Origin of the sequence: Cytobacillus oceanisediminis, assembly GCF_004366035.1 — a bacterium.
Classification (GTDB): Bacteria; Bacillota; Bacilli; order Bacillales; family Cytobacillaceae; genus Cytobacillus; species Cytobacillus oceanisediminis_C.
In genome coordinates, this window is sequence record NZ_SOEE01000014.1 from 1 (window position 1) to 57373 (window position 57373).

Here is a 57373-nt window from a genome sequence, read left to right on the forward strand (position 1 = left end):
TCCCATCTGTCCGCTCGACTTGCATGTATTAGGCACGCCGCCAGCGTTCGTCCTGAGCCAGGATCAAACTCTCCATATAAGAGTTGATTAAGCTCATAAGTTGTCTTTTCAAAAAAGACTAATGATTTAACGTTGACGTTTTTGTTCGTTCAGTTTTCAAAGATCAATCAGTAAGTTTGGAGCGGGTGAAGGGAATCGAACCCTCATCATCAGCTTGGAAGGCTGAGGTTTTACCACTAAACTACACCCGCATATAATTATCGTTTCCCGAATGGTCGGGAAGACAGGATTCGAACCTGCGACCCCTTGGTCCCAAACCAAGTGCTCTACCAAGCTGAGCTACTCCCCGTAATATGGCGCGCCCGAGAGGAGTCGAACCCCTAACCTTTTGATCCGTAGTCAAACGCTCTATCCAATTGAGCTACGGGCGCATCTTTTAAAAGCAACTCTTATATTATATCAACATGAAATTCAAATGTCAACAACTTTTTTGGTGCGGCCGAGAGGACTTGAACCTCCACGGGGTTGCCCCCACTAGGCCCTCAACCTAGCGCGTCTGCCATTCCGCCACGACCGCTTAATGAAGCGACAAGTAACATCATACCAAAACGTAGTACTTATCTCAATGGTAATTAATGGTGCGGGTGAAGGGAGTCGAACCCCCACGCCTTGCGGCGCCAGATCCTAAGTCTGGTGCGTCTGCCAATTCCGCCACACCCGCAATATGAAATTAAAATGGTGAGCCATGAAGGACTCGAACCTTCGACCCTCTGATTAAAAGTCAGATGCTCTACCGACTGAGCTAATGGCTCATCAAAAATGGCTGGGCTAGCAGGATTCGAACCTGCGAGTGACGGAGTCAAAGTCCGGTGCCTTACCGCTTGGCTATAGCCCAATAACAAATGGCGGTCCCGACGGGAATCGAACCCGCGATCTCCTGCGTGACAGGCAGGCATGTTAACCGCTACACCACGGGACCATCCACATAAAACCGTCGGAAACAAAAAAAGTGACCCGTACGGGATTCGAACCCGTGTTACCGCCGTGAAAGGGCGGTGTCTTAACCGCTTGACCAACGGGCCATTGTGAGAATTTTCTGGCGGAGAAGGAGGGATTTGAACCCTCGCGCCGCTTACGCGACCTACACCCTTAGCAGGGGCGCCTCTTCAGCCACTTGAGTACTTCCCCAAATATGGCTCCGCAGGCAGGATTCGAACCTGCGACCGTTCGGTTAACAGCCGAATGCTCTACCACTGAGCTACTGCGGAATAATAATAAACTTTATCGATAAAACACTTAACATCTTATCGACTCTTCATATTATAAGGACGCAGGCTATAAAAGTCAAGCTTGTTTTTAGAAGAATTTATTAGCCGTTTATCCTGTTTTGTCCTGCGACAATTATTAAATATAAAGTGAACTTAATCTAATGTCAATTCTTTTTTTAAAACTAATTTCCCCTTGCATTTACCGCAAACATATTTCTTCGTATCAACTATTCTTTTTCTTTGATAAGTTTGACGGCAATCCTTACACATATAAACAAGAATCTTAGCAGATCTATTTGTTTTTGGACGATCAGGCAAGGCCGAACAAAATCGGGGTGCTCCCACTTTTTTCATTAGCAATCTGAAATCCTGATCGCGATGTTTATATCCTTTTCCTTCTAAATGCAAATGATAATGACATAGCTCATGTTTAATAATTCCTTCTAATTCTTTGGCCCCAAGCTGCTCATAATACTTTTTGTTTATTTCAACATGATGTGATATCAGCATATATCTTCCGCCAGTCGACCTGAGGCGCGAATTAAAATAAGCCTGATGGCGAAAGGGCTTGCCAAAGCTTTCTAAAGATATCTTTTCAACAAGTGTCTGAAGCTCCTGGTCATTCATAAAAATGTTTTTCCTCTCTTATCGTAAACATGACAACCTATTATAGCATACATTATATATACCTTTTATAGCTCTGAACTCGCTTTGCTGCCCAAGGGAGCGATCATCAGATTCCAATCACGGGAGGTAATTCAGATGCCTGTATGGTTTCAAAATCAAATCCAGCGTGCTTTTTATGAAAAGGACCGCTATCAGATCAAACTGCTGAATCAGTGCTGGTTTTTCTATAGGAAGAAACACTGCTCATAAAATATGGCGAGCCTGAGATATACCCGCTTAAATCAGCTACAGCCCTTTATAAACCTTACAAGCATAGGCCAAATCACGCTAGAAATATTAATTTCCGTCGTGATTTGGCTTATGACTCGAAGAACTAGCTTTTTAACCCAGCAAAACAAAGGAATGTAATTTAGTTAGGCCCAAGCATAGTTAAGGCAACTCTTCCCTTGTGCTTATCAACAGAGTCAACCCAGACCGTTACTACATCCCCAACGGACACGACATCCAGCGGGTGTTTGACAAATTGGCGGCTAAGTTTGGATATATGAACAAGGCCATCCTGTTTGACTCCGATATCAACAAATGCACCAAAGTCGACAACATTTCTCACTGTCCCTTGAAGCTCCATCCCTTCCTGCAGATCTTCAAGTTTCAGCACTTCTTTCTTTAGCAGCGGCTTTGGCAGCTCATCACGCGGATCCCTTTCAGGTCTCATTAAGGCATCGATAATATCTCTCAGTGTAAGTTCACCAATTTCAAGCTCCCGGGCTGCCTGGCTGATATTTATGCCTTTTAGAGCTTCCCTTAATGATAGTGTTCCAAGGTCACTGGATTTAAAGCCGAGATTAGCAAGCAATTTATTTACTACTGCATACGTTTCCGGGTGGATTCCAGTCCGGTCCAGAGATTCTTTCCCATCGATAATCCGCAGGAAGCCAATTGCCTGTTCATAGGTTTTGGCCCCAAGGCGCGGAATCTTTTTCAGCTGCTTGCGGTCTGTAAATTTCCCTTCTTCTTCCCGTTTCTTGATTATATTCACAGCAACTGTTTTTGAAAGGCCAGCTACATGCTGCAGCAATGAAGATGACGCTGTATTTACATTGACACCCACTTGGTTTACCGCTGTCTCTACAACAAAAGAGAGTGATTCTGTCAGCTTTTTCTGGGATACGTCATGCTGATATTGACCAACCCCCACGGACTTGGGATCAATCTTAACCAATTCTGCAAGAGGATCCTGGAGGCGGCGGGCGATGGATACGGCACTTCTTTCTTCTACCTGGAAATCAGGAAACTCTTCTCTGGCCAGGTCTGAGGCAGAATATACGCTCGCCCCTGCTTCATTGACAATTAGGTAGAATATCTCCTCTTTCATGTCCTTTAAAATGTCAGCGATGAACTGCTCGGTTTCCCTTGAGGCGGTTCCATTGCCGATGGCAACCATTTCTACTTTGTATGTGTTTAGAATATGAACTACTTTCTCTCGTGCTTGTTTCGTTTTGGAAACAGGCGGATGCGGATATATGACACCGATATCAAGTACTTTTCCTGTTTCATCTACAACAGCCAGCTTGCAGCCAGTTCTGTAGGCAGGGTCTACACCCAGTACCACCTTGCCTTTTAACGGGGGCTGAAGCAGAAGTTTTCTGAGATTTTCAGAAAAAATCATGATTGCCTGTTCTTCTGCTTTTTCAGTTAGTTCATTGCGGATTTCACGTTCAATCGAAGGCATAATCAGACGCTTGTATCCATCTTCAATGGCTTCCTTTACAAGTGCCCCTGCAGGGGAGCGTTCATCCTTTACCCACTTTTTATACAAGTACTTTAAAATAAATTCGGTATTTGGCTTAATGTTAATCCTTAAAACTTCTTCTTTTTCACCGCGGTTTAATGCAAGTGTGCGGTGTGGAACAATCTTGCTCACTGGTTCCTCATACTCGTAGTACATTTCATAAACGCCTTTTTCGTCAATCTCTTTATTCTTCACAGATGACTCAATAGTTCCCTTTTTGGCTGTTTCCATACGGATCCATTTTCTGCTTTCTGCTTCATCTGATGCCCATTCTGCGATAATATCTTTCGCTCCAGCAATTGCCTCTTCCGTTGTGGCTACTTCGTTTTCATCAGATAAGAACTCTTTCGCCTTTTCAGCAGGGGTTTCATTAAGGGGAAAGGTGAGAAGCCATTCAGCAAACGGTTCAAGCCCTTTTTCCTTTGCTGCAGTTGCTTTTGTGCGGCGCTTTTGCTTGTATGGCCGGTATAAGTCCTCTACCTCCTGCAGCTTCACCGCTTTTTCAATGTTGGATTTTAGCTCTTCTGTCAACTTGCCCTGTTCTTCAATTAAGCGGACTACCTCTTCTTTACGCTGATTGAGATTTTGTATGTATTGCCAGCGCTCCATGATATCCCGAATTTGAACTTCATCCAGTGCACCTGTCTGTTCTTTTCTGTATCGGGCAATGAACGGGACTGTGTTCCCTTCTTCCAATAAGCTGATTGTGTTTTTTACTTGTTTAATGGCTATGGATAATTCTTCAGCGATTAGGTTTAGTACTTGATTTTGTCTATCCAATGTTTTTTCCAAGATCATTCCTCCATCATAGAGTCTCACATTTCATTTTATCAAAAAGAAAAACAAAAAGCTTACCCTGTTCTAGAGTAAGCTTCCAAGTATGAAAGTAGCATCATCTGAAGTAGATGGATACTGCTTTTTTATATCTTCCGAGATAAGGTCAATAGGGAGAAATGCTTTCAGCAAAGATTTAACCCCTTGAATATTCAAGCCATCTGAGTATATCAAAAACTTAGATTCCGCTTCATACGTAAACCGCTGGGTATGAAACACCTGCGGCCTTCCTGACAGATATCCAGTTACAGGCAGGGGATAGGTGAGTTTTCCAGTAGACGAATACAGGAAAAACCGAATATTCCCTACACAGCTGTATACAAATTCCCTGGAGGCAAAATGGACTTTAAACAGTGCTACTGCTGCTCCTCTTTTTTGTAAAAGAACATCGTTGCAAAGCTTCATGAGCGTATCTACATCTTTCTCATGATGCTGCTCTACGACAGAAACAACAGCAGAAGAAGCTTCGTACGCGAATTCCCCGCTTCCAAGGCCATCTGCCAGCACACATACAAAGTATTCATCAGTTGCAGTGAAGTAATATCCATCACCGCAAAAAGCTTTGCCATCTTTAGCTGTCTGGTGAGCAATCACTTCGATGTTATCCCCAACCAATTTGGTCATGAAAGGCACTCCGAGTTATTTGTTTCAGAGTGGATCGCTTCCTGAAGCTTTTTGATTGCACGGCGCTGAAGTCTCGAGACATGCATCTGGGAAATCCCCAGTTTATCTCCAGCTTCTTTTTGGCTCATATTCTCAAGATATGTGTATTGTATAATTAATTTCTCTCTCTCAGACAGGACATGCAGGACTTTTTCAAGAACAAGCATTTGATTTACTTTTTCATAGCCCATGTCTTCATTTCCGACGATATCCAGTAATGTGACTGTTCCGCCATCAGAATCAGCCTCGATTGAATGGTCAACAGAAAGCGCCTGATAGCTTTTTCCCATTTCCATTGCTTCGAGCACTTCCTCTTCAGATACACCAAGCACATCGGCTATTTCGTCCACTCTTGGAGACCTATGAAGTTCTGTTGTCAGCTCTTCAACGGTCGCTTTAATTTTTGGGCCTAATTCCTTTATGCGGCGCGGAACATGAACGCTCCAGGTTTTATCCCTTAAAAAGCGCTTAATTTCGCCGATAATCGTAGGAACTGCAAAGGCCTCAAACGTTTTGCCAAAAGACTCATCATATCGGCGGATAGCCCCTAATAAGCCGATAATGCCCACCTGGACAATATCCTCATGATAAGATCTTCCCTTTGAGTACTTCCGGGCAATGGCTTCAACTAAATTCTGATATTGAAGTACCAGGGCGTTTTGAGCTTCTTCATCCTGGTGAAGCTGGTAGGCTTTGATTAAAGCATTTGTTTCTTCTTTGGATTTTTGGTTAGGTTGAGATTGTTTTTGCATCCCTCTCCACCTGCTCTCCCTCTAGGTATTTGGTCATGAAGACCGTAACACCCTCTTTGTGATGAATTCTTACTTCATCCATCAATGTTTCAATCAGGTATAGACCCAAGCCTCCTTCACGCAGGAATTCCACAGAATCAGTCTGGTCGTATGGTCCAATGCCTTGTCTTGCAGATTGGAAGTCAAAACTTTTTCCGCTGTCTGCGACCATTACTTCAAGACGGTCAGTGTATAAACCGAACCCGATGACTACTTCCCCTTGCTCATTCTGCTTGTATGCGTGTTGGACTGCATTGGTGCAAGCTTCACTTGTGGCGATTTTAAGATCCTCAATTTCTTCATATGCAAATCCCATTCTGCTGGCAATCCCTGATAGCGTCAGGCGGATTACTCCAACAAATTCCGGCTTGGCCGGAATTTTCACCTCAATATAATCAAATGGCTCGTTCATTGTACTCCACCTTCAATCCCGCTGTTAATATCGATAATATCGGCTAGGCCTGTAATTTCGAAAAGTCTCTTTAAACGGTCCGATAAGCCAACAATCTGGAATTTGCCGTTATTGGCACGGACATTTTTAAATACACCAACAAATACACCTAAGCCGGTACTATCCATATAAGAGACTTCAGATAGGTTGACCACCATTTCCACGCCTTCTTTTTCTGTTAAAGGAAAAAGTTCTTCACGGAGTTTAGGTGCTGTGTACGCATCAATTTCTCCGCTTACCATTGCCTCAATCATCATATCATTTTCTTTTACATCTATTGTAATATTCATAACTGACCCACCTCTTTACATGTCAACTGCTTTTTACTACTTACCCGTTCTTAAAACCCGTTAAACATTTCTTTTTAAAATAATTAAGGTAAAATCGTCCCGCAATTGAAAATGCTGAAGTTTTTCAAGTTCTTTATATACGCTATTAACAATTTCCTGTGCACTTAAATGAATGTATTTCTTGATTAATTCCAGCAATGATTCCTTTTCTATAAACCCTTCTTCTGTACGGCATTCAGTAACCCCATCTGACATTAATATAATCATATCTCCGGGATTTACTCCTTTTTCGTACTGGCGGTATTTTGTTTTTTTATCAATGCCGAGGAGCAGGCCTTTCGCTGCCAGTTCGGTAAATTCACCTGTCTCAGCCACAAAGAAAAGTCCTGGTTCGTGTCCGGCAGAACCATAAGAGAACATATGGCTGTTCGTATCATATATTCCATAAAACATAGTAATGAACATCGTTAAATCTACGTTCTGTTCTACGACCCGATTCAGATTTTCCAGGACGGTTTTAGGGTCATTGCGGTTTTCAGGCAAACTGTCCATGGCATATTTAATCATGGACATACACAAGGCTGCCGGAAGACCTTTACCAATGACATCAGCAACCGCAATGCTGATCGTGCTGTTTTCATCCTGAACAAAGTGGAAATAATCACCGTTCATATGTTTGGCAGGTACACTTATGGCACCAATATCCAAACCTTCTACAGAAGGAACCTGCGTCCCAAGCAGGGTTTGCTGGACGTTCGCAGCTATCTCCATTTCTGTCCTGAGTTCCTGCTGAATATGCTTTAAGTTCTGATGTTCCCGATAGGCAAACCCATAGCCTATCATGACTTCCAGAAGGATATCAAAAGAATGGTGAACATACTCAGGCAAGTCCGGATAAAGTTCACCCATCAGACTTTTATGAACGCTGATAATCTCTTCAGGAGAGATTTTGTGCTCGATCGACTTCCTGCTGAACTTCTGGCCTTGATACAAAGCCTGTTCAGATTGTTCTTTAATATAATTCTCAAGAATATCCCGATACTTTGATTCCATCATTTCTCGGAAATCCATACTGCTTCCCCCTAACGAAGCCACTTAGTTGCTTTTATATCTGTTCCGGTTCCAGGATTGGAGTCAATTAAGAACTCATCCATTAACCGCTTCACACCCGGCAGGCCGGCTCCTAATCCCCCTGATGTCGAGAATCCGTCTTCCATTACTTGGCGTAAATCATTGATTCCAGGGCCGCTGTCTACCGCAACTATACGCAATCCCGCTTTTCCGCCGTCGTATATTTTTTCAATACAGACTTGCCCCTGTCCGGCGTATAAATATATATTCCGGGCAAGTTCACTAATGGCTGTAGTGATTCTAGCCTGGTCAACTGTACCAAAACCAAGCTCTTTAGCAACATTCCGCCCAAGCTGGCGGGCTGCAACGATGTCCCATTCGTTTATGATTTTAACGCAGGATTGGTTTTCCATACAGTTACTCCCCCAATTCCTGTTGTAATTTCTCCAAACCTTTTTCTAGATCTAATGCAGTAAGGACATCATCTAACCCAATACCTAACTCAATAAGCGTAATGGCTACGGCAGGCTGTATCCCGGTTATGACTACTTTTGCACCCATCAGTTTGGACATATTTATTACGTCGCCGAGAACTTTTGCGATGAATGAATCAATAAAGTCAATGGATGTTAAATCAATCACAACTCCATTTGCGCTGGTCTCATGGATTTTATGGAGCAGATCCTCCTGAAACTGCAGAGCAGTCTGGTCATCCAATTCCCACTGGATGGAGACTAATAGGCAATCGTTCAGTTTTAAAATTGGGATTCTCACTCTCATTCCACTCCCTCCACATTAACAATTTTGCGGCTGGTTAACTCAAGCGCCGCTTCTACACCCTTTTTCAAGGTATTCTTTGTAGTAAACTGATTTAAATCAATTCCCAAGTTTACAATGGTTTGGGCAATTTCCGGACGGATGCCTACAAGCATGCATTTCGCTCCGACAAGCCTTACAGCATCAGCTGCCTGTATGATATGATGGGCTACCATCGTATCAACAACCGGCACACCTGTTATATCAATAAGCACCACTTCTGAACGGTGTTTTACTACTCCATTTAAAAGGTTCTCCATAATCTGCTTCGCCCGCTCCGTATCAATTGTACCAACAAGAGGCATGACTGTAATTCCTTCGAATACAGGAATAAGCGGCGCAGAAAGTTCCTGAAGCGCAATTTTTTGAAGGGAAACAGTTCTTTCCCAAGTGCTTGAATACATATTTACCACTTCATTGACCATGGGAGTCATCCAGCTGTCAAACTCGTAAATGACTTTCATTTGGTTTTCCTGGGTGACAATCCCCGTTTCCTGCATGTCCTCAAACACAATTTTCCCGAAGGTTTGGAGACCTTTTGTCACAAAACTTAGCGGCCAGCCCAACCGTACGATTTTCTCAGAGAAATCACTCAATTTTGAAGTGAATTCCTCATTTGAACTTTTTATATTTGAAATAATCAGGTCAATGAATTCCCGGCTTGTCCCGATAAATACCTGATCAGATACTACCTTTGTAACTCTTTCATCCGCATTTTCCTTTGTGGCATCAAGCCACTCATTGAATATGGAATCTTTGTTGTTTTGTATATAATTCAATATTGTGGAATTCATTTGTTCCTCCCTATTTTAGCATATATCTATTATTAGCCTTCCAATTCCCCTTTATTGTACAGAAGGATAAAAAAATCTTCCTGTCCCGTATATATCAATTAAATGATATCAGTGAATGCCAGTCAAATGATACCTATATGATGCCGAATGAATAAACTCCAATCTTTGGTTAATTCGACAATTTATAATTAAATCCCTTTTTTACCTTCATAACTCAGCGGATTCACATCGAATTTTGAAGTGTATGCTCTATATGAAACGGGTATATTTACAAAACCAGTCAATTTTATATAATAAACGACTCTCTTTTTTACCCTCTTTATAAGAAACTAAACCTTTTTGCTGTATAAAAAAATAAAAAACGCCCTTCAAAAGAGCGTTTGTTAAAATTCGATGAGGCCTAAGCTGATTTGCACGGCTTCATCCACTTTTTCCATCATTTCGTCATCGAGATGGGTTATTTTATCGGTTAAGCGTTGTTTATCAATTGTACGAATCTGTTCTAATAAGATGACCGAATCCCTTTCAAAACCATAACGCTTCGCATCAATTTCAACGTGAGTAGGCAGCTTCGCTTTTTGAATCTGAGCTGTGATTGCTGCAACAATTACTGTGGGACTAAACCGATTCCCGATGTCGTTTTGGATGACAAGCACTGGACGGACGCCGCCTTGTTCTGAACCAACAACTGGGGATAGGTCTGCAAAATAAACGTCACCACGTTTGACAATCAAGGGATTATCCTCCGCTTACTAGACGTTCAACTGTGTGTTCTGCCTCGTATTCCGCTTGAAATGCTTCAGATGCAATCGTCAAATTTATTTTCGCCATCTCCATGTAGCCTCGTCTCATGGACTCGCGAATTTGTCTCTTTTTGCGTTCGCGCAAATACATTTTGGTTGCCTGATAAATGAATTCGCTCCGGTTAACGTTTTCCTGTTTTGCAAATCCGTCTAACTCGGTTAAAAGATGCTGCGGTAACTTCACCATTATCTCTGTTGTTGTGCTGGAATCAGACACAAACATACACCTCCACCATCACTACACACCATTTTTATATCTACCATTTTCAATATTACCATTAATAAAGCCCAATGCAAAGGGGATTCTTTAATTCTTCTGTATTATCGTCCAAAAAAATAGTATTTTATGCATGATTTCAGAAAAGCGGAAGCGCCTTGTTCACCCCCGACAAGCACAAGACGTGCCTCACAGAAAAGCGTTCTTTGCCTTTTTGGGAGGAATGCCCGAAATGTGGCGGCGACTGCTCAGGGACGACAAGCATAAGACGAGCCCTGCAAGAAGGTGTTCTTTCCTTCTGGAAGGGATTGGCTTATGTCTCGAGTACACCTAGGTGCCGAAACAAGACAAGCTTGTGACCTCGAGGGGGTAGGCGCTGAAGCTAGACAGTTAACTAACTTCAGAATTCATCATTCTTATCGTTTCAGAAAGCCGCCGCGCTTATTCCATCCCTTTTTCCGGACGATAGCTCAGCTGGGCAGCAAATAAAGTTTTTACGATTATAACAGATAATTAATTCCCCCGATAATTTTACCATCTCTTTTATATATGCGCGGAACCCGGGAAGATACCATGCAGGTTACTTCATAGTTGATGGTTTCAAGTTTTTCGGCTATTTCATCAACCGGAATCTTTTCTTTCCCCTGCTCGCCGATCAGGGTTACTTTTGTACCGACTGGCATTTCATGCGGAAGCTTAATCATGCATTGATCCATACAAACTCTTCCAACAATTGGAACTCTCAATCCTTCAGCAAGAACCTCCTGCCCCTGAAGTTTTCGTATCCAGCCGTCAGCATAGCCAATCGGCAAAGTTGCAATCCATTCATCTTCTTGTGCCTCATAAGTCGCACCATAGCTGACTTTCTCGCCTTTATGAAGCTTTTTCACATGAACAATAGAGGTATGGAGAGAAAAAGCTTCTTTCAGCTGGAAAGGAAGGTCTGGCTTAATTTCCATGGAAGGAGCCAGGCCGTACATACTGATCCCCATTCTGACAGCATTGAAGTGGGCTTTGGGAAATCTAAGACCCGCAGCGCTGTTGCTGGTATGGATGTACTTCGGCAAAATCTCCAGCCAGCTGGTCATTTCCTCAAATCTGCTCAACTGTTTTTCAAAATAAGCATTCTCCAATGAATCCGCTGTGGCGAAATGCGTAAACACCCCTTCAAGCAGAAAACGCTTGTCCTTTTTGATAACGCTCTCAATTCCCGCAAGCTCATCACGGCTTCGAATCCCCAGGCGTCCCATGCCTGTATCAAACTTTAAATGAATATTCAGGACTTCTCCATCTTCCACATATTCGTATGCCTGTGATAGCCACTCCTTTTGAAAAACGGTCAGGGCAATATTCTTTGCCGCTGCTTCGCCTGCATGCTCCGGGCGGCTCGCTCCCATTACTAAAATCGGCGCTGCAATCTTTTTATTTCTCAATGCCATCGCCTCATCCAGGGTGGCAACAGCCAGAGAGGATGCGCCCGCCTGCAGGGCCGCTTCTGCCACAGCAGCATCTCCATGCCCATACCCATTTGCCTTCACAACCGCAATGACGTTTGTTCCTTCTTCTGCATGTTTTTTCATTGACTCTACATTATATGAAATATGATCCAGATTTATCTCTGCCCAAGTGTCCCGGTACATTTTTGTTTGTTCATTCATCGATGCATTCACGTCCTTTAGCCATTGCTTCTCTACATGTCGATTATCAAACTCGGGCAGAGGATTTGTCAAATGGTTATTTTTTATCAAAAGGCTTTGAAAGCTGATTCCTATGCCGGCAGCATAAAAAAACAGGCCCCCTTCTGGGACCTGCTTTTTTCCGGTGATTTATTTCACCATTTCTCCCTGTACAGTGCGGGCAATTTCGGACATTTCTTCAGGTGATAAATCATTGGAAGCAATCATATAATCCACACCCTGGTAGGTCCAGGAAATGGTGTTGTCAGAAAGTGCACCTATAGTAAAGCCAAGGTCAACAGGCTCGCCTTTCACTGAAGTAACGACGGATGATGTCGGCATGACAGCGGCCTTTTCCTGCACAAGAGTGAAGGATTTTTCTCCATCGTACGTCAATACAACACGCTTGCCATCTTCTGTTTTAACTTCCTGCTCATCAACCAGCTTTACATCAGCCATATCCATCTGCGGATATTTTACAGCGAATTCCTGATCCTCCACCTCAGCCATCACCGGCACTTCGAGCTGGGCGCCCGTCATGTTCTTTTGCATGTCAAAATCTTTCTTATCGAAGCTGGCATTAAACTTTACATTTGAAAATTCTACTGTTACAAGTGCATTTTTATCAGGATCCATAACCTTCACACTGACTGGGGATAAATCGGACTTCTTGAGCTTGATTTCCTGGACAGGAAGCATCTGATTATTTTGATAGCGTGTTTTTGTTTCAAACACATAATGATCTTTTGTAGCGGAGAACTTTGCTTCTTTATCCTCCATAATGTCCTTGACTAATGATTCATATAAATAAGCCTGGCTGCTGTTCTGCGGCCAATCGCTCTGGAAACGGAAGCTCTTGTTCAGCGCAGGAGTGAGGACAAATACACCGTCATCGTTACGCAGAATCATTTGGCTTTGTTCCTTTTGCGCGTTTTTCAGGTTCACCCGGTAAAAGTCAGGCTCCTTATGCCATACTTCTATTTCGTAGGTTTGCGGGTCAGTCCCCATCTGCAGAGTCATCTTGGCCTCCGCCTTGTATCCTTTAACGTCTTCAAGCTTATTGTTAAGATCCTTTACGACGTCTTCCTGTGATTTAGTCCCACAGGCAGACAATGCAAGAACTACCAAAAGCCCGGCAAGCAGCATGAACCACTTTTTCTTCATTCCTTCAGCCCCTTTGTCTCATTTCAGTGAGATCGGCCCAAACTTCCGGCCTGTCTCTCCTATCGCATTATGAATATATGAGACAACCTTAGGGAATATGCTAGAAGGAATGACAAGCTTTTGAAATTCTTCAGCATGCCAAATATCAAGCTTTTTCTATAACCACCTGAGCCACCGCATATTCTCTGCTATGGGAAATCGACAAGTGTATCCCATCTTTAAATGGCTTCGAAATATAAGGCTTTCCCTTTTCATCCTTTTCAATTTCAATATCCTGAAAGGAAAGTTCTTCCCCAATCCCTGTGCCCCATGCCTTTGAAAAAGCTTCTTTTGCCGCGAACCTCCCGGCAAGATATTCAGCCCGTCTCTTTTCCGTCAAGCAGCGATAGCCATCCAGCTCTTTGGATGTCAAAATCCGTTCAGGAAACCGCTCCTGCCTGGCAATAATTTTTCGTATGCGCTCCAGCTCTGCAATATCAATTCCAATACCGGAAATCATCTCTCATCTTCCTTCTATTTATATTATTCGCTGCATAAAGAATACAGTAGAAGCAGTATTATGTACACATTATCAAGTGAATAAGTGCTATCACATGCTGAAAAACCGCTTTTCAGGCTATGATGTAGATACACGGTCCAACAATTCAAGCACGGAGGAGAGCCATGTTTACAAGAACGGAAAGCTTTAAGGAATTTATCCGCTACTACCCTGTTGTTTCTGCTATCATTTGTATCCATATGATCATCTATCTATTAACAGTCATTCCCCTATTTCCAAATACACTTATTTTCGAAAAGCTTGCAGGCGTCAATTTATATATTGTTCAGGGTGAATACTGGCGGCTGCTGAGCCCAATCATACTGCACAGCGGTTTCCCCCATGTATTATTCAACAGCTTTTCTCTCGTTCTCTTCGGCCCTGCACTGGAACGATTGCTAGGAAAAACCAGATTCATTCTGCTTTACATCACTGCTGGTGCAGCAGCAAATATTGCAACACTGCTTCTTGAACCATTGACATATATTCATGTGGGCGCCAGTGGTGCGATCTTTGGCCTGTTCGGATACTTTGCGGCAATCATCGTATTCCGAAAAGAACTTTTATCCAGGGAAAACTCACAAATCATACTGACTATTACGATAATCGGCGTAATCATGACCTTTCTGCAGCCAAACATTAATGTTACTGCCCATTTATTCGGCCTGCTTGCAGGTTTCCTGATTGGTGCGGCATCACTTGCCAAAGGCCGTACATCTTCTTCATCCAGCATAATTCGGCCCGGGGGTCTTTCCGGCATCAGGCCTTCATTAAAAGGTGTGCCTGCATCAAGGCTTGTTCTCTGGGGAGTCATTATCATTTTGGCTGTCTTGGGGATTTTATCCAGATAATCCCAGCCCAAAAGCAGGAGTGCCTTGATCAGGTGAACTCCAACTAAAAACCGCCACGCCCTGCGGCAAACTTGAAGCCAGCAAGTCCTGCAGGCATAAGGCATCACGCAGGAAACCTCAAAGCAAGTTTGGACCCGCGATGCATCTCTGCCAAAGAGTTCCTTGTCCTGATTTCTGGAGTGATTTGGAGTATGCCCCGGGTGGCTAGGCACTGTGGCTGGATGCAGACAGCCTTTCCATAGAGTTTCACATTGATCCACTTTATAGTTTCTTATACAACAAAAAAAGCGCTCATGTGCGCTTTTCCTTTTTCAAATTACTTCTGTTTAATCCAGTATAAGAGTACCACTTATAAATAGCATACACTTCTTTCCGGTCAAGATCAGGAACCGTTCCGCCTGTCCCCCCAATCCCTGACATGGCTACAGCTTCTATGGTAGCCAGGCTGCGCTTTTTCTGAAAATAACTTTCGCTCATGGTGAGGGACTGTATTCGATTTCTTTTCATAAAGACAGTAGTCCTTACAATCCCCCGATATCTGAGAGCAAGCTGCTGAGAACTGATATCCCAGCCTGCATCCCTGTATTTGAGATATGACCATCCCAATGAAAGGATCAGCACCACTAAAGAAAAGTATCCCCATGGTCTGAAAAAGAGGAGCGGCACAGCCACAAAAGGCAGTACCCACAGAAACCCTCTCCATAAATAGCGGTTAAGCGCCCTTTTTGGAGCATTAAAAAATCCGGGCTGCAGTTCATAGTGGGACAAGTGGGGCTTTAACAGACCGGCAATCCGTGTTTTTTTCACAATCGGCAGAATCATAAGACGGGCGCTTTCATTGTCCTCAATGGAACCTCCTGCACTTTCAATATAAACAGTCGCCAGGCCAAGTGGCTGTCTAAGCAGATTTTCCCTGAACTGAATTGCCTGGATGCGATTCAGCGGAATCGTCATCTGCCTCTTTTCCAGCAGACCTCTTGTGACAATTAATTCCTTATCAGTCTTTATTAAAGTAAAATCGGCATATTTTAGCATACTGCCAATAAGAGCAATAAGCCAGGCAATAAAAAAGACAATGAAGACCAGGATACTCACAAATATAATTCCGTTGGCAATAAATCCCTCTAGCCCTGCAAACACTTTTTCATACGGAATAATTTCTTCAAATTGAAAAACAAAAGCAAAAACCGCCGAAATAACAACACCTGCCCCGCCTGAAGTCGATGCCAGAAGGAGCAGCTCGCCAGGTGAAATTTTAAAAATCACTTCCCGGTTCTGAAATGTGGTTTCCATTTCGGAAGGATTCTTTTTAGCTGCTGAAAATGCCTGTTGAATGACCGCTGCATCTTTTTTAGAAATAGCCGTCAATACCGCTTCTGCCTCACCAGCACCGCTTGAACCTGCTGTCTCCACCTTCATCTTCACAAGGCCAAAAGGCCTTTGCAGCAAACCTTCCGATAAGTCGAGACTTTGAATTCTTTCAAGCGGAATATACCTCTTCTTCCTTATCAGAACACCATACTCGATTCGAAGCTCGCCTTCTTCCAGTCTAAAAGTATATCTCCACCAGGTAAGGATCCCTATCATAAATACTGCGATTATGACCCCTAAAGACAGGACAAGCTGAACAATTTCCCCATTTCCTCCTCTGCTTCCAAAGACGACAAAAACAAGAAAGGGCACCAGCATTTCCTTTAGGTGTTTCAGGAAATTGGCTACCGCTGATATTGGGTGCAGCCGTTTCGGATTAGACATCATCATCTGCAGCCCTTGCCAGCAAGGAAATGAAAAAGCGCAGTTCCTCCGCTTCATCCACATCTAAGGCCGGTATTTCATGAACGGTTGCAGCCGTCGAGATGGTTACAGTTGCAAGACGATATTTACGCAATATCGGCCCTTGCCTGGTATCCACATGCTGCACCCGGATCATGGGAACAAGGGTCCTTTTAATAACAAATATCCCGTGTTTAAGCTCTATTTCATTTTCCCGGACCTCATACCTCCATCTTTTCCACCTTAAAGAGGGGAAAGTCATGATGACTAGGTAAGCATAAGCTGAATAAAACATTAAGGAAGCTCCAATAACCCAAATAGGCCAATTAAACAGGAAAGCAGCAGCAATTGCTCCCCCTGATAACACAAAAGGAAAAACAGAGTGGACTGTGCCGGAGATTCTCCATGCAAGCAGCCCCCTTGCCGGTAACCTTTTATGCGGCTCTGTAATCATGCAGTACCCCCCGCAATACCAATATTAATAGTCATTCAAACACGCCCAGAGTCAGTTCATCGCTCAGAACCTCATTCGCACATGGTGCGTTGACAGCTCTTTTCACTTCTATAAGTATACATGACAGAAAAAAGAAGTGTCTCCCTTTTATGAAAAAAGTGGGGGTACTACTTATATTTCAAAGCTGGATGAATCAATAAAAGTCAAATCGGGGTTCGTTCTTAAATCTTCCGCAAGCTTAAATAGTGCGCTGTCCTTCATTTTCGCTTCGATCATGCAATGAATTTCAGGCACTGACCCCTTAATGTTCTGAAGAAACTCCATGAACATATCAGCATTAATATAATCGGCATGCGCTCTGAAATCTTTGTCTGATTTCGGACTGGAAATATGCATTTTCACAGGCAGTTCTGAATGATCCCATGTTGCTGCGACCCTTTCCCATTGCCCCGTCCAGTTATCATTCTCAAAATTGGCAAGGTGATGGTGATAATCAAATACAAGCGGAATCCCAAGCTTTTCACAAAGATAGAGCGTATCATCAAGGGTAAAGGTGGTATCGTCATTCTCGAGGATAATCATTTGCTGGATTCCTGAAGGCGTAAAGCCCCAATTATGGATAAATTGTTCAAGAGCCTTCTCTTTATCATCATATCCTCCACCCACATGCAGTACACAGCGGTGAGCCGGATTCAGCCCCATGCCTTTCAGAAGGGCTTTATGCATTGCCAGCGTTTTAATGGACATATTCAATGTATCCACTTTCGGTGTATTAAGGAGCACAAAATGGTCCGGATGAAAATCCACCCGCATGGGGTGTCGGTCCAGAAAGTCACCGATTTTGGATAGAGCTTCTTTAAGAGGGTGCATATACTTCCAATCAGAAAGTTCCTCATGATTGGCAAGAGGAATCAGCCGGGAACTAAAGCGAAAAAAATGGATATCATGGGCTGCATTGTGCTTTAGCAGCCTCAGGCAGTTTCCAAGATTTGATACGGCAATCCGCTCCAGTTTTGCTACAGCCGCCTCGCGGTCTTTAATGGCCGAGAATTGCTTAAACGTCATTGTTTGGGATGGTGACGCATTTTTCAGAGTCATACTCATCGCGACATACCCAAGGCGTACAATCGTCATGTCGATTCCTCCCGCATTGCATTTCCCTTAGTATGTACGGCTGCCGCTGAGAAATTGCGCATGGACGGCCCTTAATAGCGGGACCAAATTAAAAAGAAAAAGAGAGCAGAATCTCTGCTCTCCTTTTTTAAAGTACTGGTTTACTTTTAATATTCGGAGGAACGCCCCCTACAGGGTCAGTGGTGGGCAAGGCGCTTCCGTTTTTCTTATTAACGATAGCTGCTGCTATTTGAACGGTTATTGTGGCTTTGACGTTTTCCAGTGTGGCCTTGACGGGATTTATATGATCCTTTCTGGCCTCCTTGTCTGCCTTTTCCGTTATAGCCTCCGCGGCTGCGGTCATTCGGCTTTCTGTGCTTAGATGGAAGCGGCTTTTCCTCTGTTAATTTAACAGGAGTTGTATCCGGTTCTTTTGTCAGCATCTTCAGCACGGCCTGAACCACTGTTGAAGCATCCTTTTGTGCCAGAAGCTCATCTGCCGCTTCTTTATAGCTCTCAAGATTGTTTTCCTCAATGGTTTGCATGATTTTTTCCATGACTGCTTTTTGCTGGCCTTCAAGGGCCTCATCCAGTGTTGGAGCATCCATGCGTTCCATTTTTCTCTTGGTTGTACGTTCTACGACATGCAGATACGATTTTTCGCGCGGATTGATGAATGTCATCGCAACACCTGTTTTTCCAGCACGTCCTGTACGGCCGATGCGGTGAACATAGCTTTCAGGATCCTGAGGAATATCAAAATTGTATACATGTGTGACGCCGGAAATATCCAAGCCTCGCGCAGCAACATCTGTTGCAACGAGGACGTCAATGCTTCCCTCTTTGAACTTGCGAAGAACAGAAATCCTCTTAGCCTGGCTTAAGTCACCGTGGATTCCTTCAGCCATGTATCCGCGAAGATTCAAGGCTTCGGCCAGTTCATCGACACGGCGCTTTGTACGTCCGAATACGATTGCCAATTCCGGTGATTGAATATCCAGAAGTCTTGTCAGCACATCAAATTTATTCTTTTCATGCACCTCAATATAGTATTGTTCAATAGATGATACAGTCATTTCCTTTGCTTTTACGCGGACAATTTGAGGGTCCTTCATGAAGCGTTCCGCCATTCTGCGGATTGGCGCAGGCATTGTAGCAGAGAAAAGCAGCGTCTGGCGCTCTTCCGGAATTTGTGCAAGGATTGCTTCAATATCGTCAATGAATCCCATGTTAAGCATTTCATCCGCTTCGTCAAGGATGGCTGTATGGACATGATCAAGACGCAATGTTTTGCGGTTTATGTGGTCCAAAATACGTCCTGGCGTTCCAACGATAATATGCGGTTTGTTCTTCAAGGCGCGGATTTGGCGATTAATATCCTGGCCTCCATAAATGGATAGGACTTTCGTTCTTTTGCCGTAGCCGATTTTATACAGTTCTTCCGATACCTGTATTGCCAGCTCGCGAGTCGGAGCAATCACAATTCCCTGAATGAAATCCTTCGTGTTGTCGATTTTATCAATCATCGGGATTCCGAATGCAGCAGTTTTTCCTGTTCCTGTCTGCGCCTGCCCGATCAGGTCTTTATTCTCTAAACTCAATGGAATGGTCTGGGTCTGAATAGGAGTCGCTTCTTCAAATCCCATTCGCTTCAGTGATTTCATTGTTTCCGGGCTGATGCCCAAGTCTTGAAACTTTGTCAATGTGTTCATTCTCCTTCTAATCATAGAAAAATTTTGTCCCTGCAAACCCGCAGGCAGGAATTCTCCTGAAAATTGGCCTATGAGTCACTCTTCCGGACGATTATAAGATAAGTTAGGGCACCCCGTAAGGAGCCTTTTAACCGGCAGTACCCGGTCTCTGGATGCTGTAACTTCTTATTTTTATAAAAAGTGCGGTTATGTTTCGTTAAGAAGAGTCCCACTCACTATGAAACCCGCTTGAGGAAAGGATGAGGTAAATTCTATCCAAATTGTTCACGGACAATCAGGTCTCTAAAAATGAGTTCTTCCGTAGAGAAGCACTCATCTATTTATGGCCATACTGAAGTATAATGTTCTCAGCAATACTTCTGTATTTAATGAAAAAAGACATTCTCCTGCTGGAGTATGTCCGGGTTCTCAAAAGAAGTTCCTGTTGGCACTTTGGTGTTTATATTACCATTTTCAAGTAAGCATTGCAAACTTGAAGGCTGGCTGAAAACCTTATCATTCCGGCATTTTTTGAAGAAAACCAAGGATCTCCTGAAAGAGGCGTTCCCCTTCCCCGCAATGGCAGATAAGGTGTTTCGAGTCCTTTATAAAAATTAATTTTTTGGCAGATGAACTTATATTATTGTATAAATATCTGGCACTTCTTGGTGGCACAACTCCATCACTTTCGCCTTGCGCAATCAATGTCGGCACAGTGATCTGATTTAAGATAGGCTTGATAGAGGCAACCAGCCTGCGGAATTGAAGAGTTGCCGTAATCGGTGTCGCACTTATTTTCCGCTTATATCTGACGAACATCTCATTATCGGCCAGGTTTCCCTTGAAGGCATCCCTTGCCATCTCTTTAATATCGAAGAAAAGCTGTTTTGGATTAACGTAATAAGCAGCTGCACTAAGCAGAACCAGCTTATCCACAGGGTAATGCACTGTTAAGTAGCTGGCGATCAGGCCGCCCATCGAAAAGCCGACTACATACACTTTCTCACAGCGGCTTATGAGCCTTTTCAGCTCTTCTTCTGCATGCTCAATCCATTTGTTATAGGCAATTCCTTTCAGCTTCAGTTCATCGCCATGACCCGGCAATGTCGGCACAGAAATCTCCCAGTCTGTATGTTCCTTCAAATACTCTGCCAGAGGTTCTACTTCAAATGGAGCTCCTGTAAAACCATGTATGCACATGCAGCCAATCATCCTCGAGTCACCGCCATTTTTTATAATTTAAGTCAATTCTATTTTACACTTTTTCCTTTTTGCCATACTAATCAAACCTGTTGAAGATAAAAATTATAACGAAGGAACTATATAAAAATAATATAAACCCCTGTTTCACGTGGAACAGGGGTTTATTTCCATAATAACAGATATATCCAAAAACAGAATTAACAAGGTGTGAGGATTGCATGTTATTTTCCAGCTGTTTCAGTCTTACCATGATATCTGTTAAAGTGTTATTGTTATTCTTTTTACAATTATTGAAGGCTTGAGACAACCTCTTCAAGTTTCATGCCCCGTGATGCCTTAACCAGTATAATCGTTTCCTGATCCACATGTTTCTTAAGCTCTTCGATAAGCGGCTGTTTGTCAATAAAGGCCGCCACCCGTTCGCGAGGCAGGACCTCCTTCGCTCCCTTGGCGATATATTCGCCAAGCTTGCCGAAAGTAAATACATAATTAACCTTTTCAGGATCCACAGATTTTCCTATGGAGTAATGGAAATCCTCCTCCTGCGGACCAAGCTCCAGCATATCGCCCAGAACAAGAATTTTCTTTTTATACCCTGGCAGGTTGGCGATCAGTTCAATCGCCGCATTCATGGATGTTGGGCTCGCATTATAAGCATCATTGATGATTTTTTCTCCACCTTGACCCTCGAGAAGCTCCATCCTCATATTCGTCAGCTTTAAGCTTGCGAAGCCTTCGTTCATCTTTTCGTACGGAACGCCGAAATGGGATGCTGCAATCATGGCTGCCAGGGCATTGAGAACATTATGGGTGCCTAACACAGGCAGATAAAACTTACCGCTGGACACATTGATTCCAAATGTACTGCCTCTGTCATCCTGCTTTATATCCATCGGGTATACATCATTTTTACCGGTTCTTCCAAAAGTTCTTAAAGCTGCCGAACCATTGTAGGATTTCAGTTTTTCATCCAGGAGAGGCTCGTCGCCGTAATAAATAACCAGGCCATTTTCCTGGAGTCCATTTACGATCTCAAGCTTAGCTTCGGCAATCCCTTCTCTGGAACCTAAATCCTGCAGGTGGGATTCGCCTATATTCGTAATAATCACAGCGTCCGGTCGAGCAAGCTTCGTAAGGAAATCGATTTCCCCCCTGCCGCTCATCCCCATTTCCAGCACCGCGATTTCCGTATCTTCCTCAAGAGCCAGAATGGTTAAGGGCAAACCGATATGATTGTTATAGTTACCTTCGGTTTTTTGAACTTTATATTGCAGGGAAAGAAGGCTTGCGGTCATATCCTTGGTGGTTGTTTTGCCGTTGCTTCCTGTAATGCCTGTGACTTTTACCTTTAATTCATCGCGATAGCTTCTCGCCAATTCCTGAAGAGCTGTTAGTGTATCTTCGACGATCAGGATCGGAAGATGAAGAGGGGGATTGGGAACATCCTTTTGCCAAAGAGCCGCGGCTGCCCCTTTTTCGATGGCATCTTCTACAAATCGATGGCCGTCCGAATTTTCCCCTTTGAATGGTACGAACAGATTGCCGTGATTGATTCTTCTGGAGTCAATGCTAACGCCCTGTATGAATGTGTCATTAAAAGATGATACATCATTATCTATTTTAATCATCCGTGTAATTTCCTGAAGTGTTTTCTTAATCATATGGCGCCTCCCATTCGGCAATATCAAAATTTCAGAGTATATATCAAATATTGCCAGTTATGTATGAACAAAAGGAACACGACAAAGATGCCGTGTTTCCTTTAACTGTTAACCTTTTACATTGTGTGTTTAATGCTTTGTTTCTCAGCATGGCGTTCGATGGCCAGATTAACAAGCTTTTCGATCAGCTGAGGATATTCTACTCCTGTATGCTTCCACAGAAGCGGGAACATGCTGAAAGGTGTAAAGCCTGGCATTGTATTGACTTCATTAATGTAAAGCTTACCCTCTCTTGTTAAAAAGAAATCAGCTCTGACCAGACCTGAGCAGTCAAGGGCTTTAAATGCTTTAATGGCCATGTCCCTCAGTTCACTGTACTCAATTTCTGATATTTCAGCAGGAATGATTAATGCTGTGTCCCCATCTTCATATTTAGCTTTATAGTCATAGAATTCAACTTTCGGGACAATCTCACCGGCAACAGAACATTCCGGATAATCATTGCCCAATACGCCAGCTTCAATTTCTCTGGCTGAAACGCCTTCTTCAATGATAATTTTACGGTCAAATTGGAAAGCTTCCTTGAATGCCCCCTCAAGCTCTGAACGGTTCATGCACTTGCTGATGCCTACACTCGAACCTAGGTTGGCCGGTTTTACAAAACACGGGTATCCGAGTTCCCTTTCCACTTGATCATAGGCTGCCTCGGTCTCATTTTCCCACTCACTGCGGATAAACCAGACATACTTCACCTGCGGCAGGCCAGCCTGAGCAAAGATATTCTTCATGATGACTTTATCCATCCCTGCAGATGAAGCCAATACTCCATTCCCCACATATGGCAGGTTAAGCAGCTCAAGCAAACCTTGAACCGTGCCGTCTTCCCCGTTTGGACCATGAAGCAGCGGGAAGATTACATCAAATGGACCTTTATCCTGACCATCCTGGAAAAGAGTCGGTGCCAAAGCTGTTGGAGGAAGTGCTTCCCCCTGGGAAAATTCCAGCTCCTTCACACTGGAAACAGGTCCTTGCAATTGAGGGCCCTTTACCCATTGACCTTCTTCAGATATATAAATAGGATGAATTTCAAATTCCTCTAAATCCAATGCTTTAATAACAGCCATTGCAGTCTGCATCGATACTTTATGCTCTGCAGATTTTCCGCCGTACAAAAGGCCAACCTTTGTTTTCATAAAAGAACCTCCAATATTCGATCATGGACTAACCGGCTTCTCATGCCGCTTTATTCCCTCATTATTTTGCCTAAGCTGATTTATATGTTCATTCAAGCTACTCTTTATTGTAACACTTTCACATTTAAGAAAGGGAGTGATTACGTGTTCAATTCCACAGGAATTTTTTTCTCCACATACGCCCATATTCCTATATGTATGAAATGGACCTGAAAAAGGAAACTTTTCTTATCTGAAACCAATAAAATAATTTCCTTTTCTGGCATTAATTTAAACCACCTTTTATCTATTATTATCTTGAGAAAACGTTTAACCGCCTGTAATAGAGCAATTAACGAGAATAAGCCTTAATCCCCGGTAAATAATCAGACTTATTTTATTATTACAACAAAAACTTTATCTATTAACTTTTAACGTAAAACAGGATATAATCCTCCTAACAAAAACAACTGTATTTTTTAGGAGGACATAAAAATGAAATTCGGTTTGCTTCCCAGAATTATTGCAGCCATTGCACTGGGTATTTTATTAGGTTCTTTTTCTCCTGAATGGCTTATTCAGCTATTTGCTACTTTTAATGGACTGTTCGGAAACTTTCTTGGTTTTGCGATCCCATTAATTATTATCGGATTTATCGCGCCAGGTATCGGGAGCATGGGAAAAGGCGCAGGGAAACTCCTGGGGATTACAGCTGGTTTTGCCTATGCTTCTACAATCACTGCTGGTTTAGTCGCCTATTTTTCTGCGACGGTATTATATCCAATTCTTTTAAAAAACCAAAGTTTCAAAGAGTTTGAGAATCCTGAGGATGCTTTGCTCTCACCCTTTTTCCAGGTGGACATGCCTCCTGTAATGGGGGTCATGACGGCACTGCTGATTTCATTCACTCTAGGCCTTGGATTGGCTGCAATCAAAGGAAACACTCTGCAAAATGCTATGAATGATTTCCGTGATATTATTGAAAAACTGATTGAAAAGGTCATTATTCCATTGCTTCCTGTCCATATTTTTGGGATTTTCGCCAATATGACGCAGGGCGGACAGGTTGGCGCCATTATTTCTGTATTTGCCAAAGTCTTTGTCATGATTATTGCTCTTCATCTATTATTTTTACTGCTTCAATATTCGGCGGCCGGCAGCCTTATGAAAGCCAATCCGCTTAGACTCATGAAAAATATGATGCCTGCCTACTTTACGGCACTTGGAACCCAATCATCCGCATCTACCATTCCTGTGACGCTTAAACAGGTCAAAAAACTTGGTGCACGTGAAAAAGTCGCAGATTTCTCTGTTCCATTACTGGCAACGATTCATCTCTCCGGAAGCACAATCACCATTGTGAGCTGTGCAATCGCTGTAATGATGCTGCAGGGTCAAACAGCATCATTTGCAGAAATCCTGCCTTTCATTTTAATGCTTGGCATCACGATGATCGCAGCTCCCGGCGTCCCAGGAGGGGCTGTCATGGCCGCATTGGGTTTGCTTGAAAGCATGCTCGGATTCAATGAGACCATGCTTGCGCTAATGATTGCCCTATACCTTGCCCAGGACAGCTTTGGAACTGCGTGTAATGTAACAGGTGATGGTGCTCTGACGCTGCTGTCTGATAAGGCAAGCGGCAAAGATAAGAAACTTCAGCCTCAATCTGCTGCGAAAGCCGGCTAATAGAAAAAAGATGTCCCTGCTGGGGCATCTTTTTTTGTGCGGTTTTATGAATTTCGCGGCACTAAGCTGGCATATCGGTTACTTAGCTTAGTTTATCGGCCAGTTTTATATTTTATCGGTCACATTCTAAATATATCGGTCAGAACGGACTAGATGTCGGTCACTTTTTTTATTTATCGGTCACTAGGCGCGGCATCCGCTTTCCATTACCAGGAAAGTGAAAAGTATATATCTGAACTTACTTAACAATCAAAACAGGCGCTTTCACACGTTTGGCTATTTTATGGCTAACACTTCCGAGCACCATTTCCTGAAGCGTATTCAGACCCCGGCTGCCAACTACAGCAACATCAAGATTCATTTTGTTGGCAAATTCCACAATGGCTGGTCCAGGCTCTCCCTGCAGAATCTTTATTTCATATGAAATACCCTTTTCTTTTAATAGGTTTTCTATTGGTTCTAAACGTTTTTTCCTCACCTGGTCCACTATACTCTTATCAAAATGATGAAGGATATCTTCTTTTGAGGTCTGGCCATCCACAGCATACACTACGGTAATTTCAGAATCAGGATTCTGTTCAGCCAGCTGAATGGCTTTAGCGGCTGCACGAATGGAATGATCGGATCCATCTGCAGCAATCAGTATTTTTTTAAACACAGAGCCTCACCCCTAACATATTCTTATAAAAAAAATACCACAGTCAAAGCTGACTGTGGTATTAATTCCAGTTTTTTAGTGGCCGGATAACTTCGCACCAGGTTTGCGGTGAACGGCCAAACGCTCAATCAAGTTCGAGCTTGGCGCATTTAATCCTGATAGGCGGACTAGCACACCGTTGTCACGAAGCTTTATTACAATCTTATCTATGGCAGCTACACCTGAGTCATCCCAGACATGCGCCTGTGTAAAATCAATCTCAACTTCTTTTAATTCTTCAGTAAAGTCGAATGCTGCTACAAGTTCATCTACAGAAGCAAAGAAAACCTGGCCCGTTACAGCGTAAATTTTCTTATCACTTTCAATTCGTGATGCAACATGCACTTTCGAAATTTTAGCGACAAAGAAGATCGCACTTAGGATGATTCCCGCGAAAACTCCTTTGGATAAGTCATGAGTGAAAACAGTTGTAACAGTCGTTGTCACCATAACAACTGAATCTGTGACAGGCGTCTTAGCAAGTCCTTTAATGGATGACCAATCAAAGGTACCGATCGAAACCATGATCATAACACCGACTAATGCAGCCATCGGTATTTGTACAACAATATTTCCTAATACTAAAATCAGAAACATAAGGAATGTGCCGGCTGTCAAAGCAGACAGTCTGCCTCTTCCGCCAGATTTCACATTTATGACGGACTGTCCAATCATGGCACAGCCTGCCATTCCGCCGAATAGACCTGCTACGATATTCGCAATTCCCTGTCCGCGGCTTTCCATATTCTTATCACTGGCCGTATCGGTCATGTCATCAACTATGGATGCAGTCAGCAAGGATTCAAGCAAGCCCACGATCGCAAGGGCAATTGAGTATGGGAAAATAATCTTCAGAGTCTCAAGGTTAAATGGAACATCCGGTATAAAGAATGCCGGAAGAGCTGATGTGATAGTTCCCATGTCGCCAACTGTGCGCACATCACTCTTTGTCATGATGGCAATGATAGTAATAACAATAATAGCCACCAGAGGAGATGGTACTGCTTTAGTAAATCGCGGGAAAATATAAATAATCGCCAATGCACCGGCAACCATCGCATACATCACCCATGTTGCATCGACAAACTGTTCAAGCTGAGCCATGAAGATCAATATAGCCAGTGCGTTAACAAACCCAATCATAACCGCACGCGGAATGAATTTCATAAAGCGGGCCAACTTAAGCACACCAAATAAGATCTGCAGAACTCCTGTCAAAATGGTCGCAGCAAATAAATACTGCAGTCCGTGATCCGCTACTAATGTAACCATTAATAACGCCATCGCACCAGTTGCAGCAGAAATCATTCCAGGCCTTCCGCCAACTATTGAAATGGTTACAGCAATACAGAAAGATGCATACAATCCAACCATTGGATCAACACCAGCAATAATCGAGAATGCAATCGCCTCTGGAATTAGTGCCAATGCCACTACGATTCCAGCAAGAATGTCTCCCTTAACATTGCCAAACCATTGTTCTTTTTTTGATAAAACTTTCAAATAAACACCTCTTTATTAATAGATTTATAGTAATGACTTTGAACTCTCATCAAAGTCGGGCCGACAAAAACATATAGAATCATAACACATATTTACTTAAATTTACAAACCTTTATGTAAGCGCTAAAAACACTTAAAATCTATGTTTTTCTTTTGAAATCAATAGATTGCTATGCATATAAAAAATAATTTCCAACAAAAAAATGACCCTGGAGCAGAGTCATTTCTAACCGATAGGCGAACAAATCTCAATATAATGTCCATCCGGATCTTCCACATATGCCACTTTCTGGCCCCATGGCTTTTCAACAGGCTCGAGCAGGACAGGCACTCCTGCGGCCTTTAGCTTTTCCACAGCCGCTTCCACCTCTTCTGTGACAAAGCCCAGCTCAAATGTCTGCTCCTTTCTTAATCCATCCGGTATTGGAAGCCCGGTGACTTCCCGCCCGCCTTCTCTCGTATTAAAGGAAAGAATGGTGCTGCCTGTTTCATACTCGATGTAAGTTCCAAATTCATTCCTAAGTTTCAGGCCCAGCAATTCACCATAAAAATACTTCGTTCTTTCCAGGCTTTCCGCATATAAAATCACATAACCCATCTTCAATTCCACTTATGTTCACCTCTCCTTTTCTTTTCCTGATATGATTTCAATAAAGGAGGGATTTTCTCCTTTTAGAAGAATGTATAAACTTTGGAATCATTTAATAGAGGTGCAGCAATGAACTGGAAAGAAATCGAACATCAGATGTACACGATGTGTATGGTTGCAGACGGAGATCAGATCCTTCTCATAAAACGGCCAGATTATAAAGGCTTCCCTGGCTATCTCGCACCAGGCGGAAAAGTAGAGTTTCCCGAGAGCATTACGGATGCAGCAAAACGCGAAGTGCTTGAAGAGACAGGGCTGCACGTCAAGAATATTATTTTTAAAGGTTGGGATGAGTACGTAAACCCCCAGATGAATGTGCGCTACATGGTATTTAATTATCTGGCAGACTCCTTTGAAGGAAGCCTTCTTGCGGATCCTCCTGAAGGAGAATTGCAGTGGGTTTCAAGACAAGATGCAATGGACCTTCCCATGCAGGATTGGTTTAAGAGAAAGCTGCCGCTTTTTTTCGAGGAAGGGACTTTTGAGATCCATTCAGTTTGGGATGAAGAGCACAACACAGAAGGAACAAGCAAGACAAGGGTTTTCACTAAGATTTAATGGAGGGGTAGCTGATATGATCGAAGATACAGCCCTAAAGGTGAAGATTCGTCCCATACAGGAAGAGGATTTGCCTATTTTATGGGACTATATTTACGGAACAGACAACCCTGAGTGGAAAAAATGGGATGCTCCCTATTTTCCGCTTGAGTATAAAGACTTTGAAGCGTATAAACAGGAATTTCTCCAAAAGGCAGCAGAATACCCGCCTCACAGCATGGTAATTGCAGCGTCAGAAAAGGTAATCGGCATTGTGGGATACTACTGGGAGCATCGAGATTCTAATTGGCTTGAAGCAGGAATTGTAATTCACGACCACGGGTATTGGAATGGCGGATATGGAACGGAAGCACTTACTCTCTGGGTGGACTTTCTATTTTCCTCTCTTCCGCTTGCCCGGGTGGGCATTACCACCTGGTCAGGCAACAAAAGAATGATGAAAGCCGCTGAAAAGATCGGCATGCAGCTTGAAGGAAGAATGCGGAAATGCCGGATTGTTAATGGGAAGTATTATGACAGCATCCGGATGGGCGTTCTGAGGGAAGAATGGGAAGAGAGGGTCCATTAATAGAAAATAGGCTCGTTTTTTAACGAGCCTAACCCTTATTCGCAGTGAGCCATGCATCCTTCTAAGAGGAATTCCTTTTTATCCTGGTCGATCTGCAGGATGGTCAGGCTGGTTCCATGAATAAAGGGCGGGTCCCAAATGCGTTCGACAGCTGCATTGCGGCAAAGCATATAAAGAGCTTTGACAGCAACAGCATGGGTAACAATCAGCACACTGCCTTCTGATGAGGTCTTTTGCATGTCTTCCAGAAAGGAAGCAACGCGGTTTGCCACATCGTAAAAGCTTTCTCCTCCTGCACTTTCATAGGACTCCGGCCGGTTCCAATAGGCATCAAACGCAGCCGGATAAAGCTCCCTTATTTCACTTTCCACTCTTCCCTGCCAATCACCAAGGTCTATTTCCATAAGCCTTTCATCTGTCTCGACCGGAATCTCCCTTATTCCTCTTACAAGCTGTGCTGTATGTAAAGTCCGTTTGCTCGGTGAAGAGATAATACGCTTAAATTTTATATCTCCTACTCTCTCTCCCAGCAGCTTCGCATCACGTCTGCCTTTCTCCGTTAAATCAGAATCCAGGCGCCCCTGCATTCTTTTCTCTTTGTTCCATTCCGTTTCACCGTGCCGGATGATATATAAAGTCAGCATCCCTTTTTTTCATGCCTTTCTTTTCAGTATATGAAAATAACTTCCTGCCAGTTTCCTGATTTCTTCCGATTTCGCTTCGGAAAAAACGGCTATAAAACAAGTGGAGGGGCCTGCTGATTTTTCCAGGTCCACTTCTGATTCAAGGTCCTTAACCTCAAACTTCCTGTTGGAGAACAGCCCGTTCAGCTCTTTCAGAATACCTTTTGAACCTACAGGAAGCGTCTCAGTATCTTCGATGGAGTTAATCATTTTAAAAAGCTTCAGCGGTGCTGCCTCCACCTCTCTCTCAATCAGCTCCTGGCCAACCAAGGGGGAACCTATAACCGCTATCCTTGTATCATCTGTATAAATTAGAGTCTCAGCAGGAAGCGCCCCCTGCCTTTTGCCAAGTACAGATAAACCTACCGCAGATTGAAGCAGGTTAAAATTGCTTTCTGTACTGCCGGTGATTCGCAGTTCCGTAAGGCCTAATTCATCGGCCCCCTTCTTAATGCCCCGTATAAGCTGATCCCAGGCATCATCTCCGCAGAAATTCTGAAGGGCAGCGGCAAATGGCTGAGCACCTGCCGACAAACATTCCATGACAGCAACACGAAAGGAATAATACGAAACGGTCTCGTAAGGAACCTGGACAGCATCCTGTTCTTTCTCGCCGATTGCTCCGCTATTATCACTGGCTACCACAATCATTTCTTCAGAATTAAAAGGAACGCTTAAGACATCCCTCACTGCTCAGCACCCGCTTTGGTCATAGCCGGGCCCACAAGCTTGACTAGTCTCGGAATCGCTATATAAGCAATAACAGCATTTATCACAGAGCCTATAAAAAGGGAAGGCACAATTGCCAGGTAAAAAGCCTGGCCCATTATAAAGATAAATGGAAGCGGGGCTGCAAAGGCATTGCCTAACACAAAAAGAATTCCCGCCAGCCAGTGCCTGCCTCTCTGATACAATGAACTGAAAATAAAGGCTAACAGTGCCATTTCAACAGCAATCAAGAGATGAAGAGGCCCTAATGGCATTCCGCCCAATAACGCCGACAGCAAATGCCCGATGGCAGCAACGGCCGCACCGCCATAGCCTCCAAGCAGCACGGCTGCAAGCAAAGCAGGAAATGCATCCAGCGCCACGCTTCCGACAACGGCCGGAACTTTGATCGCTGCGCCGATTGCTGTCAGTGCAACAAGCATGGCTGCCATGCCCAGCCGCATGCTTTTCATTCTTTATCCTCCTTGCGCTTTCCTTCACGGAATACATTAGCACTGCGAACATACTCCACATCTTTCTGGTTAAGACGGAAATTAACCACTCTTGCCAGGGCAAAGAAGTAATCAGATAAACGATTCAAGAATTTCAGTGCTACTGCAGAGGTTTCCGGATCCGCTTTTTTCAGTGAAACCACGAGCCGCTCCGCTCTCCGGGTTACTGTCCTGGCGATATGAATGGATGCAGATGCGGGTGCTCCCCCAGGCAGAATAAACCTTTCAAGCTTTGGCGCTTCCTCAATCAATTTATCAATCTTAGTCTCCAAATAATCTACAGATTCCTTCGTCAATTTCAGCTCCCGCTTTTTCGAAACATTTGCAAGGTCGCCGCCACAGTCAAAGAGCTCATGCTGAATCTTCTCCAGATCCTCCAGGACATCCTGAAAAATGGACGGATCCAGCTGTGTCATAGCCTGCCCGACAAAACAGTTGACTTCATCCACTGTTCCGTATGCTTCAACCCTTACATCATCCTTTTCCACCCTGCCTCCGATAATGCTTGTTTTTCCCTCATCACCAGTTCGTGTATAAAGTTTCATCAGCAATTCCCCATTTCATTTTATATTTTGACTGATGCCATACCAAATCAAATCAACTCTATCTGCAGCAGCAGCCGCATCCTGAAAGGCCCAGCCTGACGCATCCCGCCACTTTCGGTCAGCTGCTTCCATTGGAACTATGCCTTTTGTAATATCAGATCCGATTAAAATTATCTTTCGATTGACAGCTGTTTTTTCCCACTCTTGCCATTTTGCCAGCATCTCCTGCCATTTGTCCCGAATCTCTTCAAACTCCAGAGCATGTGACCATTCCCGAATCATCAGTTCGATTCCCTCATAGACGATTAGATTTTGATCCAAATCGCCAGCCACCTCACCATGATAAGCAGAAATCCATTTATGAGGAGTATCATCCAATTGATAAAATCCCTTCACCCATCCGGATTTCCCGTTAAAGGCGCCTCCTGTAATGAAGTGCATCTTTCTCCCCTCCTAAACTCTTCCCGTTTCCATCTAAGCTCAAAGCCTCTTCCAAACGGAACTTGCCATTCCCAGAATTCTTTTTTCTCCGGTGCATACTTTCCAAGAAGGTATCTTATGACTCCGCCGTGTGTAATAACAGCAGCAGCGCGCATATCCTTCTGAAGCAATTTATCGGTTAAATTCTGCCACCCCTTATCTACTCTCGCTGTAAATGCTGAAAAGGATTCCCCTCCAGGCAGCACCCCTGAGAAAGGGTCTTCCAGCCATTTTTGATAAGCCGGGTTATCTTTCAGCTCTTGATATGTCCTGCCTTCCCACTCACCAAAATGCATTTCTCTCCATTCAGGACATGATTCTATAGAATGCTCCGGGAAAAGAATTGCTGCCGTCTTCATGCATCTGCCTAAATCACTTGCAAAAATTCTTCTATAGTCTTGAGGCGCCGCGGCAAGCTTATCCCTATGTTCCGGACACAAAGGGGAATCTGTCCATCCCAGATAAGCATGGGACTTATTGGCTTCTGTCAGCCCATGACGAAATAATGCAACAGCCACAGTATCATCCATAAAAGCACCTCCGTCCCTTCCACGCTGGCCCCAAGTACATCCCCTGTCATCCCGCCAAACCAGGCAATGGCTTTCCTTGATAAGAATACGATTAACAATATTGAAAATAGAGCCATGATAAGAAATCCAACAATGGCCGGGATACCAGCCAGCCCGGCAGCTGCCCCGGCAGCCAGAAGGAAGATAGGATAAATAGATAAGGTGGTTTTCGAAGCAGCCTGCTGAAATAATGAGCCCAGCCCCTCTTTTTTGGCAGCCTTAACTTTTATCAGCAATACCCCCATTACCATCTTGCTTAAAAAGGGAATCACTGCGATTAAAAAATAGGAATATGGACTTGATAAAAGTACAATTTCATAGATAAATAGAAAACGGGTCCCCAGCAATACGATGATGGACAGCACCCCGAACGCCCCCACCCGGGGATCACTCATGATTTCCAGCCGCCTCTTTTGATCGCGATAGGAGAAGAACGCATCGCTCGCATCCATCCACCCATCAAGATGAATCCCGCCAGTCAGCAAAATGCCGGCCAGCCAGACGGCAAAGGCTGCAGCCAAGATCGAAAAAGGAGTCCATTCAAGAAAAGCATAGAGAATGAATGCGTATATGCTTCCCTGAATGAGGCCTGCTATAGGGAAGGTTCTGATTGCCTTCTCCAAATGAGGCTTATCCATGGGCAGAGACATTGGAATGGGAATGCTTGTGAAAAATTGAAGGTTGATCAATAATCCTTTAAGCCATTTCATTTTGATTTCTCCAGCTAAAGACGATTTCCTTTAATTTTTCCCAATCAAGATGCTGAATCATATTTTCCGCCAGTTCGTTGTATTTCCTATCCTTCAGGGCCTTTATTCGGACAGGCTCCTTACTTGGAATGCCTTTTTGCTTGCGCAGGGAATTAAGCCACGCACCCCTCCATTCATCATTATGGAAGATGTGGTGCATATACGTCCCTACCAGACGGCCTTCATTTCCATAGAATCCATCTTCTTCGCCATTTTGAAACAGTAGAAGGCGATTGCCATCAAAGTCTTCTTCAAGAACTGTTTCACCTAAATGGATTTCATATCCATCCAAGATTTCTTTTAAGGGAAGGTTCGTGCTTGAATGCAGAATGCCCTTCACCTGCACGGTCTTCTTGCGTTCATGAAAAACGGTATCTGCCGGGATCAAATTCAAGCCCTTTTCCTTTTCATTAGGATTCCCGGTATCAGAACCTGCCATATCGATTAATCTCCTGCCTAGCATCTGGTAACCTCCGCAAATGCCGGCAATAGAACCTCCATCGGCAGCATAGCGCACAATCCAGTCCGCCAGACCTTTTTCCTTGAAATAGCGCAAATCGCGAATCGTGCTCTTTGTGCCGGGAATGATCACCGCATCAGGCGAGCCAGCCTCCGATAGATGCCTTACCCATCTAATGTTCACGTCATCTTCATAGTAAAACGGATCGATGTCACTGAAGTTTGAAATAAATGGCGGCCGAAGCACTGCAATATCCAGAATACCTCCTCCAGCCCTGGGAACAGCAGCCTGAATGGATAGGGAATCCTCTGCATCGATCATATGGTCTTCCAAGTAAGGCAGAACTCCAAGGACAGGGATGCCCGTCCTTTCCTCGATCCAGCGGATACCATCCTCAAACAGGGTGATATCTCCGCGGAATTTATTAATGATAATGCCCGCAACCCGCTGTCTTTCCTGTTTGGTGAAAAGCTCCAGGGTTCCAACAATGCTGGCAAAAACACCGCCCCTGTCAATATCGGCAACCAGGATGACTGGCACATCCGCCATTTCGGCGACTTTCATATTAACAAGCTCTTTATCTTTTAAATTAATTTCAACAGGGCTGCCAGCCCCCTCTATCACAAGCAGCTCGTATTGATCATCAAGCAGACTCATTGCCTCTCTGATGGTCTCCAGTCCCTTTTCATAAAAGGATTCCCGATAGCTTCTTCCTGATAGGGAACTGACTGCTTTTCCAAGGAGAATGACCTCCGCATTCTGAGCGGATTGAGGCTTAAGGAGAATGGGATTCATCCAGACAGCAGCTTCAGTTCTTGCCGCTTCAGCCTGAATGCCCTGTGCCCTTCCGATTTCATTTCCATCCTTTGTCACGTATGAATTATTGGACATATTCTGGGATTTAAAAGGAGCCGTTCGGAAACCTTCATTGGAAAATGCCCTGCAAAGAGCCGTAGCAATCAGGCTTTTACCGGCATCGGATGAAGTCCCCTGAATCATTATCCCTTTCATTCCGGTTCTCCTTTCATTTGTATAGGGATGCCAGCTTCAACAAGATAGGCTTCATCAGCCATATCTACTATATTCGTGTGAAGCATCCCAAGTATTTTTGAATAGGTAATCACCAGTTCATTTTTGCCAATCGGCTCATTCAAGACTTCGTTGCTGACAACGATCAAGGCCCTGCATTTATTGCGGATTTCAGTGATGGCCCTGAGAATATCAGATGACAGATTTTCCTGGAATTCTCTGTTCCGCCAAACGTCCTCCGCTCTAAAAAGTTCATTATTCAAGAGAGTGGTCAAACAATCGAAAAGAATAATATCCTGATTATTAAAGTTTTCCGAGATCTCTTCCAGTGCGGATGGCTTCTCCCAGGTTGTCCAGTTCAAACCGCTCTTTTCCCGGTCATCCTGGTGCCTCTGAATCCGTGCCTCCATCTCGGGATCGTATGCTTTTCCTGCAGCAACATAATGAAGCTTTCCTTCCGTCTTTATTGCCAGCCCGGCAGCAGCCCTCTCTGCATAGGAGCTTTTTCCGCTCCGCACTCCACCTGAGATAAAAATCAGCGATCCTTCCGCCATTCCAGCATCGCCTCCATCAGCACATCGTTGTCCTTCGGCCCTTTAATCGCAAAGCGCAGCCACTTTCCTTCCAGGCCAGGGAAATTCATTGTGTGCCTCGGGATAATTCCTTTCTCAAGCAAAAATCGAAAAAGAGGCAGCTGCACATCAACGCTTGGATCTCTCAACAAATAGAAATTAACCGAAGAAGGAGAAACCTCAAAATCCGATTGCCGATAAAATTGAACCAGCCTCTCTCTCTCATGCCGGATCAACTTCTTTGTCAGTCTGACATGCTCTTTGCTGTCCAGACACCATTCTCCTGCTTTTAAGGCAAGGGCATTCACGCTCCAGTGGGGTTTCAGAGCAGCCGCTCTTTCGATTAACCTCTCACTTGCCAGCATGTATCCAAGGCGCAGGCCCGGTATCGAATACATCTTTGTCATGGAGCGCAGCACCACAACATTCGAATCCTTTCCTATGAAAGGAACGGTCGATTGATAGTCGCAGGCAAAATCATAAAAAGCTTCATCCATAATAAGCAGGCAGCTATGGAAATGACACTTCTCAACCAATTCCTTCACAATGGAAGATGGGTAAAAAATACCTGTCGGGTTATTTGGGTTGCAGAAGAAAACAGCATCGGCTACTTTTAGCTTTTCAGATAGCGCTTCCATATTGAATTCCCAGTCTCCAGGCTCCAGCTGATGATAAGAGACTGTACAATGATTAACTCGGCAGGCCTCTTCATATTCCGAAAAAGCCGGCTGAATAATCAGCACCCTTTTTCCGGCTATCATCCGGCCAATCAGGGTGATTAGCTCGGCGCCTCCATTTCCCACCAGAATCTGTGTTTCTTTTATTCCCTCTGCAGCCGCCAATTTGCTTTTTAATAGAGAAGAATGGGGATCCGGATAATCGCTAATAAATTGGAACAGGTTTCCCCATCTTTCTTTTAATTCGCGGGGAGGACCAAGGGGATTGATATTGGCACTGAAATCAATTCGCTCCTCAGGCATTGGTATATCGATCGATTCATACAAATATTGCGGGTTAGATCCATGTGAAGGCCAATTCAAGGAACATCCCTCCTGTCCATAATAAAAGCAAGAATAAGAAAACCGTCTTGTTCATGATCGAAATGCTTTTTATGATATGTTCTTTTTCAAGTAGCACCATTGGCATTCCCATCGTTGCACGGTTTGAGATTACACCCTTATAAAAATTGATTCCTCCCAGCTGAACGCCCAGAAGGGCTGCAACAGCTGCTTCGCCCCAGCCGCTATTTGGGCTCGGGTGCTTTGGTGCATCTCTTAAAAGGATTCCCCATGCTTTTCCATATGGAGAATGCTCCGGCTTTTGTGTAAGCATGATGCAAACCGATGTCAGCCGGCTCGGGATCCAGTTCGCGATATCATCCACTCTGGCAGATGCCCACCCAAAATCTATATACCTTTCACTTCTATGGCCGACCATCGAATCGCATGTATTAATGGCCCTGTAGATAAGGGCCATTGGAGCACCGCCAATCATGGCCCAAAATAATGGAGCTGTAATGCCATCACTGGTGTTTTCAGCCACTGTCTCAACAGCAGCCCTGACAATACCTGGTTCATCCAATCGATCTGTGTCCCTGCCGACAATGTATGAAAGCTTTAATCTTGCTTCTTCCATATCTCCTGCTGCCAGAGGCTCATAGACCTCCAGTGCTGCATCTTTTAAACTCTTTTGTGCAATGGCTGTGAAGATTAGAATGCCCTCTGCCAGAATACCGGCAATCGGGTGAATTTCATAGAAGAGCCATATGATTAAAAAAGTTATACCTCCTGCTGCCATCAGGACTATAAATAGCATGATAATCCCTTTTAATTTTCTATAGCGGCCTTTATTAAGAACTTGTTCAAGTTTATGTATCAGAGCACCCATCCATCTGACCGGATGCGGCCAGTTTGGCGGGTCCCCTATCACTTTATCTATTATGCAGGCAAAGGTTAGAGCGATCAGGTGGTATAAAATCATCTCTTTATCCTTCTTTGCGATTTTTTTATCGCCTCAACAGTACATTCGTAGACACCTTTTCCGACCACTTTGCCAAGCGGTGTAATCGTACCTGCATACTCAAGGTTTTCTCCCTGCTGTGTGGCCGCAATCATAATACTGTCTGTCGATGTTCCGGTCGCTATCGTCCCTGTGACTGCATCCTTTACTTTCTGATCATATAAGGCTCTTGTCTTTGCCTCGGTTGCAGTCATAATGCATTGAATAAAGGCTTCCTCTGTCAGATTGCCATTAACGAAAACCCATGTATTGATTGTACCCGGAGTCAGATGATAAGAATGTGCTTCACTTTTCGATGCATCAACAGCATTGCCGACACCTGCTGTCACGACCACATACACAGAAAAGGTTCCATCTTCATAAAATTTACTGCTATAATCCTCAACATATACAGCGGTCATCATCCCCACGGTTTCACCGGGTTCAAAGCCGATTTCCCGGACAAAATCCGCCATCTCCGCTCTATGATCACTGCAATCATAATTCTTGCTCACATGCCGGTTTAGAAATATGCGATTCCAGCCGGTACCCGATCCGGTTACACCTGATGACATGGTTTTCAGCGGAAATGGAGAGCGAAGGACAAGTAAGTCTTCCTTTACCTCAAGACTGGATCGATCAATTCGTTTCACTGATTGGCTTTCTGCCTGAGAGCGTTGCGGCACCAAAACCATCTGAGGGGCCGGGACTCTTGGATGCGGAAGCTTCTCAATCTTCGTCCTATAGACCTCACGTATTCGGCCTTCTTTTAAGACCTCATTGGGAACGTGGTTAATATTGACTTCGCCATTCTCCAGCAGTAATAGGCGATCACAGTACAGGCCGGCCAAATTCAAATCATGAAAAATGGAAATGACCGTCAGCCCGCAGTCTTTTGACCATACAGAAAGGAGATCAAGCAATTCTTTTTGATAGGATAAGTCAAGATGGTTAGTCGGCTCATCCAGCAATAATATTTCCGGCTCCTGGGCAAGGGCCTGGGCTAAAAACACCCTTTGTCTTTCGCCTCCGGATAATTGCTGAATATCATAATCCTGAAAATGGGAAATGCCTGTCTGCTCCATGACGCGATTGACCGCTTCTTCATCTTTGCTGGACCAGCTCTGGAACCACCCCTTTTGATGGGCATATCGGCCAAGGGAAACCGTTTCCTTTACGGTGTAAGAAAAGGCCTGAGAGGAGTGCTGCGGCAGAACAGCAATAATTTTTGCAAGCTCTTTCGGTGTATACTGTGAAAGGTTCTTTCCTTTGATCAGTATATCTCCTGACTTATGAGGCAGAATGCCGCTCAGCATCTTCAGAATCGTGGTCTTGCCGCTTCCATTCGGCCCCAATATTCCGAAGAGCTCCCCTTTTTCCACTTCAAAGCTGATATTTTTCACAACCGGTGCACCGGCATATCCGCCAGTAACTTGCTGAACGCTTAGCATGATTAACCACTTCTTTCTGAACTAAGATACGCCTTCGGAACAAGTAAAAACCGCTTGTTCCTGCAAACAAAACCCAAGGAAGTTTCCCCCTGGGCGCCCCCTTTGAATGGGTGGACGCCTGCGCTGGACAGTTATCGAAGTTCAAAGTTTATTCTTTCTTTTAATTAAAATAATGGCAAACGCAGGTGCACCGATTATCGCTGTAATCACACCGATTGGAAGCTCTGTAGGTGCAATGATCGTCCGTGAAACCAGATCGGCAATAATAAGAAAGCCTGCACCCATCAGAATGGATAGCGGCAATAAATGCCTATGATCCGGTCCCCATAACAGCCTGGTCAGATGAGGGATCACAAGGCCGACAAATCCTATCGTTCCAGATACAGCTACAGCCGCACCAGTCAAGATGGAGCCAGCTATCAGGACCATCATCTTTCTCTTCTGAACGTCCACCCCTATATGCTGGGCCTTTTCTTCTCCGAAGCTCATGGCATTAAGCTCTTTGCTGTTCACTAAAAGAAGGATGGCACCCAGTACAAAAAACGGAATGATAATTTTAATATACGCCCAGCCTCTCATGGATACACTGCCAAGAAGCCAGCCAATAATCTGTCTTAGCTCCTCTCCAGTAAGGGCAATCATCAGAGAAATTAGAGCGCCAAGAAAAGAACTGAAGATAATGCCTGTTAAAATAATCGTTTCCACTTTCATGGATCTTTCAATTTTCCTGGCAAATAGCAAGACGGCAAAAATGGTTAAAAAGGAAAATAAAATGCTGAATAACGGCAGTGTAAACATTCCTGCAAACGGAATGGATAATCCTAAGAACAATGTTAAAACAGCACCGAGTGAAGCCCCGGACGAAACCCCAATTGTATATGGATCTGCCAGCGGATTTCTTAATAAACCTTGAAAGGCGGCTCCCGCAATTGCAAGAGACGCCCCTACTAAGCCAGCCAGCAATACGCGAGGCAGGCGAATATTCATAATGATATTTGAATGCATAGCATCCGTGTTTTCCAATGAAATAAAAGGAAATAGCTCAGCGCTTATTACTCTGATAATCGTCATGGGGTGAACAGACACTGTTCCAATTGAAATCCCCATCAGAATGGCAAAAAGCAGGAAAGCCGCTGCTGTTATATAAGCTAAAAATTTATTATTTAAATACGTCCGGATATACTGCTTTTGCAAGTTCCTCGACTCCTTCAATAATACGAGGGCCAGAGCGGGTTACCATATCGGAATCAACATCGGCAACCTGCTTATTTTTCACTGCGGTTATATCCTGCCAGCCATCCCTGCCCATTACATTGCCGACAGCATCTTCAGTGTAATAGCCATGAGTTGTGATGATTACATCAGGATTCCTTTCGATAATCGCTTCCGGATCCATTTTTGGCCATCCTTCTTCCGTAATGATATTTTCTGCATTGATGGCACTTAACATTTCGTCCATAAATGTTTCTGTACCTGCTGTATAGATATCAGGAGCAGGTGAAACTTCCACGAATACCGATTTGCGGTCTTCTTCTTTTATGCCCTGAGCTTTTGTTTTAATTTCCTCGAGCTTGCTCTTCATATCTGAAACAAGCTGCTCAGCTTTATCTTTCTCTCCCGCTGCGGTTCCAACCATTACAATGGATTCATAAACCTGATCAAAGCTCTTCGCATCATTGACAACAAGGACGGTCACACCTGCATCTCTTAATTGCTGAAGCCCAGCTTCCGAATTATGTGCGCTTGAAGCGTGAGCAAGGACAAGATCCGGATTTAAAGAAATAATTTTTTCGACATTGAATTCCATGCCGCCAATCTTTTCTTTTTCTGTGGCTTCGGGCGGGTAGTTATCAAAATCGGAGACTCCGACAACTTCTTCTCCAAGTCCCAATTCAAATGCAATTTCGGTGTTGCTTGGAATCATGGACACAATTCTTTCAGGCTTGGAGTCAATGGTGATTTCATTATCAAGAGCATCCTTTATCGTTACAGGAAAAGCAGCCTCTTCCCCGCCGGCATTCTGCCCTTCCTCAGCCTTTTTCTCTTCTTTAGGCTGTTCAGCACTCCCGCCGCAGCCTGCAAGCACTCCTGCAGCCAGAAGCATTGTTAATAAAAATGCATACAACTTTCTCATACTCAGCAATCCTCCTAGAACTTTCGACAAAATTCGAGTGGTGTCTAACACCATCTTAAAAAATGTTCTCATAATATTTTTTAGCTTACAAACGAAGCGCGTTGATTTCCGAGGATCAAGTACACTCCGCTGCAATCAACTCAGTGGCAGAAACTAAGTTAGCCGCCCATAGACTTTTAGAATCAGCCAAATAAAAAACATCCCCTCGAACGGCAAGGAGATGTTGGTATGGTCATTTATCAATCAGTGCAAAAGGGATGGCCGGACCAAACACCTCCCTATCCTCGTAGGTTTATGGGTGCTTAAGAATCAGGCAGGTCTCCTGGCTCATGGTCAATGCGTTCTGCTCCTTCCCATACATTCCTGTACAGTGGATTTACAGACAGCTTCCATTTACAGTGGCGGGACCGCGCTGGAATTTCACCAGCTTCCCTATTAAGTCTTCAAAAGAGCCTGTTTTAAAACCCTTTTGAGAAGACACCTATTCTATGCGGATATAAAATTTTCTATCTCCGATTATACACCATCACATAGAAAAAGTAAGAGAAATTTGCTGAATGTTGTAAAAAAGTTCAGAATTCTAACGCGAGTATATTTTCCATTCCCTTGTTTTCTTATCAAACACAACCTTCGCCTCACATGGCTCTTTTACAATGGCTTCATACTCATCATACATATCATCCATATTCGCAAAGTCACCAATAATCCAAATAGGAATTTCTATCCGGACCCGATTCTGTTCGATATCCTTAATGGAAAGGACCGCTCCTTCTTTCATAAGAGCTTTTAAGGAAAGCAGGACATCTCTGGTGATTGGAGGATACGTCTTTTTCTTTTTTATGCCAAGGAGCGTTTTTTCGACTTTCATCTGTCCCATTTTACCGGGGATTACTTCCCCAAGCATGCGGTAAAAATCGTTCAGATCGCGATAATATGTGCGGTTAAACCAGCCATCATCATGGGCAAGGTACACATAGCGATTGCTCAGATAATTGTAAAAAGGCGGCTTAAGATGTTCCTTGACATGGCCGAGATAAAGGAGCTCAGCAATTGTCTGGCCGGGAAGCTCATTCACCGCTTCCTCTTCCTCGAAATCAATCCAGCAAAAATCGCCATAGCCATATACATCATCCTCAACCAGCCTGCCCAGCTTGTCCCTTGACACATAATCAAACATCGTGTGGGTATTAAAGTCCCCATGCTCAAAACGATGCTTTAACAAAAGCAGATTATTAATAGAATCTGAGAGAGTATGGGCAAACTCTGCAAACTCAATTCCATAAGTCATCACATACTGATCCTGTTCATTAAGATGGATGTAGATGAGATCACGAATAGCATGATTCCTTCTTTTCAATGGCGAAACCTCCGAACCGTTACCCAAAGTGGTGTTTTCAAAGAAAAGCACTGGGCTAGACAGATAAGAATAGCGCAAGCGCCTTCACAAATTAGTAAAAAGACAGCTTCTTTTGAAACTGCCTGTTAAATATCCAGTATTTTATTCTCTTATTGTAGCAAAAATAGCTGAAAATATCTTGCCGATGAGAAAAAATTTTAAATTGCATCATTCCCGGATTTTTTGAAAATACAGGAAACCATCATGCTGATTCATTCGTCTAACTACATGCAGAGAAAAAATGTAATCTGTTCTCCATTGTAAGGGTTATTTTTCTTTGTTAGGATAAAAATGTAAAAAAGGTAAAGAAACCAGGTGTATACAAATGAACAAGAATAATAGATTCTCAGACCGATTCGATTGGACGTTATGCTTTCTTCTGCTGCTATTTTTCCTCATCAGCTGCATCGCTATTTACAGCGGACAATCCTCCAATCAATATGAAGGGAATTTTGTCGTCTCACAAATAAAAAATTATGTTGTCGGAGCTATCATTGTGGCAATTGTCATGTATTTTGACAGCGAGCAAATCAGAAGGCTTACTTGGCCGCTGTACGGTTTAGGCATCCTATTGCTTGTCGGGTTATTCATTGCACCGGATAGCATTGCACCAGAGCGCAAAGGGGCTACATTGTGGTATATCATTCCTGGACTTGGTTCTGTGCAGCCTTCTGAGTTTGTTAAGGTATTCCTTATCATTGCCCTCAGCAAAATCATCGCTGACCACCATCTGAAATTTCAGGCAAAGACCGCAGGCACGGACTTTTTCCTTCTAATCAAATTAGGGGCAGCCACATTGCCCCCATTAGGATTGATTATTATTGAAGACCTGGGTACCGCCCTTGTCATCATCGCCATATTAACAGGAATCATCCTGGTTTCCGGAATCACCTGGAAAATCCTTGTTCCGATTTATGGGATCCTGGGCGCCTTTGCAGGAACCGTTCTATATCTGGTCATCATAGCACCGGAGATTTTGGAGAAGTACCTTGGGATAGACCCCTATCAGTTCAGCAGAATTTATTCCTGGCTTGACCCGGTTAATCACAAGCAGGGAGCAGGAATGCAGCTGTACAACTCCATGCTCGCAATCGGCTCAGGATTAATATCCGGTAAAGGGTTTACTGACAGACAGGTGTATGTGCCTGATGCCCATACTGATTTTATTTTTAGTGTCATTGGCGAGGAGTACGGCTTCTTTGGTGCCAGTGTAGTAATCAGCCTTTTCTTTCTGCTCATCTATCACTTAACTAAAACCGGCTTGGAGACGACCGACCCTTTTAATACCTATATTTGCGTCGGGGTCATCAGTATGATCACGTTCCATGTATTTCAAAATATCGGTATGACTATTCAGGTACTGCCAATCACCGGCATTCCGCTTCCGTTTATCAGCTACGGCGGAAGCTCGCTTATGGGAAACATGATGGCGATGGGACTGATTTTCAGCATTCGCTACCATCATAGAACTTATATGTTTTCAACAGATTCAAATTATGTTGCAAAATAATTCCAACAGCGTATAATAACATTAATATATTTAGTGTCTATGATGAAGAGAGTAGCAAAGGGCTCTTTCCTAAAAGCGAGACAGGGGCGGTGCAAGCCTGTCGGAAAACCTTTTTGCGAAGCGCACTTCGGAGATGCATAGCTGAAAGGAAAGTAGGCTATGCCGGGTTAGGAGTCCCGTTACCAAACCTCATAAGGAATGCGTTCAAATATTAGGAAACGTCCTTTCGCAAGAGGTCCTTTGGACAATCAGAGTGGTACCGCGGGCAGATTCAGCTCGTCTCTATATTTTTATAGAGACGGGCTTTTTTATTTTCCAGGAGGTGTAATATGATCAATTTCAAAGCTATTTTCACAGCTCAGCTGGCTTCAGTGCTGAATGGGCAGCTTTCTGACGAAGCAATTGCAGACTTAATTGAAGCGCCAAAGAATCCGGCACATGGCGATCTTGCTTTTCCTTGTTTTACACTCGCCAAAGCATTCAGGAAATCACCTGCCTCCATTGCTGAAGAGACAGCATGCCTGATTCAGGGACCGCATATCGAAAAAGCTGAGGCTGCTGGTCCTTACATTAATATCTTCTTTTCCAAAGAGTCAGCCGGTGCAGGCATAATGGAAAAAATCTTAAACAAAGGTAAGGAATATGGGCAGCTGAATGATGGCGCAGGCAAAACAGCCGTGCTTGATTTCTCTTCGCCAAACATCGCAAAGCCCTTCTCCATGGGCCATTTGCGGTCTACAGTCATTGGAAACGCCCTAGGCAGTCTAGCTGAAAAATGCGGTTATACAGCGGTCAGAATCAACCACTTAGGCGACTGGGGCACACAATTCGGCAAGCTGATCACCGCTTATAAAAAGTGGGGCAGCCCGGATAAAGTGAAGGAAAATCCAATAAAGGAACTGCTTAGCCTTTATATACGCTTCCATGAAGAAGCAGAAGCTAACTCAGCCCTTGAAGATGAAGCGCGTTCCTGGTTCAAAGAGCTTGAAAACGGAAATGAGCAAGTTCAGGCACTGTGGAGCTGGTTCAGAGATGAATCATTGAAAGAATTCCAGCGGGTTTATGATATGCTTGGCATTCATTTCGACTCATACAATGGCGAAGCCTTTTATAATGATAAAATGGAGCCCGTCATAGAGGAGCTGACGGCAAAAGACCTGCTGGCTGAGTCTGAGGGTGCAGAGGTGGTTCAACTGCCTGACGAAGGCCTTCCTCCATGCCTGATAAAAAAATCCGACGGAGCGACCCTGTATGCAACACGGGATCTCGCAGCAGCTTTTTACAGAAAAGAAACTTATCAGTTTGATCACTCCCTATACATTGTCGGTCAGGAACAGAGCATCCATTTCAGGCAGGTTAAAAGCGTTATCAAAAAGATGGGATATGAATGGGCGGATAATATGACACACGTCCCATTTGGCCTCTATTTAAAAGATGGAAAAAAGATGTCTACCCGAAAAGGCAGAGTCATCCTTCTTGAGGAGGTCCTGAATGAAGCAATCCTTCTCGCAAAGAATAATATCGAAGCTAAAAATCCCGGCTTGGAAAACAAAGGTGAAGTCGCTGAAGCAGTCGGCATCGGGGCTATTCTGTTTCATGATCTGAAAAATGACCGCATGAATAATATTGAATTTTCACTTGAAGATATGCTGACATTTGAAGGAGAAACAGGACCCTATCTGCAATACACCAATGCCCGGGCCTATTCCCTGCTCCGTAAGGCAGACGATGTCCCATCTGCTGAAAATGGGCTATCTGATTCTTATAGCTGGGAAATTATCAAGCTGCTCTATCAGTATCCTGAAAAAATCAGACAATCTTATATGCAGCTTTCCCCTTCTGTCCTGGCTAAGTATTTGATTGATGTGGCTCAAGCCTTCAATAAATACTACGGACAGGTAAGAATATTGGAAACGGATAACGGCGTCAAATCAAGACTTGCCCTTGTCAAAGCAGTCACAATTGTTCTTTCCGACGGCATGCAAACACTCGGCATGAAGGTGCCCCGGCAAATGTAAAAGGAGAGGCCATTATGGTCTCTCCTTTTTTGCCTTTATGCGGGCATTTGCTTTCTGCACTTTCACAAGGCTTCTTACTAAAAATCCGCCGACAAAGATGGCCATCAGCACTAGGCCGGTATAATTCAAATGTATTAATTTCAAAATCACACTTGCCACTGTAGCCATATATAAGGCTCCTAGCATATAGGTGATCTCTTCGTTTTCAAAATAGGAGGTAAGCCTTGCTCCAAATTGTGATCCTATCAGGCCTCCTGTTACGAGTGAAATGCCAATCCAATAATCAATGCTGACAGTAGAAGCGTAGGATAGGAAGCCTGCGGATACGATTAACATGACAGCAAACAAGCTGGTCCCTACTGCTTTCTTCGGCATCATCCCTAAATAGGCAACCGATAAAGGCACCATAATAAAGCCGCCGCCAACACCTAATGTCGTAGAAACAAATCCTGCAAAAAATCCAATCAGCACCATTTTCACAATGGATGGAGAAAGTTCAGAAGGCAGAACGGCACTGGTTGATTTTCTCCCTCTTTTTAACATGCCCAAAGCAAAATAAGACAGCAGAATGATATAAAACAAAGGAACTGCCCACGTATCCCAGCCCTTTTCCTCAAGAAACAGCACAAATGGGTGGGCGGCCTGAGTAGCTGCCATGCCGCTTAGTCCAAGAATCAGCCCTTGCTTAAGCCATATATTCTTCATCCTGATATGAGCGAAAATGCCTGAAAGAGAGGTGCCAATTGAAAAAAGCAAACTCGTGGTGATTGCTTCTACCGGAGAAAAGCCAAACAGCATGAGTGTCGGAGTAAGAATGAATCCCCCGCCTACCCCAAAAAAACCAGAGAGCACACTAATAAGCGCTCCGAGCGCAATAAATAAGAGATATTCCATTAAAAATCCTCACTAACCTTTATGTCTTGCCAATTAAGCGGTACTATATCACTTTACCATAATCAGCCATGGTTATACTGTGGATTTTGAATTTACCTTATTTATAATTATTATAAATAAGTATTGATTTTAATTTAGTATTTGTTATAATAAATATATAAATGATTTAGGGGGAATATAACAATGGAAAAATTACATGCAGCATTAAATGTACAAATCGCAAACTGGAGTGTTCTTTATACTAAATTGCACCGCTACCACTGGTTTGTAAAAGGCCCGCTCTTCTTTACCCTTCATGAAAAGTTCGAAGAATTATATAATGAAGCAGCGGAAGTTGTGGATGAGTCAGCTGAACGCCTGCTTGCAATCGGCGGCTCACCGGCAGCGACATTAAAGGAGTTCTTAAGCATCACTACTCTTGAAGAGTCCAATGGGGAAAAGAAAGCAGAAGATATGGTTGCTGCTCTTGCTTCCGATTATAGACATATTAAAGAACAATTAATTTCTTTAGCCCAGCTTGCTGAGGAGCAGGGAGATCAAGTGACAGGCGACTTTGCCATCGGTCTTATGGAGAAATTGGATACGCATATTTGGATGTTAAATGCCTACTTAGGAGAATAATCGATAATAAAGAAAGAGTCAGTGAGAAAAATCACTGGCTCTTATTTTTGTGAAGAAAAAAACCGTTCCCTTAAAGGCTCACTGAGATGTTATGATTGACCTGATTGCCTGATATCATCTTCTGAAAGGAGTATCCATAATGGCAAACTTAAAATATTCATTATTTATTTTTCTGGGCGCATGCAGTTATGGCATTCTGGCATCCATTGTGAAGCTCGGACTCCAAGCCGGCCACTCTGTTCCTGAATTGACTGGAAGCCAATATTTATTTGGGCTCCTTTTGCTGTTGCTTTCTTTCCCATTTATCAAAAGAATGAAAATCACCCTTAAACAAACAGCAGCTTTATTATTGACCGGTGCCTCCCTTAGTTTAACAGGCATTCTATATGGAATGAGCCTTGATCGGAATCCGGCCTCCACCGCAGTTGTCCTCTTATTTCAGTTCACCTGGATAGGAATTCTTTTAGAAGCCCTATATGAAAGAAAGATGCCCAGCAAAGCAAAAGTCATTTCTTCGATCTTGCTTATTATAGGGACTGTATTTGCAAGCAACCTGATTAATTCCGGGTCACATCCTATTAAAGCTGATGGACTGATCTATGGCTTATTATCTGCTGTTACATTTGCCGTATTCATTTTTGCGAGCGGCAAGGCAGGTAAAGGAATTCCAACCATCCAGAGGAGCATCTTCATCACATTTGGCGGTCTTCTTCTGGTTGCAGCTGTTTCAGGCCCCGTCATAATAAGCGGTGGCATACAGCTAGAGGGCCTGTGGAAATTCGGGCTGCTGATGGCATTATTCGGCGCTATTTTCCCAATTGTATTCTTTGCAATCGGTTCACCTCATTTAGATTCAGGTCTTGCCACGATTGTAGGTTCTGCCGAACTCCCGGCCGCTGTTGCTGCTGCCATGCTGATTCTTGGCGAAAGAATTTCAGAAACACAGACTTTCGGAATCGTGCTGATCCTGATTGGAATAAGCATTCCGCAGTTCTCATTTAAAAAAGCAGCAAAGAATCGTTTTAGCACGTAAGGAGTTTTTACGGCAAAAATTATTTTGAGGAGACTTTGGAGATCCACTCCAAAGTCTTTTTTCTTTAAAGGCTGTTGCACCGGGTTCGGACTCATTTGACCAGAATTCACCTCCTACTGTCCGAATTAGCGCAGGATTCTTTACGATATTCTCCTTCATAAAGGACTATTTAAAGAAGACTGTTTACTCCTAAAAGCAGTGGGTATATGAAAGTATGCATTCTACAAATTCTTTTAAGGAGTGACAATATTGGACAATAATCGGTACTGGGGCGGATTTGATTACCTTTTGGCCAAACTGCCTGATTTATTATTAGCACTATTAGTATTATTAGTTGGCTGGATTATCGCAAAAGCAATCGAAAAAGCCCTTTTAAAAGGCCTGCGCAAAACCAGCCTTGATGACAGAGTATTCCCTGATAAAGCAAATAGAAAATATTCATCTGAGAAAATAATCAGCAAGATTATTTACTATCTGCTTTTAGTGTTCGTGTTTATCTTGTTCTTCAATATATTGGACCTCGATATTATCGCTGCACCGCTTGTGGGCATGTTCTCCTCCATCATGGCAGCAGTGCCGAGCATTTTAAAAGCAGCTCTAATTCTATTATTCGCATGGCTGATCGCCATTGGACTCAGCCTGCTGATCAGAAAGAGCGGCAGAACGCTCAAAGTTCATGAAAAGCTGAGCAAATGGAATTTAACAGACAATAAAGAGCAGCCTGCCAATGTTATTGATAACGCAGCTAAAATTGTTTTCTACCTGACATTGCTGGTATTCCTGCCGGCTGTATTGGGAGCTCTAAACCTGAATGGAATTGCCGGACCGTTCACCGGCATGCTTGAAAGCATCCTTGCCTTTTTGCCTAAGCTTCTTGCAGCAGCCCTGATATTATTTGTCGGGTGGTTTGTTGCAAAAATCGTCCGCGATATTGTAACGAATTTCCTGCAGGCTATTGGAAGTGAAAAACTAACCGCAAGACTTGGCTTAAACCGATTGTTTGAAGGGACAAGCCTGGCATCTGTAATTGGCACAGTTGTGTTTGTGCTTATTCTGATCCCAACAGTCATTGCCGCTCTCGAGAGATTGGATATTGAAGGCATTTCCGGACCTGCCATTGCCATGCTGAATGACGTCCTGACGATGCTGCCGAATATTGCTGTAGCTATATTCTTCGTGCTAATTAGCGTTTGGCTCGGAAAATGGGTCCGCAAATTCGTCTCCAGTTTACTCGAACGCATCGGCTTGAATTCTTACTTCTCCGGTATGGGATTAAACAAGTCTGCTGCAGCAGGCAATGGTTTAAGCTTCTCCCAGCTGATTGGCTATATTGCAGAAGTGATTATTGTCCTGTTGTTTGTGGTGCAGGCTCTTAATATCCTTGGCCTTGACTTCCTCGTAACATTGGCGACAGGTGTAATTGCCTACCTGCCTCATGTGATTGCAGCTCTTGTCATTCTTGGTGTAGGTTTGTGGCTGGGCAGTCTGGTTAAGAAATTGCTAAGCACGATTCTTCAAGGACCGCATTATAAATTCCTTGCCAATGTCGCCCAGGCAGCCATTATCGCGATTTCAATCTTTATGGCACTTGATCAGCTTGGTCTCGCAGCTTCCATTGTCAATGCCGCGTTCGTTCTAACACTTGGTGCACTTGCACTGGCATTCGGCTTATCATTTGGTCTGGGAGGGAAAGACTTTGCTGCCAAATATCTTCAAAAGCTTGATCGTAAAATTGAAGAAACAACCATTAATAAAGATGCCGATACGAAAGCAGTGATGAAAGAAGCTATGCCGGAGATGAAACCAGGCAATGCCCCTGGCAGTACTGATAAACCGATTAACCCAACAAATTCGGATCCATCTATGAATCCGGCAAACGACCCATTAAATCCGCGCAATAACCGGATGGATGAAAACAATGGGCCATTGAAATAATATGGGAAGCACGTCCCTGTGGGCGTGCTTTTTTATTTTCCAGGCTTTTTATCTTCACAAAAACCTGCAATTTAAGTAAACTATTAATACCAATAAAACCAATGAGAAAGGTCGGAAAATAATTGGCAAATACAACGGTTTCTATTCCCCTTCCGCTCGTAAGAACCAATCAATGGTCAATCGTATTAAGTGTTTTAGCTTCGTGGATTACCGGAGAAGCATGGATTCTCGCCATACCCCTCCTTGCAGGTATAATGGGCCTATTGTTCGGCTACAATCCCATTATGCGTACAGCAAAACATTTTCTAAGAAAAAATCCTGCTGATTACATTCCCGAAGACTGGGAGCAGCAGCAATTTAATCAGGTGATTGCCGTTGCTTGCCTGGCGCTGGGCCTAACCGGCTTTCTTCTGGGCTGGACAGCTGCAGGATATGTTTTTACAGCTATGGTAGCTCTATCAGCATTTGTTGCCATTCTTGGATTTTGCATAGGCTGTTTTATCCGCTTTCAGCTCAATCAATATAAATACCGAAAATCGTTAGATAATTCTTAAGGCAGCCATCACGGCTGTCTTTTTCTTTTCCATTTCCACCCAGCTAGTTTCAAAGGACTTTTTAAGGGGTACATATTTCATAAGTAAATCATTCTGAGGTGAAAAAATGAAAACTGCCAGTAAGTTTCTTTTAACAAAAGAAGATATGACTAACCCCGAAATTGTGCCTGGGTGGGTTACTCAAGAATATAAAACATTTCATGATACGGTTACAGATAAAACCTTCCCGTGCTATTTTGGAATGACTGCTGAAATGCGCGGCGAATTAAGATATGCCTATATTACACAGGAGGACTGGTCTAACCTGCCGGAAGCCCTCGAATCCTTTATCGAGCTTTTTGAGGCACCAAAACTGATTCGCCATGGCCTGTTTGTATTTGTTGAGCCGGAAAAAGATGAAAAACCGCTTGAACATTACAGAGAATATTTCTGGAATATTCTTCAGTATTTGCATAAGGTTGATACAAAGCCTTGGCCCAAGGATTATCCGACAGATCCTGACCATCACCTTTGGGCGTTTTCTTTTGCTGAGGAACCATTCTTTGTGTTTGGAAATGCGCCTGCCTACAAGCAGCGAAAGACGAGGGATCTAGGCAACAGCCTTGTCCTCGGTTTCCAGCCGCGCCGCATCTTTGAAGGTCTTGAAGGCACCTCTAAAGGCGGCATCATGTCCAGGGAAAAGGTCAGGGAACGGGTTGAAAAATGGGATGGCCTTCCTACCCATCCAAACATCAGCCACTATGGCGATCCCGAACACCGTGAGTGGAAACAATACTTTATCGGTGATGACATTAAACCTATCAAAGGGAAATGCCCTTTTCATCATAAATAATTTTGAAAGCGCAGCGCCTTGCGCACGAAATATTATCGAGGATCTTCCGTCTTCCGCCCAATCACCTAAGCGGGCAGATCGGAAATCTGGCTGAAGTGCAAAAACTGCATAAATAAATAAGGAACCGTTCTCAGTAAACGGTTCCTTATTTATGGGTTATATATTGATTAATGCGACTGCCGATTGCGGCCAGTACTTCTCCGCCGGCTGCCTGGCTTTGAAGCTGGTCCACAAGTACAGCGGCGTAAACGGTGTTTCCTTTATAGGTAAATATGGCGCAATCATGCTCTATTCCGGGAAGTTCCCCTGTTTTGCTGGCAACCTTGACTTTTTCCGTGTCTATCGTGTTTGCAAGTTTATTCTTATACTGCTGTTTTTCCAATATATCCAGAGCTTTTTCTGTATATTTCCCGGATAAAAGTGAATGCTCTGCCAATGCTTTCATGCCATACACCATATCCCTGGCAGTCGTGATGTTGTCCATGCCGTTTTTCAATGCCTCAAAGTCCATCATCTTCCTGTTTAATTCTGTGCAATTAAAGCCCAAACCTTTGATAAGCTGATTGATTTTCTCTATTCCCAGCCTCTCAATGATAAGATTAGTCGCTGTATTATCAGATACAATGACCATGAGCGTCATTAAGTCTATAACCTTCACCTTCAAATCTTTGCTCATGGCCTGCAGTACCCCAGCCCCGCCAACCCGGACAGTATCATTCACTTCTGCTTCTTCATCAAGCTGAAGCAGGTTATTCTCCGCCTGCGAAAGACCCGCGAGTAAAATAGGAACCTTAATTAAGCTTGCGGAAGAGATAACATCATCGGCATTTGTTTCGATTACACCATCCCCTGTATGGATGTATACGGCCACGTGTCCTTCACAGCAGCTGGCCAAATCAAGAATTTCTGCTTTGAGAGTATGAAAGTTCATGTTATTTCGCAGCGGCTACTTGCGGCCGGTTATGGTCGCCAGTTACCTTTTCATTATATAAATGGCAGGCCACAAAGTGGTCCTTCTCAATCTCCTGCCACTCAGGCTTCATGGAAGCACAGGCCTCCATCGCATAAGGGCAGCGCGTCCGGAATACGCAGCCGCTTGGAGGATTCATCGGACTCGGGAGTTCCCCTTCCAAAATGATTCTTTCCCGGTGATCCTCAACATCAGGGTCAGGGATGGGAATCGCCGACAGCAAGGCCTGTGTATAAGGGTGAAGCGGATTTTTATATAAGTTTTCGCTTGTCGTTAATTCCACTAAATTCCCCAAATACATAACGCCAATTCTGTCGCTGATATGTTTGACCATCGAGAGATCATGGGCGATAAATAAGTAGGTCAGGCCCTTTTTCTTTTGGAGCCCCTTAAGCAGGTTGACTACCTGGGCTTGTACCGATACATCCAGTGCGGAGATCGGCTCATCAGCAATAATGAATTCCGGCTCCAGCGCTAATGCACGGGCAATCCCAATTCTTTGCCTTTGACCGCCGCTGAATTCATGCGGGTAGCGGTTGGCATGATCGCGGTTAAGACCCACATCCTCCAGAAGCTGATAGACCCGCTCAAGCCGTTCCTTCTTGTTCGGATATAACCCATGCACTTCCATGGGCTCCGAGATAATCTCCTGGACGGTTGACCGCGGATTCAACGAAGCATATGGATCCTGAAAGATCATCTGCATCTTCCTGTGAAAAGCAAATCTTTCTTTCTCAGTCATGGTATGGACATTCTTTCCGTCATAAAGGACTTCGCCTTCCGTACGGTTATATAAACCAATAATTGTACGCCCTGCGGTTGACTTTCCGCAGCCGGATTCGCCGACAATCCCGAAGGTTTCTCCTTGTTTGATATGAAAGGAGACATCATCAACGGCCTTCAGAGTCTGTCCTTTCCCCATTGAAAAATGCTTTTTCAAATTATTGACTTTTAACAGTGCTTCTTTTGGCATATTTATTCCTCCGTCTCTTGCCAGTAGCGTCTAGCTGCACATAGTTCCTTTTCATAGATGGTATCTTTCAAGTCGATAATTTCGATGGTTTTACCGGTATTAGGAGAATGAAGCAGCTTTCCATCACCATAATAGATGCCTACATGATGAAGTTTGCCTTTTCCTTCTTCATAAGCAAAAAATAATAAGTCCCCCGGTTCAATGGCGTCAAGTTCCACCGAGTACCCTGCTTCCGCCTGATCATGGGCATCACGCGGGATGATAAATCCATTTGCTTTGCACATAGAATAGCTGAAGCCTGAGCAGTCATATCCAAAGCTGCTCATGCCGCCCCATAGATATGGCAGGCCTATAAATTGTTCCCCCGCATCGATGATGTCTTTTCCGCTGCCTTTCCGTATAGCCTCAATTGTTTCATACACCTGTACATCTTCAGGTTTTAAATATCCTGCTCCCTCAGGTGTCTGTACCTGAATCCACTCGGCTTCTTCTTTTAACACTGGGAGTATGGTTTGATAGCTTAGAACAAGTTCTGGCTCTCTGTCATTAGAATAGAGAGTTGCCTTTTTCTTCTGAATGACTGCAGCCATTCTTCTATCAAGCTTCCAATCTTCATTTTTAGTCAGCTGGGCTTTCGGCAACCAGCCAGGGTATCCTCTCCCGTCCTTAGAAGAAGGCTGGCTCGGGACCACAACATGAACCCACCCATCCTTCTCCTCCAATATAATCACTTCTTCTCCGTACAGAACTTGTGATTGAACAAGATTCCCGTCACAAAGTTCCAGCCGGGGCTCATATGTAAGCTTTTCAAGCCAGGAATCCAGATTAACTGGATTGGTGATCGCTTCAAAGTCAATTTCTCTTGATGAATCGCTTGCTGTCCACAAGGTTGCAGCAGGAACCGAAACCAGCCATTTTTGCTGAATTGCCAAAACGAATTCCTCCTTTTTAATATCCAGAATTTATCAGGAAGTCAGTTCATGCTTGTTCACTATTAACGATACATTCCTGATGCCAAGGCCATGTTCAGAAGGCAAAGTGATTTTGCGGCCGGTATAATGGATTCCGCCTTCCACAATTTCCTTTGCCATCATCAATGGAGCGTCAAAATCAAAACGGGTTATATTCTTTTTGCTTGCTGCAAAATGGGCCGCAGCCGTAATGCCGATCTTGGTTTCAATCATGCTGCCCACCATGCACTCCATCCCGCAGACTTCAGCGAGCTGATTGATGATCTGTGCCTGATAAATGCCGCCTGATTTCATCAGCTTAATATTGATTAAATCAGCACTTCGGGTCTTAATGACTTCAAATGCCTGCTTCGGGGAAAAGACACTTTCGTCTGCCATAATCGGTGTATCTACCGCATCGGTAACCTGCTTAAGGCCCTCTATATCCCAGGCCTTCACAGGCTGTTCGACAAGCTCAATATTCAAGTCCAAAGCTTCCATTTTTCGGATGGCATAGATAGCATCCTTTGATTTCCAGCCCTGATTGGCATCGAGCCGGATTTTAATCTTTGATCCGACTCGTGTGCGGATTTCTCTAATTCTCTCAATATCTGTTAAAATATCATCCTTGCCGACCTTCACCTTAAGGACATTAAAGCCCTGCTGAACATAGGAAACAGCATCTTCGCCCATTTCCTCCGGGCCATTGACGCTTACCGTATAATCCGTTTCCACCTCATTTTTGTGTCCGCCTAAAAATTGATAAAGGGGCAGTTTGCACTGCTGTGCAAGACAATCATACAATGCCATATCCACTGCAGCCTTTGCACTTGAATTTCCTATTAAAGCTGACTGAATTTCCTGGAAGATATCTTCATAGTTTAGAAGGCTCTTATTGACCAGCATCGGCTTTAATACATGATGAATGGCGGATTCTATGCTTGATAGGCTGTCTCCAGTGATTACCACAGTGGGAGGGGCCTCCCCCCAGCCGAAAATACCGTTATCGCAAGTTACCTTTACAACAACCGTTTCTGCTGTCTCAACCGTTCTCAAAGCTGTTTTAAATGGTTTTTTCAGTGGTACCGCAGCTCTATATGTTTCGATCGTGTTTATTTTCATTTATACCACCCTTTTACTTAACGCCGCTTTCGATTGTCAGCTTTTTACCGGCCGCATCCAATTCTGCCCTTACACCTAATGGCACAGAAATATGAGGAGAGCAATGGCCGATGTTAAAGCCCGTTACAGCCGGCTTATTCATCCTTTTTATATACGTATCCAGCACTTCATCCAATTCCAGGGAAAGTTCTCTCTCCGGGATGCAATTATTAAAGTCCCCGATGATAAAGCCGGCCGCACCCTCAAGCTTCCCGGCCATATGCAGCTGGTTTAGCATGCGGTCGACCGCACGGGGCTCTTCATTGATGTCTTCAATAAGCAAAAGCTTATCTTTTGTATCAATTTCGAATTGTGTTCCAATCGTGCTGGCCAAGAGAGACAGATTGCCTCCCGTTAAGATTCCTGAGGCACTCCCGCTTACCATTGTCTCCAGGTTGGAAATACCGTCAGGGTAGTCAAGACTTACAGGTTCGAATAACTGGTTAAAGTATTGCTTCGAAAGGGGATCCGCATTCTCTTTTCCAATATCGGAAGCCAGCATCGGTCCATGAAAAGTTACCAATCCGGTCTGCTGGCGGATTGCGGTGTGCAGAAATGTAATATCACTGTAGCCCCAGAAAATTTTCGGGTTTTCTTTTATCAGGCTGTAATCGATTTGGGACGCAATTCTCCCTGTGCCATAGCCGCCGCCTGCACAAATAATGGCTTTAACTTCCTCATCCTTAAACATGTTATGTAAATCCGCCAGCCGGTCTTCATCCTTACCGGCCAGGTAACCATATTGATCAGTCACATGATCGCCCATCTTTACCTTTACTCCAAGCTCCGCCAAAAAGACCAGGGAGCGCTTCAGGTTTTCCTGATTGGGAGGACTTGCCGGTGCTATAATTCCAATCACATCGCCTTTTTCCAGGCGCTGAGGTTTCATTGCCATGCTGCCACATCCTTTTAATTGTTTATTAGCATTATATGCTCCTTCAGCAAAAGCATTGTTTGGGAAATGAAATAATTGTCGGGGATATAAGCTAAAATTCGGGAAAATGTATTATTTTTCGGGAAATAATTCGAAAAGCGCAGAGCGCCAGCTTACCGGCGATAAGCATAAGACAAACGCCAGCAGAGGGTATCCTGCCTTCAGAAGTGATTGCCCGAAAAACCAAGGCGACTGCTTAGGGACGACAAGCATAAATGACCTCGAGTCCCTGGGAGCCGCAGTTAGCCAAGCTTAAGATCTCGAGCAGACGGCGCTCAGAGCTAGGCAGTTTTTAAAGTTCAAAGATTCTATTCTTCAAAAAATTATT

Annotated in this window: 59 protein-coding genes, 11 tRNA genes, 1 rRNA gene, 1 riboswitch and 1 other annotated feature; of the genes, 13 read left to right on the forward strand and 58 right to left on the reverse strand. The window is 43.9% G+C overall.

The window, feature by feature from the left end; all coding sequences use genetic code 11:
* The 13 genes from DFO72_RS25060 to DFO72_RS25120 all read right to left on the reverse strand — a co-directional run.
* Positions 1–79 (reverse strand): 16S ribosomal RNA (locus DFO72_RS25060); the annotation flags it as partial.
* Positions 80–177: 98 nt separating this feature from the next.
* Positions 178–251 (reverse strand) — tRNA-Gly (locus tag DFO72_RS25065).
* A 21-nt stretch (positions 252–272) separates the two neighbouring features.
* A tRNA-Pro gene (locus DFO72_RS25070) sits at positions 273–349 on the reverse strand.
* Positions 350–354: 5 nt separating this feature from the next.
* Positions 355–431 (reverse strand) — tRNA-Arg (locus DFO72_RS25075).
* 60 nt (positions 432–491) lie between these two features.
* Positions 492–577: transfer RNA gene (locus DFO72_RS25080), tRNA-Leu, on the reverse strand.
* Positions 578–636: 59 nt separating this feature from the next.
* Positions 637–721 (reverse strand) — tRNA-Leu (locus tag DFO72_RS25085).
* Positions 722–736: 15 nt separating this feature from the next.
* Positions 737–812: transfer RNA gene (locus tag DFO72_RS25090), tRNA-Lys, on the reverse strand.
* 8 nt (positions 813–820) lie between these two features.
* Positions 821–895: transfer RNA gene (locus tag DFO72_RS25095), tRNA-Gln, on the reverse strand.
* An 8-nt stretch (positions 896–903) separates the two neighbouring features.
* Positions 904–979, reverse strand: a tRNA-Asp gene (locus DFO72_RS25100).
* A 31-nt stretch (positions 980–1010) separates the two neighbouring features.
* Positions 1011–1082: transfer RNA gene (locus tag DFO72_RS25105), tRNA-Glu, on the reverse strand.
* 15 nt (positions 1083–1097) lie between these two features.
* Positions 1098–1188, reverse strand: a tRNA-Ser gene (locus tag DFO72_RS25110).
* 5 nt (positions 1189–1193) lie between these two features.
* Positions 1194–1268 (reverse strand) — tRNA-Asn (locus tag DFO72_RS25115).
* Between the two features lie 153 nt (positions 1269–1421).
* Positions 1422–1895 (reverse strand): SprT family protein, encoded by a 474-nt coding sequence (locus DFO72_RS25120; protein ID WP_113885010.1) that lies wholly within the window; start codon positions 1893–1895, stop codon positions 1422–1424.
* Between the two features lie 135 nt (positions 1896–2030).
* On the opposite strand from DFO72_RS25120, the gene cmpA reads away from it, so the two are divergent.
* Complete coding sequence (gene cmpA / locus DFO72_RS25125) at positions 2031–2144, forward strand: cortex morphogenetic protein CmpA (protein WP_009336300.1); 114 nt, start codon at positions 2031–2033, stop codon at positions 2142–2144.
* Positions 2145–2304: 160 nt separating this feature from the next.
* Here the strand turns inward: cmpA and DFO72_RS25130 are convergent, their stop codons facing one another.
* From DFO72_RS25130 to DFO72_RS25180, 11 genes are all read right to left on the reverse strand, one after another.
* Entirely contained in the window at positions 2305–4485 is a 2181-nt protein-coding gene (locus DFO72_RS25130; RefSeq protein ID WP_181782404.1) for a Tex family protein, read from the reverse strand.
* A 63-nt stretch (positions 4486–4548) separates the two neighbouring features.
* Positions 4549–5145 (reverse strand): PP2C family serine/threonine-protein phosphatase, encoded by a 597-nt coding sequence (locus DFO72_RS25135; protein WP_113885012.1) that lies wholly within the window; start codon positions 5143–5145, stop codon positions 4549–4551.
* Entirely contained in the window at positions 5142–5936 is a 795-nt protein-coding gene (gene sigB / locus DFO72_RS25140) for an RNA polymerase sigma factor SigB (RefSeq protein ID WP_113885013.1), read from the reverse strand. Before sigB ends, DFO72_RS25135 begins: the two co-directional genes overlap by 4 nt.
* On the reverse strand, positions 5914–6387 hold the full coding sequence (gene rsbW, locus DFO72_RS25145) for an anti-sigma B factor RsbW (protein WP_009336304.1): 474 nt from the start codon (positions 6385–6387) through the stop codon (positions 5914–5916). Before rsbW ends, sigB begins: the two co-directional genes overlap by 23 nt.
* The gene (locus DFO72_RS25150) at positions 6384–6716 is read right to left on the reverse strand and encodes an anti-sigma factor antagonist (protein ID WP_113885014.1); all 333 of its coding nucleotides are present in this window, start codon (positions 6714–6716) and stop codon (positions 6384–6386) included. Before DFO72_RS25150 ends, rsbW begins: the two co-directional genes overlap by 4 nt.
* Positions 6717–6776: 60 nt before the next feature.
* Positions 6777–7787, reverse strand: coding sequence for a PP2C family protein-serine/threonine phosphatase (locus tag DFO72_RS25155; protein WP_113885015.1), 1011 nt, complete (start codon positions 7785–7787; stop codon positions 6777–6779).
* A gap of 11 nt (positions 7788–7798) precedes the next feature.
* Positions 7799–8200, reverse strand: coding sequence for an anti-sigma regulatory factor (locus tag DFO72_RS25160; protein WP_113885016.1), 402 nt, complete (start codon positions 8198–8200; stop codon positions 7799–7801).
* A gap of 4 nt (positions 8201–8204) precedes the next feature.
* On the reverse strand, positions 8205–8567 hold the full coding sequence (locus DFO72_RS25165) for an STAS domain-containing protein (RefSeq protein WP_009336309.1): 363 nt from the start codon (positions 8565–8567) through the stop codon (positions 8205–8207).
* On the reverse strand, positions 8564–9397 hold the full coding sequence (locus DFO72_RS25170) for an RsbT co-antagonist protein RsbRA (protein WP_113885017.1): 834 nt from the start codon (positions 9395–9397) through the stop codon (positions 8564–8566). Before DFO72_RS25170 ends, DFO72_RS25165 begins: the two co-directional genes overlap by 4 nt.
* A gap of 383 nt (positions 9398–9780) precedes the next feature.
* On the reverse strand, positions 9781–10131 hold the full coding sequence (ndoA, locus tag DFO72_RS25175) for a type II toxin-antitoxin system endoribonuclease NdoA (protein WP_009336311.1): 351 nt from the start codon (positions 10129–10131) through the stop codon (positions 9781–9783).
* Between the two features lie 4 nt (positions 10132–10135).
* Complete coding sequence (locus DFO72_RS25180) at positions 10136–10417, reverse strand: CopG family ribbon-helix-helix protein (protein WP_026041666.1); 282 nt, start codon at positions 10415–10417, stop codon at positions 10136–10138.
* 315 nt (positions 10418–10732) lie between these two features.
* Here DFO72_RS25180 and DFO72_RS29725 point away from each other — a divergent pair, with 315 nt between their 5' ends.
* Entirely contained in the window at positions 10733–10906 is a 174-nt protein-coding gene (locus DFO72_RS29725; RefSeq protein ID WP_166672557.1) for a hypothetical protein, read from the forward strand.
* A gap of 11 nt (positions 10907–10917) precedes the next feature.
* Here the strand turns inward: DFO72_RS29725 and alr are convergent, their stop codons facing one another.
* The 3 genes from alr to acpS form a co-directional block, all read right to left on the reverse strand.
* Entirely contained in the window at positions 10918–12075 is a 1158-nt protein-coding gene (gene alr, locus DFO72_RS25185) for an alanine racemase (RefSeq protein WP_113885018.1), read from the reverse strand.
* A gap of 168 nt (positions 12076–12243) precedes the next feature.
* On the reverse strand, positions 12244–13257 hold the full coding sequence (locus DFO72_RS25190; RefSeq protein ID WP_113885019.1) for an outer membrane lipoprotein carrier protein LolA: 1014 nt from the start codon (positions 13255–13257) through the stop codon (positions 12244–12246).
* 145 nt (positions 13258–13402) lie between these two features.
* Positions 13403–13756 carry a holo-ACP synthase gene (gene acpS, locus DFO72_RS25195; RefSeq protein WP_113885020.1) on the reverse strand — a complete coding sequence of 118 codons (354 nt, stop codon included), beginning with the start codon at positions 13754–13756 and terminating at the stop codon, positions 13403–13405.
* 164 nt (positions 13757–13920) lie between these two features.
* Here acpS and DFO72_RS25200 point away from each other — a divergent pair, with 164 nt between their 5' ends.
* Complete coding sequence (locus tag DFO72_RS25200; protein WP_113885021.1) at positions 13921–14646, forward strand: rhomboid family intramembrane serine protease; 726 nt, start codon at positions 13921–13923, stop codon at positions 14644–14646.
* Between the two features lie 291 nt (positions 14647–14937).
* On the opposite strand, the gene DFO72_RS25205 is transcribed toward DFO72_RS25200, so the two are convergent.
* The 7 genes from DFO72_RS25205 to DFO72_RS25235 all read right to left on the reverse strand — a co-directional run bounded on the left by DFO72_RS25205 (position 14938) and on the right by DFO72_RS25235 (position 23734).
* A complete protein-coding gene (locus DFO72_RS25205) occupies positions 14938–16407 on the reverse strand; it encodes a PH domain-containing protein (protein ID WP_309472979.1) in 1470 nt (489 codons plus the stop codon).
* On the reverse strand, positions 16394–16873 hold the full coding sequence (locus tag DFO72_RS25210; RefSeq protein ID WP_113885023.1) for a PH domain-containing protein: 480 nt from the start codon (positions 16871–16873) through the stop codon (positions 16394–16396). The genes DFO72_RS25205 and DFO72_RS25210 overlap by 14 nt, the downstream gene beginning before the upstream one ends.
* A 171-nt stretch (positions 16874–17044) precedes the next feature.
* Positions 17045–18007 (reverse strand): UV DNA damage repair endonuclease UvsE, encoded by a 963-nt coding sequence (gene uvsE / locus DFO72_RS25215; RefSeq protein WP_113885024.1) that lies wholly within the window; start codon positions 18005–18007, stop codon positions 17045–17047.
* A 209-nt stretch (positions 18008–18216) separates the two neighbouring features.
* Positions 18217–19689, reverse strand: a complete 1473-nt coding sequence (locus tag DFO72_RS25220) for a DEAD/DEAH box helicase (RefSeq protein ID WP_113885025.1) — start codon at positions 19687–19689, stop codon at positions 18217–18219.
* Positions 19690–20193: 504 nt separating this feature from the next.
* Entirely contained in the window at positions 20194–20889 is a 696-nt protein-coding gene (locus tag DFO72_RS25225; RefSeq protein WP_113885026.1) for an alpha/beta hydrolase, read from the reverse strand.
* Positions 20890–21167: 278 nt separating this feature from the next.
* Entirely contained in the window at positions 21168–22541 is a 1374-nt protein-coding gene (locus DFO72_RS25230) for a UDP-N-acetylmuramoyl-tripeptide--D-alanyl-D-alanine ligase (RefSeq protein ID WP_113885027.1), read from the reverse strand.
* A gap of 116 nt (positions 22542–22657) precedes the next feature.
* A complete protein-coding gene (locus DFO72_RS25235; protein ID WP_113885028.1) occupies positions 22658–23734 on the reverse strand; it encodes a D-alanine--D-alanine ligase in 1077 nt (358 codons plus the stop codon).
* Between the two features lie 474 nt (positions 23735–24208).
* Here DFO72_RS25235 and DFO72_RS25240 point away from each other — a divergent pair, with 474 nt between their 5' ends.
* Positions 24209–25399, forward strand: coding sequence for a dicarboxylate/amino acid:cation symporter (locus DFO72_RS25240; RefSeq protein ID WP_113885029.1), 1191 nt, complete (start codon positions 24209–24211; stop codon positions 25397–25399).
* A gap of 238 nt (positions 25400–25637) precedes the next feature.
* On the opposite strand, the gene DFO72_RS25245 is transcribed toward DFO72_RS25240, so the two are convergent.
* From DFO72_RS25245 to DFO72_RS25255, 3 genes are all read right to left on the reverse strand, one after another.
* Positions 25638–26057 (reverse strand): universal stress protein, encoded by a 420-nt coding sequence (locus DFO72_RS25245; RefSeq protein ID WP_113885030.1) that lies wholly within the window; start codon positions 26055–26057, stop codon positions 25638–25640.
* A gap of 75 nt (positions 26058–26132) precedes the next feature.
* Positions 26133–27599: a SulP family inorganic anion transporter gene (locus DFO72_RS25250; RefSeq protein WP_113885031.1), complete on the reverse strand. Its 1467-nt coding sequence runs from the start codon at positions 27597–27599 to the stop codon at positions 26133–26135.
* Positions 27600–27825: 226 nt separating this feature from the next.
* Positions 27826–28209: a VOC family protein gene (locus DFO72_RS25255; RefSeq protein ID WP_113885032.1), complete on the reverse strand. Its 384-nt coding sequence runs from the start codon at positions 28207–28209 to the stop codon at positions 27826–27828.
* A 108-nt stretch (positions 28210–28317) separates the two neighbouring features.
* Between DFO72_RS25255 and DFO72_RS25260 the strand changes: the two genes are divergently transcribed.
* Positions 28318–28806: an 8-oxo-dGTP diphosphatase gene (locus DFO72_RS25260; RefSeq protein WP_113885090.1), complete on the forward strand. Its 489-nt coding sequence runs from the start codon at positions 28318–28320 to the stop codon at positions 28804–28806.
* Positions 28807–28822: 16 nt separating this feature from the next.
* Positions 28823–29374, forward strand: coding sequence for a GNAT family N-acetyltransferase (locus DFO72_RS25265; protein ID WP_113885033.1), 552 nt, complete (start codon positions 28823–28825; stop codon positions 29372–29374).
* Between the two features lie 35 nt (positions 29375–29409).
* Here DFO72_RS25265 and DFO72_RS25270 read toward each other — a convergent pair whose 3' ends face one another.
* From DFO72_RS25270 to DFO72_RS25340, 15 genes are all read right to left on the reverse strand, one after another.
* Positions 29410–30018 (reverse strand): histidine phosphatase family protein, encoded by a 609-nt coding sequence (locus tag DFO72_RS25270; protein ID WP_113885034.1) that lies wholly within the window; start codon positions 30016–30018, stop codon positions 29410–29412.
* 9 nt (positions 30019–30027) lie between these two features.
* Positions 30028–30747, reverse strand: a complete 720-nt coding sequence (locus DFO72_RS25275; RefSeq protein ID WP_113885035.1) for an ATP-binding protein — start codon at positions 30745–30747, stop codon at positions 30028–30030.
* A complete protein-coding gene (locus DFO72_RS25280) occupies positions 30744–31238 on the reverse strand; it encodes an ECF transporter S component (protein ID WP_113885036.1) in 495 nt (164 codons plus the stop codon). Before DFO72_RS25280 ends, DFO72_RS25275 begins: the two co-directional genes overlap by 4 nt.
* Complete coding sequence (locus tag DFO72_RS25285) at positions 31235–31822, reverse strand: cob(I)yrinic acid a,c-diamide adenosyltransferase (RefSeq protein WP_113885037.1); 588 nt, start codon at positions 31820–31822, stop codon at positions 31235–31237. The genes DFO72_RS25280 and DFO72_RS25285 overlap by 4 nt, the downstream gene beginning before the upstream one ends.
* 15 nt (positions 31823–31837) lie before the next feature.
* Positions 31838–32263 (reverse strand): bifunctional adenosylcobinamide kinase/adenosylcobinamide-phosphate guanylyltransferase, encoded by a 426-nt coding sequence (locus DFO72_RS25290; RefSeq protein WP_113885038.1) that lies wholly within the window; start codon positions 32261–32263, stop codon positions 31838–31840.
* Positions 32215–32832: a histidine phosphatase family protein gene (locus DFO72_RS25295; protein WP_113885039.1), complete on the reverse strand. Its 618-nt coding sequence runs from the start codon at positions 32830–32832 to the stop codon at positions 32215–32217. The genes DFO72_RS25290 and DFO72_RS25295 overlap by 49 nt, the downstream gene beginning before the upstream one ends.
* A complete protein-coding gene (cobS, locus tag DFO72_RS25300) occupies positions 32790–33581 on the reverse strand; it encodes an adenosylcobinamide-GDP ribazoletransferase (protein WP_113885040.1) in 792 nt (263 codons plus the stop codon). Before cobS ends, DFO72_RS25295 begins: the two co-directional genes overlap by 43 nt.
* Positions 33568–35091, reverse strand: a complete 1524-nt coding sequence (locus tag DFO72_RS25305; RefSeq protein WP_113885041.1) for a cobyric acid synthase — start codon at positions 35089–35091, stop codon at positions 33568–33570. Before DFO72_RS25305 ends, cobS begins: the two co-directional genes overlap by 14 nt.
* On the reverse strand, positions 35088–35663 hold the full coding sequence (locus tag DFO72_RS25310) for a bifunctional adenosylcobinamide kinase/adenosylcobinamide-phosphate guanylyltransferase (RefSeq protein WP_113885042.1): 576 nt from the start codon (positions 35661–35663) through the stop codon (positions 35088–35090). Before DFO72_RS25310 ends, DFO72_RS25305 begins: the two co-directional genes overlap by 4 nt.
* Positions 35645–36721, reverse strand: coding sequence for a threonine-phosphate decarboxylase CobD (gene cobD / locus DFO72_RS25315; RefSeq protein WP_113885043.1), 1077 nt, complete (start codon positions 36719–36721; stop codon positions 35645–35647). Before cobD ends, DFO72_RS25310 begins: the two co-directional genes overlap by 19 nt.
* Positions 36696–37661: an adenosylcobinamide-phosphate synthase CbiB gene (gene cbiB / locus DFO72_RS25320; protein ID WP_113885044.1), complete on the reverse strand. Its 966-nt coding sequence runs from the start codon at positions 37659–37661 to the stop codon at positions 36696–36698. The genes cobD and cbiB overlap by 26 nt, the downstream gene beginning before the upstream one ends.
* Positions 37658–39130, reverse strand: coding sequence for an adenosylcobinamide amidohydrolase (locus DFO72_RS25325; RefSeq protein ID WP_113885045.1), 1473 nt, complete (start codon positions 39128–39130; stop codon positions 37658–37660). The genes cbiB and DFO72_RS25325 overlap by 4 nt, the downstream gene beginning before the upstream one ends.
* 141 nt (positions 39131–39271) lie before the next feature.
* Positions 39272–40324, reverse strand: a complete 1053-nt coding sequence (locus DFO72_RS25330; protein ID WP_113885046.1) for a FecCD family ABC transporter permease — start codon at positions 40322–40324, stop codon at positions 39272–39274.
* Positions 40290–41264, reverse strand: coding sequence for an ABC transporter substrate-binding protein (locus DFO72_RS25335; RefSeq protein WP_113885047.1), 975 nt, complete (start codon positions 41262–41264; stop codon positions 40290–40292). The genes DFO72_RS25330 and DFO72_RS25335 overlap by 35 nt, the downstream gene beginning before the upstream one ends.
* Before the next feature lie 295 nt (positions 41265–41559).
* Positions 41560–41764: riboswitch (cobalamin riboswitch) on the reverse strand.
* An 80-nt stretch (positions 41765–41844) separates the two neighbouring features.
* Positions 41845–42621, reverse strand: coding sequence for a hypothetical protein (locus DFO72_RS25340; RefSeq protein WP_113885048.1), 777 nt, complete (start codon positions 42619–42621; stop codon positions 41845–41847).
* 364 nt (positions 42622–42985) lie between these two features.
* Between DFO72_RS25340 and DFO72_RS25345 the strand changes: the two genes are divergently transcribed.
* Together DFO72_RS25345 and argS are read left to right on the forward strand one after the other, a co-directional pair.
* A complete protein-coding gene (locus tag DFO72_RS25345) occupies positions 42986–44170 on the forward strand; it encodes an FtsW/RodA/SpoVE family cell cycle protein (RefSeq protein ID WP_113885049.1) in 1185 nt (394 codons plus the stop codon).
* 30 nt (positions 44171–44200) lie between these two features.
* Positions 44201–44457 (forward strand) — a binding site (T-box leader).
* A gap of 45 nt (positions 44458–44502) precedes the next feature.
* Positions 44503–46188, forward strand: a complete 1686-nt coding sequence (gene argS, locus DFO72_RS25350) for an arginine--tRNA ligase (protein ID WP_181782408.1) — start codon at positions 44503–44505, stop codon at positions 46186–46188.
* A 12-nt stretch (positions 46189–46200) separates the two neighbouring features.
* Here the strand turns inward: argS and DFO72_RS25355 are convergent, their stop codons facing one another.
* On the reverse strand, positions 46201–47082 hold the full coding sequence (locus tag DFO72_RS25355) for a sulfite exporter TauE/SafE family protein (protein WP_113885051.1): 882 nt from the start codon (positions 47080–47082) through the stop codon (positions 46201–46203).
* A gap of 183 nt (positions 47083–47265) precedes the next feature.
* Between DFO72_RS25355 and DFO72_RS25360 the strand changes: the two genes are divergently transcribed.
* The 5 genes from DFO72_RS25360 to DFO72_RS25380 all read left to right on the forward strand — a co-directional run bounded on the left by DFO72_RS25360 (position 47266) and on the right by DFO72_RS25380 (position 52057).
* The gene (locus DFO72_RS25360; RefSeq protein WP_113885052.1) at positions 47266–47703 is read left to right on the forward strand and encodes a Dps family protein; all 438 of its coding nucleotides are present in this window, start codon (positions 47266–47268) and stop codon (positions 47701–47703) included.
* Between the two features lie 139 nt (positions 47704–47842).
* Positions 47843–48736 (forward strand): EamA family transporter, encoded by an 894-nt coding sequence (locus tag DFO72_RS25365; RefSeq protein ID WP_113885053.1) that lies wholly within the window; start codon positions 47843–47845, stop codon positions 48734–48736.
* Positions 48737–48985: 249 nt separating this feature from the next.
* Positions 48986–50671 carry a mechanosensitive ion channel gene (locus DFO72_RS25370; protein ID WP_113885054.1) on the forward strand — a complete coding sequence of 562 codons (1686 nt, stop codon included), beginning with the start codon at positions 48986–48988 and terminating at the stop codon, positions 50669–50671.
* 122 nt (positions 50672–50793) lie between these two features.
* Entirely contained in the window at positions 50794–51225 is a 432-nt protein-coding gene (locus DFO72_RS25375; protein WP_113885055.1) for a DUF4395 domain-containing protein, read from the forward strand.
* Between the two features lie 106 nt (positions 51226–51331).
* A complete protein-coding gene (locus DFO72_RS25380) occupies positions 51332–52057 on the forward strand; it encodes a YqcI/YcgG family protein (RefSeq protein ID WP_113885056.1) in 726 nt (241 codons plus the stop codon).
* A 145-nt stretch (positions 52058–52202) separates the two neighbouring features.
* On the opposite strand, the gene DFO72_RS25385 is transcribed toward DFO72_RS25380, so the two are convergent.
* From DFO72_RS25385 to DFO72_RS25405, 5 genes are read right to left on the reverse strand one after another with little or no spacing between them, the layout of a single operon-like run.
* The gene (locus DFO72_RS25385) at positions 52203–52988 is read right to left on the reverse strand and encodes a serine hydrolase (RefSeq protein WP_113885057.1); all 786 of its coding nucleotides are present in this window, start codon (positions 52986–52988) and stop codon (positions 52203–52205) included.
* A gap of 1 nt (position 52989) precedes the next feature.
* Positions 52990–54000, reverse strand: a complete 1011-nt coding sequence (locus DFO72_RS25390; protein ID WP_113885058.1) for an ABC transporter ATP-binding protein — start codon at positions 53998–54000, stop codon at positions 52990–52992.
* 2 nt (positions 54001–54002) lie between these two features.
* Positions 54003–54932 (reverse strand): C40 family peptidase, encoded by a 930-nt coding sequence (locus DFO72_RS25395; protein ID WP_113885059.1) that lies wholly within the window; start codon positions 54930–54932, stop codon positions 54003–54005.
* Between the two features lie 33 nt (positions 54933–54965).
* Positions 54966–56072, reverse strand: a complete 1107-nt coding sequence (locus DFO72_RS25400; RefSeq protein ID WP_113885060.1) for a dipeptide epimerase — start codon at positions 56070–56072, stop codon at positions 54966–54968.
* A gap of 13 nt (positions 56073–56085) precedes the next feature.
* Positions 56086–57006: a S66 peptidase family protein gene (locus DFO72_RS25405; protein WP_113885061.1), complete on the reverse strand. Its 921-nt coding sequence runs from the start codon at positions 57004–57006 to the stop codon at positions 56086–56088.
* Positions 57007–57373: the final 367 nt, after the last annotated feature.

Coding starts and splice junctions, on each gene's coding strand:
- DFO72_RS25405 (WP_113885061.1), bottom strand. CDS start 57,006: ATGGCAATGAAACCTCAGCGCCTGGAAAAAGGCGATGTGATTGGAATT.
- rsbW (WP_009336304.1), bottom strand. CDS start 6,387: ATGAACGAGCCATTTGATTATATTGAGGTGAAAATTCCGGCCAAGCCG.
- DFO72_RS25280 (WP_113885036.1), bottom strand. CDS start 31,238: ATGAAAAGCATGCGGCTGGGCATGGCAGCCATGCTTGTTGCACTGACA.
- DFO72_RS25385 (WP_113885057.1), bottom strand. CDS start 52,988: ATGAACTTTCATACTCTCAAAGCAGAAATTCTTGATTTGGCCAGCTGC.
- DFO72_RS25390 (WP_113885058.1), bottom strand. CDS start 54,000: ATGCCAAAAGAAGCACTGTTAAAAGTCAATAATTTGAAAAAGCATTTT.
- DFO72_RS25400 (WP_113885060.1), bottom strand. CDS start 56,072: ATGAAAATAAACACGATCGAAACATATAGAGCTGCGGTACCACTGAAA.
- DFO72_RS25170 (WP_113885017.1), bottom strand. CDS start 9,397: ATGAATTCCACAATATTGAATTATATACAAAACAACAAAGATTCCATA.
- DFO72_RS25270 (WP_113885034.1), bottom strand. CDS start 30,018: ATGCTGACTTTATATATCATCCGGCACGGTGAAACGGAATGGAACAAA.
- DFO72_RS25200 (WP_113885021.1), top strand. CDS start 13,921: ATGTTTACAAGAACGGAAAGCTTTAAGGAATTTATCCGCTACTACCCT.
- DFO72_RS25360 (WP_113885052.1), top strand. CDS start 47,266: ATGGAAAAATTACATGCAGCATTAAATGTACAAATCGCAAACTGGAGT.
- DFO72_RS25130 (WP_181782404.1), bottom strand. CDS start 4,485: ATGATCTTGGAAAAAACATTGGATAGACAAAATCAAGTACTAAACCTA.
- DFO72_RS25190 (WP_113885019.1), bottom strand. CDS start 13,257: ATGAAGAAAAAGTGGTTCATGCTGCTTGCCGGGCTTTTGGTAGTTCTT.
- DFO72_RS25355 (WP_113885051.1), bottom strand. CDS start 47,082: ATGGAATATCTCTTATTTATTGCGCTCGGAGCGCTTATTAGTGTGCTC.
- DFO72_RS25335 (WP_113885047.1), bottom strand. CDS start 41,264: ATGAGAAAGTTGTATGCATTTTTATTAACAATGCTTCTGGCTGCAGGA.
- DFO72_RS25225 (WP_113885026.1), bottom strand. CDS start 20,889: ATGATTGGCTGCATGTGCATACATGGTTTTACAGGAGCTCCATTTGAA.
- DFO72_RS25260 (WP_113885090.1), top strand. CDS start 28,318: ATGAACTGGAAAGAAATCGAACATCAGATGTACACGATGTGTATGGTT.
- DFO72_RS25265 (WP_113885033.1), top strand. CDS start 28,823: ATGATCGAAGATACAGCCCTAAAGGTGAAGATTCGTCCCATACAGGAA.
- cbiB (WP_113885044.1), bottom strand. CDS start 37,661: ATGATTTTATACCACCTGATCGCTCTAACCTTTGCCTGCATAATAGAT.
- DFO72_RS25365 (WP_113885053.1), top strand. CDS start 47,843: ATGGCAAACTTAAAATATTCATTATTTATTTTTCTGGGCGCATGCAGT.
- DFO72_RS25210 (WP_113885023.1), bottom strand. CDS start 16,873: ATGATTACAGAGCCGCATAAAAGGTTACCGGCAAGGGGGCTGCTTGCA.
- uvsE (WP_113885024.1), bottom strand. CDS start 18,007: ATGACGATTGTACGCCTTGGGTATGTCGCGATGAGTATGACTCTGAAA.
- sigB (WP_113885013.1), bottom strand. CDS start 5,936: ATGCAAAAACAATCTCAACCTAACCAAAAATCCAAAGAAGAAACAAAT.
- DFO72_RS25160 (WP_113885016.1), bottom strand. CDS start 8,200: ATGGAAAACCAATCCTGCGTTAAAATCATAAACGAATGGGACATCGTT.
- acpS (WP_113885020.1), bottom strand. CDS start 13,756: ATGATTTCCGGTATTGGAATTGATATTGCAGAGCTGGAGCGCATACGA.
- DFO72_RS25305 (WP_113885041.1), bottom strand. CDS start 35,091: ATGAAAGGGATAATGATTCAGGGGACTTCATCCGATGCCGGTAAAAGC.
- DFO72_RS25135 (WP_113885012.1), bottom strand. CDS start 5,145: ATGACCAAATTGGTTGGGGATAACATCGAAGTGATTGCTCACCAGACA.
- cmpA (WP_009336300.1), top strand. CDS start 2,031: ATGCCTGTATGGTTTCAAAATCAAATCCAGCGTGCTTTTTATGAAAAG.
- DFO72_RS25235 (WP_113885028.1), bottom strand. CDS start 23,734: ATGAAAACAAAGGTTGGCCTTTTGTACGGCGGAAAATCTGCAGAGCAT.
- DFO72_RS25290 (WP_113885038.1), bottom strand. CDS start 32,263: ATGCACTTCATTACAGGAGGCGCCTTTAACGGGAAATCCGGATGGGTG.
- DFO72_RS29725 (WP_166672557.1), top strand. CDS start 10,733: ATGTCTCGAGTACACCTAGGTGCCGAAACAAGACAAGCTTGTGACCTC.
- alr (WP_113885018.1), bottom strand. CDS start 12,075: ATGAATGAACAAACAAAAATGTACCGGGACACTTGGGCAGAGATAAAT.
- DFO72_RS25230 (WP_113885027.1), bottom strand. CDS start 22,541: ATGATTAAGAAAACACTTCAGGAAATTACACGGATGATTAAAATAGAT.
- DFO72_RS25165 (WP_009336309.1), bottom strand. CDS start 8,567: ATGAGAGTGAGAATCCCAATTTTAAAACTGAACGATTGCCTATTAGTC.
- DFO72_RS25310 (WP_113885042.1), bottom strand. CDS start 35,663: ATGGCGGAAGGATCGCTGATTTTTATCTCAGGTGGAGTGCGGAGCGGA.
- cobS (WP_113885040.1), bottom strand. CDS start 33,581: ATGAAATGGCTTAAAGGATTATTGATCAACCTTCAATTTTTCACAAGC.
- DFO72_RS25345 (WP_113885049.1), top strand. CDS start 42,986: ATGAACAAGAATAATAGATTCTCAGACCGATTCGATTGGACGTTATGC.
- DFO72_RS25380 (WP_113885056.1), top strand. CDS start 51,332: ATGAAAACTGCCAGTAAGTTTCTTTTAACAAAAGAAGATATGACTAAC.
- DFO72_RS25295 (WP_113885039.1), bottom strand. CDS start 32,832: ATGGATGATACTGTGGCTGTTGCATTATTTCGTCATGGGCTGACAGAA.
- DFO72_RS25155 (WP_113885015.1), bottom strand. CDS start 7,787: ATGGATTTCCGAGAAATGATGGAATCAAAGTATCGGGATATTCTTGAG.
- DFO72_RS25285 (WP_113885037.1), bottom strand. CDS start 31,822: ATGAAACTTTATACACGAACTGGTGATGAGGGAAAAACAAGCATTATC.
- DFO72_RS25325 (WP_113885045.1), bottom strand. CDS start 39,130: ATGCTAAGCGTTCAGCAAGTTACTGGCGGATATGCCGGTGCACCGGTT.
- DFO72_RS25240 (WP_113885029.1), top strand. CDS start 24,209: ATGAAATTCGGTTTGCTTCCCAGAATTATTGCAGCCATTGCACTGGGT.
- DFO72_RS25120 (WP_113885010.1), bottom strand. CDS start 1,895: ATGAATGACCAGGAGCTTCAGACACTTGTTGAAAAGATATCTTTAGAA.
- DFO72_RS25150 (WP_113885014.1), bottom strand. CDS start 6,716: ATGAATATTACAATAGATGTAAAAGAAAATGATATGATGATTGAGGCA.
- DFO72_RS25205 (WP_309472979.1), bottom strand. CDS start 16,407: ATGATGATGTCTAATCCGAAACGGCTGCACCCAATATCAGCGGTAGCC.